The sequence below is a fragment of the Thioalkalicoccus limnaeus genome (assembly GCF_041197575.1).
Lineage (GTDB): Bacteria > Pseudomonadota > Gammaproteobacteria > Chromatiales > Chromatiaceae > Thioalkalicoccus > Thioalkalicoccus limnaeus.
In genome coordinates, this window is sequence record NZ_JBDKXB010000014.1 from 1 (window position 1) to 56814 (window position 56814).

Annotated in this window: 54 protein-coding genes, 1 tRNA gene, 1 pseudogene and 1 riboswitch (1 of these 57 only partly in view); of the genes and pseudogenes, 28 read left to right on the top strand and 28 right to left on the bottom strand. The window is 64.9% G+C overall.

The features are described 5' to 3' along the window. Window positions 1-10: 10 nt before the first annotated feature. From ABC977_RS11170 to ABC977_RS11215, 10 genes and pseudogenes are all read left to right on the top strand, one after another. Window positions 11-154, top strand: a complete 144-nt coding sequence (locus ABC977_RS11170; RefSeq protein ID WP_369667418.1) for a type II toxin-antitoxin system RelE/ParE family toxin — start codon at window positions 11-13, stop codon at window positions 152-154. Window positions 155-371: 217 nt separating this feature from the next. Next, window positions 372-704, top strand: coding sequence for an HVO_A0114 family putative DNA-binding protein (locus ABC977_RS11175; protein ID WP_369667345.1), 333 nt, complete (start codon window positions 372-374; stop codon window positions 702-704). Window positions 705-846: 142 nt separating this feature from the next. After that, window positions 847-2345, top strand: a pseudogene (locus ABC977_RS11180) (type I restriction-modification system subunit M). A gap of 10 nt (window positions 2346-2355) precedes the next feature. Beyond that, on the top strand, window positions 2356-2754 hold the full coding sequence (locus ABC977_RS11185) for a nucleotidyltransferase substrate binding protein (protein WP_369667346.1): 399 nt from the start codon (window positions 2356-2358) through the stop codon (window positions 2752-2754). 19 nt (window positions 2755-2773) lie between these two features. Then, window positions 2774-3034, top strand: a complete 261-nt coding sequence (locus tag ABC977_RS11190) for a nucleotidyltransferase family protein (RefSeq protein ID WP_369667347.1) — start codon at window positions 2774-2776, stop codon at window positions 3032-3034. Window positions 3035-3201: 167 nt separating this feature from the next. After that, window positions 3202-3591 carry an AAA family ATPase gene (locus ABC977_RS11195; RefSeq protein ID WP_369667348.1) on the top strand — a complete coding sequence of 130 codons (390 nt, stop codon included), beginning with the start codon at window positions 3202-3204 and terminating at the stop codon, window positions 3589-3591. A 42-nt stretch (window positions 3592-3633) separates the two neighbouring features. After that, complete coding sequence (locus tag ABC977_RS11200; protein ID WP_369667349.1) at window positions 3634-3873, top strand: hypothetical protein; 240 nt, start codon at window positions 3634-3636, stop codon at window positions 3871-3873. Between the two features lie 317 nt (window positions 3874-4190). After that, window positions 4191-5018 (top strand): hypothetical protein, encoded by an 828-nt coding sequence (locus tag ABC977_RS11205; RefSeq protein ID WP_369667350.1) that lies wholly within the window; start codon window positions 4191-4193, stop codon window positions 5016-5018. A 433-nt stretch (window positions 5019-5451) separates the two neighbouring features. Next, complete coding sequence (locus tag ABC977_RS11210) at window positions 5452-5745, top strand: type II toxin-antitoxin system TacA family antitoxin (RefSeq protein ID WP_369667351.1); 294 nt, start codon at window positions 5452-5454, stop codon at window positions 5743-5745. Then, window positions 5730-6242: a GNAT family N-acetyltransferase gene (locus ABC977_RS11215; RefSeq protein ID WP_369667352.1), complete on the top strand. Its 513-nt coding sequence runs from the start codon at window positions 5730-5732 to the stop codon at window positions 6240-6242. Before ABC977_RS11210 ends, ABC977_RS11215 begins: the two co-directional genes overlap by 16 nt. Window positions 6243-6340: 98 nt before the next feature. Here ABC977_RS11215 and ABC977_RS11220 read toward each other — a convergent pair whose 3' ends face one another. After that, on the bottom strand, window positions 6341-6904 hold the full coding sequence (locus tag ABC977_RS11220; protein WP_369667353.1) for a hypothetical protein: 564 nt from the start codon (window positions 6902-6904) through the stop codon (window positions 6341-6343). 530 nt (window positions 6905-7434) lie between these two features. Here ABC977_RS11220 and ABC977_RS11225 point away from each other — a divergent pair. The 3 genes from ABC977_RS11225 (at window position 7435) to ABC977_RS11240 (ending at window position 9556) form a co-directional block, all read left to right on the top strand. Then, window positions 7435-8337 (top strand): DUF6268 family outer membrane beta-barrel protein, encoded by a 903-nt coding sequence (locus ABC977_RS11225; protein ID WP_369667354.1) that lies wholly within the window; start codon window positions 7435-7437, stop codon window positions 8335-8337. Window positions 8338-8449: 112 nt separating this feature from the next. Then, complete coding sequence (locus ABC977_RS18305; RefSeq protein ID WP_501040250.1) at window positions 8450-8974, top strand: ATP-binding protein; 525 nt, start codon at window positions 8450-8452, stop codon at window positions 8972-8974. A gap of 210 nt (window positions 8975-9184) precedes the next feature. Next, complete coding sequence (locus ABC977_RS11240) at window positions 9185-9556, top strand: Fic family protein (protein ID WP_369667355.1); 372 nt, start codon at window positions 9185-9187, stop codon at window positions 9554-9556. A gap of 196 nt (window positions 9557-9752) precedes the next feature. Here the strand turns inward: ABC977_RS11240 and ABC977_RS11245 are convergent, their stop codons facing one another. After that, the gene (locus ABC977_RS11245; RefSeq protein WP_369667356.1) at window positions 9753-10313 is read right to left on the bottom strand and encodes a lipocalin family protein; all 561 of its coding nucleotides are present in this window, start codon (window positions 10311-10313) and stop codon (window positions 9753-9755) included. A gap of 495 nt (window positions 10314-10808) precedes the next feature. Between ABC977_RS11245 and ABC977_RS11250 the strand changes: the two genes are divergently transcribed. Continuing rightward, window positions 10809-12065 (top strand): MFS transporter, encoded by a 1257-nt coding sequence (locus ABC977_RS11250; protein WP_369667357.1) that lies wholly within the window; start codon window positions 10809-10811, stop codon window positions 12063-12065. An 89-nt stretch (window positions 12066-12154) separates the two neighbouring features. Here the strand turns inward: ABC977_RS11250 and fba are convergent, their stop codons facing one another. From fba to ABC977_RS11280, 6 genes are all read right to left on the bottom strand, one after another. Further along, complete coding sequence (gene fba, locus ABC977_RS11255) at window positions 12155-13219, bottom strand: class II fructose-bisphosphate aldolase (protein ID WP_369667358.1); 1065 nt, start codon at window positions 13217-13219, stop codon at window positions 12155-12157. 42 nt (window positions 13220-13261) lie between these two features. Next, window positions 13262-14710 carry a pyruvate kinase gene (gene pyk / locus ABC977_RS11260; RefSeq protein ID WP_369667359.1) on the bottom strand — a complete coding sequence of 483 codons (1449 nt, stop codon included), beginning with the start codon at window positions 14708-14710 and terminating at the stop codon, window positions 13262-13264. Between the two features lie 63 nt (window positions 14711-14773). After that, window positions 14774-15955 (bottom strand): phosphoglycerate kinase, encoded by a 1182-nt coding sequence (locus tag ABC977_RS11265; RefSeq protein WP_369667360.1) that lies wholly within the window; start codon window positions 15953-15955, stop codon window positions 14774-14776. Window positions 15956-16164: 209 nt separating this feature from the next. Continuing rightward, window positions 16165-17163, bottom strand: a complete 999-nt coding sequence (gap, locus tag ABC977_RS11270; RefSeq protein ID WP_369667361.1) for a type I glyceraldehyde-3-phosphate dehydrogenase — start codon at window positions 17161-17163, stop codon at window positions 16165-16167. Between the two features lie 96 nt (window positions 17164-17259). After that, window positions 17260-19266 carry a transketolase gene (gene tkt, locus ABC977_RS11275; protein ID WP_369667362.1) on the bottom strand — a complete coding sequence of 669 codons (2007 nt, stop codon included), beginning with the start codon at window positions 19264-19266 and terminating at the stop codon, window positions 17260-17262. Between the two features lie 534 nt (window positions 19267-19800). Continuing rightward, window positions 19801-20361 (bottom strand): thioredoxin family protein, encoded by a 561-nt coding sequence (locus ABC977_RS11280; protein WP_369667363.1) that lies wholly within the window; start codon window positions 20359-20361, stop codon window positions 19801-19803. Between the two features lie 235 nt (window positions 20362-20596). Between ABC977_RS11280 and metK the strand changes: the two genes are divergently transcribed. From metK to metF, 3 genes are all read left to right on the top strand, one after another. Next, window positions 20597-21787: a methionine adenosyltransferase gene (gene metK / locus ABC977_RS11285; RefSeq protein WP_369667364.1), complete on the top strand. Its 1191-nt coding sequence runs from the start codon at window positions 20597-20599 to the stop codon at window positions 21785-21787. Between the two features lie 107 nt (window positions 21788-21894). After that, a riboswitch (S-adenosyl-L-homocysteine riboswitch) is annotated at window positions 21895-21982 on the top strand. 24 nt (window positions 21983-22006) lie between these two features. Then, complete coding sequence (gene ahcY / locus ABC977_RS11290) at window positions 22007-23413, top strand: adenosylhomocysteinase (RefSeq protein WP_369667365.1); 1407 nt, start codon at window positions 22007-22009, stop codon at window positions 23411-23413. A 138-nt stretch (window positions 23414-23551) separates the two neighbouring features. Then, window positions 23552-24424: a methylenetetrahydrofolate reductase [NAD(P)H] gene (gene metF / locus ABC977_RS11295; protein WP_369667366.1), complete on the top strand. Its 873-nt coding sequence runs from the start codon at window positions 23552-23554 to the stop codon at window positions 24422-24424. Between the two features lie 219 nt (window positions 24425-24643). Here the strand turns inward: metF and mobB are convergent, their stop codons facing one another. From mobB to ABC977_RS11315, 4 genes are all read right to left on the bottom strand, one after another. Continuing rightward, window positions 24644-25207 carry a molybdopterin-guanine dinucleotide biosynthesis protein B gene (gene mobB / locus ABC977_RS11300; protein ID WP_369667367.1) on the bottom strand — a complete coding sequence of 188 codons (564 nt, stop codon included), beginning with the start codon at window positions 25205-25207 and terminating at the stop codon, window positions 24644-24646. A gap of 74 nt (window positions 25208-25281) precedes the next feature. Continuing rightward, on the bottom strand, window positions 25282-25986 hold the full coding sequence (locus ABC977_RS11305) for a glycosyltransferase (RefSeq protein ID WP_369667368.1): 705 nt from the start codon (window positions 25984-25986) through the stop codon (window positions 25282-25284). Between the two features lie 153 nt (window positions 25987-26139). Beyond that, window positions 26140-26706: a dCTP deaminase gene (dcd, locus tag ABC977_RS11310; RefSeq protein ID WP_369667369.1), complete on the bottom strand. Its 567-nt coding sequence runs from the start codon at window positions 26704-26706 to the stop codon at window positions 26140-26142. 14 nt (window positions 26707-26720) lie between these two features. After that, window positions 26721-27737 carry a class 1 fructose-bisphosphatase gene (locus tag ABC977_RS11315; protein WP_369667370.1) on the bottom strand — a complete coding sequence of 339 codons (1017 nt, stop codon included), beginning with the start codon at window positions 27735-27737 and terminating at the stop codon, window positions 26721-26723. A 149-nt stretch (window positions 27738-27886) separates the two neighbouring features. Here ABC977_RS11315 and moaA point away from each other — a divergent pair, with 149 nt between their 5' ends. Next, a complete protein-coding gene (gene moaA, locus ABC977_RS11320; RefSeq protein ID WP_369667371.1) occupies window positions 27887-28894 on the top strand; it encodes a GTP 3',8-cyclase MoaA in 1008 nt (335 codons plus the stop codon). 86 nt (window positions 28895-28980) lie between these two features. Then, window positions 28981-29244 carry an FmdB family zinc ribbon protein gene (locus ABC977_RS11325; protein WP_369667372.1) on the top strand — a complete coding sequence of 88 codons (264 nt, stop codon included), beginning with the start codon at window positions 28981-28983 and terminating at the stop codon, window positions 29242-29244. A 148-nt stretch (window positions 29245-29392) separates the two neighbouring features. Here the strand turns inward: ABC977_RS11325 and ABC977_RS11330 are convergent, their stop codons facing one another. The 7 genes from ABC977_RS11330 to ABC977_RS11360 all read right to left on the bottom strand — a co-directional run bounded on the left by ABC977_RS11330 (window position 29393) and on the right by ABC977_RS11360 (window position 33808). Further along, window positions 29393-29716, bottom strand: a complete 324-nt coding sequence (locus ABC977_RS11330) for a hypothetical protein (RefSeq protein WP_369667373.1) — start codon at window positions 29714-29716, stop codon at window positions 29393-29395. 206 nt (window positions 29717-29922) lie between these two features. Continuing rightward, window positions 29923-31008, bottom strand: a complete 1086-nt coding sequence (locus ABC977_RS11335; RefSeq protein ID WP_369667374.1) for an AI-2E family transporter — start codon at window positions 31006-31008, stop codon at window positions 29923-29925. Window positions 31009-31023: 15 nt separating this feature from the next. Further along, complete coding sequence (locus ABC977_RS11340) at window positions 31024-31407, bottom strand: hypothetical protein (RefSeq protein WP_369667375.1); 384 nt, start codon at window positions 31405-31407, stop codon at window positions 31024-31026. A gap of 16 nt (window positions 31408-31423) precedes the next feature. Further along, window positions 31424-32323, bottom strand: coding sequence for a LysR family transcriptional regulator (locus ABC977_RS11345; protein WP_369667376.1), 900 nt, complete (start codon window positions 32321-32323; stop codon window positions 31424-31426). A gap of 274 nt (window positions 32324-32597) precedes the next feature. Continuing rightward, complete coding sequence (gene dsrE2 / locus ABC977_RS11350; protein WP_369667377.1) at window positions 32598-33077, bottom strand: sulfur carrier protein DsrE2; 480 nt, start codon at window positions 33075-33077, stop codon at window positions 32598-32600. 50 nt (window positions 33078-33127) lie between these two features. Continuing rightward, complete coding sequence (locus ABC977_RS11355; protein ID WP_369667378.1) at window positions 33128-33358, bottom strand: sulfurtransferase TusA family protein; 231 nt, start codon at window positions 33356-33358, stop codon at window positions 33128-33130. A gap of 120 nt (window positions 33359-33478) precedes the next feature. Further along, the gene (locus tag ABC977_RS11360) at window positions 33479-33808 is read right to left on the bottom strand and encodes a rhodanese-like domain-containing protein (RefSeq protein ID WP_369667379.1); all 330 of its coding nucleotides are present in this window, start codon (window positions 33806-33808) and stop codon (window positions 33479-33481) included. A gap of 151 nt (window positions 33809-33959) precedes the next feature. Here ABC977_RS11360 and cysG point away from each other — a divergent pair, with 151 nt between their 5' ends. The 5 genes from cysG to ABC977_RS11385 all read left to right on the top strand — a co-directional run bounded on the left by cysG (window position 33960) and on the right by ABC977_RS11385 (window position 43992). After that, window positions 33960-35390: a siroheme synthase CysG gene (cysG, locus tag ABC977_RS11365; RefSeq protein WP_369667380.1), complete on the top strand. Its 1431-nt coding sequence runs from the start codon at window positions 33960-33962 to the stop codon at window positions 35388-35390. 633 nt (window positions 35391-36023) lie between these two features. Then, complete coding sequence (locus ABC977_RS11370; protein ID WP_369667381.1) at window positions 36024-37658, top strand: tetratricopeptide repeat protein; 1635 nt, start codon at window positions 36024-36026, stop codon at window positions 37656-37658. Between the two features lie 606 nt (window positions 37659-38264). Continuing rightward, the gene (locus ABC977_RS11375; protein WP_369667382.1) at window positions 38265-39029 is read left to right on the top strand and encodes a response regulator; all 765 of its coding nucleotides are present in this window, start codon (window positions 38265-38267) and stop codon (window positions 39027-39029) included. Between the two features lie 170 nt (window positions 39030-39199). Then, window positions 39200-41770, top strand: coding sequence for a PAS domain S-box protein (locus ABC977_RS11380; RefSeq protein WP_369667383.1), 2571 nt, complete (start codon window positions 39200-39202; stop codon window positions 41768-41770). Window positions 41771-41982: 212 nt separating this feature from the next. Beyond that, entirely contained in the window at window positions 41983-43992 is a 2010-nt protein-coding gene (locus ABC977_RS11385) for a BTAD domain-containing putative transcriptional regulator (protein WP_369667384.1), read from the top strand. Window positions 43993-44032: 40 nt separating this feature from the next. On the opposite strand, the gene ABC977_RS11390 is transcribed toward ABC977_RS11385, so the two are convergent. Together ABC977_RS11390 and ABC977_RS11395 are read right to left on the bottom strand one after the other, a co-directional pair. Beyond that, entirely contained in the window at window positions 44033-44572 is a 540-nt protein-coding gene (locus ABC977_RS11390) for a hypothetical protein (protein ID WP_369667385.1), read from the bottom strand. A 76-nt stretch (window positions 44573-44648) separates the two neighbouring features. Then, window positions 44649-45983 carry a tetratricopeptide repeat protein gene (locus tag ABC977_RS11395; RefSeq protein ID WP_369667386.1) on the bottom strand — a complete coding sequence of 445 codons (1335 nt, stop codon included), beginning with the start codon at window positions 45981-45983 and terminating at the stop codon, window positions 44649-44651. 312 nt (window positions 45984-46295) lie between these two features. Between ABC977_RS11395 and mddA the strand changes: the two genes are divergently transcribed. Together mddA and ABC977_RS11405 are read left to right on the top strand one after the other, a co-directional pair. Beyond that, a complete protein-coding gene (gene mddA / locus ABC977_RS11400; protein WP_369667387.1) occupies window positions 46296-47069 on the top strand; it encodes a methanethiol S-methyltransferase in 774 nt (257 codons plus the stop codon). 112 nt (window positions 47070-47181) lie between these two features. Continuing rightward, entirely contained in the window at window positions 47182-47976 is a 795-nt protein-coding gene (locus tag ABC977_RS11405; RefSeq protein WP_369667388.1) for a methyltransferase domain-containing protein, read from the top strand. A gap of 520 nt (window positions 47977-48496) precedes the next feature. Here ABC977_RS11405 and ABC977_RS11410 read toward each other — a convergent pair. Together ABC977_RS11410 and ABC977_RS11415 are read right to left on the bottom strand one after the other, a co-directional pair. Further along, a complete protein-coding gene (locus ABC977_RS11410) occupies window positions 48497-48898 on the bottom strand; it encodes a hypothetical protein (protein WP_369667389.1) in 402 nt (133 codons plus the stop codon). A 927-nt stretch (window positions 48899-49825) separates the two neighbouring features. Beyond that, window positions 49826-50338 (bottom strand): MOSC domain-containing protein, encoded by a 513-nt coding sequence (locus ABC977_RS11415; RefSeq protein WP_369667390.1) that lies wholly within the window; start codon window positions 50336-50338, stop codon window positions 49826-49828. A gap of 152 nt (window positions 50339-50490) precedes the next feature. On the opposite strand from ABC977_RS11415, the gene dinB reads away from it, so the two are divergent. Continuing rightward, complete coding sequence (dinB, locus tag ABC977_RS11420) at window positions 50491-51678, top strand: DNA polymerase IV (protein ID WP_369667391.1); 1188 nt, start codon at window positions 50491-50493, stop codon at window positions 51676-51678. Window positions 51679-52094: 416 nt separating this feature from the next. Here the strand turns inward: dinB and ABC977_RS11425 are convergent, their stop codons facing one another. Both ABC977_RS11425 and ABC977_RS11430 read right to left on the bottom strand, forming a co-directional pair. Then, window positions 52095-53720 (bottom strand): DUF3987 domain-containing protein, encoded by a 1626-nt coding sequence (locus ABC977_RS11425; protein WP_369667392.1) that lies wholly within the window; start codon window positions 53718-53720, stop codon window positions 52095-52097. Between the two features lie 225 nt (window positions 53721-53945). Continuing rightward, entirely contained in the window at window positions 53946-54158 is a 213-nt protein-coding gene (locus tag ABC977_RS11430) for a helix-turn-helix transcriptional regulator (RefSeq protein WP_369667393.1), read from the bottom strand. Between the two features lie 108 nt (window positions 54159-54266). Between ABC977_RS11430 and ABC977_RS11435 the strand changes: the two genes are divergently transcribed. Beyond that, window positions 54267-54869: a hypothetical protein gene (locus ABC977_RS11435; RefSeq protein ID WP_369667394.1), complete on the top strand. Its 603-nt coding sequence runs from the start codon at window positions 54267-54269 to the stop codon at window positions 54867-54869. Window positions 54870-55301: 432 nt separating this feature from the next. Here the strand turns inward: ABC977_RS11435 and ABC977_RS11440 are convergent. The 3 genes from ABC977_RS11440 to ABC977_RS11450 all read right to left on the bottom strand — a co-directional run. Then, a tRNA-Pro gene (locus ABC977_RS11440) sits at window positions 55302-55378 on the bottom strand. A gap of 395 nt (window positions 55379-55773) precedes the next feature. Next, a complete protein-coding gene (locus tag ABC977_RS11445) occupies window positions 55774-56271 on the bottom strand; it encodes a DUF4168 domain-containing protein (RefSeq protein ID WP_369667395.1) in 498 nt (165 codons plus the stop codon). 108 nt (window positions 56272-56379) lie between these two features. After that, window positions 56380-56814: the 3' portion of a DUF4168 domain-containing protein gene (locus tag ABC977_RS11450; protein ID WP_369667396.1), read on the bottom strand. 129 nt of this gene lie beyond the right edge of the window; only the last 435 of its 564 coding nucleotides appear in the window; its start codon lies beyond the right edge, outside the window — the gene reads right to left on this strand; its stop codon occupies window positions 56380-56382.

Here is a 56814-nt window from a genome sequence, read left to right on the forward strand (position 1 = left end):
GCGGCCGGAACTGGGCGACGGCATCCGCTCCTGCGCCCACGGCAACTACGTGATCTTCTTTGTGGCCACGCCAGAGGAAGTCACCATTGTCCGCGTCCTGCACGGTGCGCGGGACATTCCGGCGATCCTGGCCCCTGACGAAGGCGGGCAATAGGCCTCACCTGCGCCCGGCAGAGGACCTGACGGGTCCTTCCTGGCCGGAATCCGATACGGGTGCGCGCTGCTCGTCTACCGTCACCGCGCGAACCAAGGTTTGCAGGGTTTGCGGTTTGCACCCGACAAGTCATTTTAAGCGGCGGCTGTCGCATATGATGTTCGCGTGATAGCATCACGTGCACACATGGCGCCGCGCCACAACGATGAGGGTCTCCATGCGCACGGTCGTCGGCATCCGCTCGGATAAACGGGCCCGTCAGGCTTCCATCCACAGCGAAGCGCCCACGCCCACGGTCTGGTTTGCCTCATGGCGCCAGCTGGCCGGCGTGCTGTCGGATGAGAACCGGGCACTACTGCGCCTGATGCAGGAGAAGCAGCCGCGAACGGTACTGGAACTGGCTGAACTCTCCGGCCGCGCGGCCAGCAACTTATCGCGCACGCTGCGCAATCTGGAGGGTTACGGCCTGGTCAAACTGCACCGCAGCCCGGACACCCGTGCCGTGCGTCCGGAGGCGCTGGCCACCGAATTTCTCGTGGTGCTGGACTGACCTGCCCCGCGCCACATGGAAAAAAGAACCACAGGAACGACACATGGCCAACGGCAAAGACACGAACAACGGCGGTAAGCCGAATTCGCAACTGGGCTTCGAAGCCGAGCTCTTCAAAGCCGCCGACAAGCTGCGCGGCAACATGGAGCCCAGCGACTACAAGCACGTCGCGCTGGGCCTGATCTTCCTGAAATACATTTCCGGCGCCTTCGAGGCGCGTCACGCCGAACTGTTGGCAGAGTGCCCGCAGGTCGCCGAAGACAAGGACGAATACCTGGCCGACAACGTGTTCTGAGCGCCGAAGGACGCGCGCTGGTCGCACCTCAAGGCCAACGCCAAGCGCCCCGAGATCGGCACCCTGATCGACGACGCCATGCGCGCGATCGAGAAGGACAACGAGTCGCTCAAGGGCGTACTGCCCAAGGACGACGCCCGCCCGGCGCTGAACAAGCTGATCCTTGGCGAGCTGATCGATCTGATCTCTGGCATCGCCATGAAAGGTGACGCAGGCAGATCCAAGGACGTGCTCGGCCGGGTCTACGAATACTTTCTCGCCCAGTTCGCCGGCAGCGAGGGCAAGCGCGGCGACGAGTTCTACACCCCACGCTCGGTGGTGCAGGTACTGGTGCAGATGCTCGAACCCTATGCCGGCCGGGTCTACGACCCCTGCTGCGGCAGTGGCGGCATGCTCGTTCAGAGCGAGAAGTTCGTACTCGAACACGGCGGGCGTATCGGCGACATCGCCATCTACGACCAGGAGAGCAACTACACCAACTGGCGCCTGGCCAAGATGAACCTGGCCGTGCGCGCCATCGACTCCGACATCCGCTGGAACAACGAAGGCAGCTTCCACAAGGACGAACTGCGCGACCTGCGCTTCGACCATATCTGGCCAACCCGCCGTTCAACATCTCCGACTGGGACGGCGACCGCCTGCGCGAAGACCCTCGTTGGGCCTTCGGCGTGCCGCCCGTGGGCAACGCCACCTGTGCCTTGCTGCAACACGTCTACTGGCAGCTCGCACCCTTCGGCACCGCCGGCGTGGTGCTGGCCAACGGCTCCATGAGCTCCAACCAGAATGGCGAAGGCGAGATCCGCAAGGCCATGGTCGAGGCTGACACCGTGGACTGCATGGTCGCCCTGCCCGGCCAGCTGTTCTACTCCACGCAAATCCCCGCGTGCCTGTGGTTCCTGGCCCGCGACAAGTCCGGCTCTTTTCTCCCCTCTCCCTCTGGGAGAGGGGCCGGGGGTGAGGAGCGCAAGCTGCGCGACCGGCGCGGCGAGGTACTGTTCATCGACGCCCGCAACATGGGCACCTTGGTGGACCGCACCCGGCGCGAACTCAGTGATGACGACATCCAGAAGATCGCCGATACCTACCATGCCTGGCGGGGCGAGAAGGAAGTAGGCCAGTACGCGGACATTCCCGGCTTCTGCAAGAGCGCCTCTCTGGAGGAAATTCGCAAGCATGAGCACGTGCTCACCCCGGGCCGCTACGTTGGAGCGGAAGCTGCCGAGGATGATGGCGAGGACTTTACTGACAAAATGCAGCGGCTCAGCGCCCAGTGGCGTGACCAGCAGCAGGAAGCGGAGCGTCTGGATTTGCGGGTCAAGAAAATCTTGAACCACCTGGGTTTCTAGCGAGGGCAAGATGGCACTGAATGTAGAGCATCTGCTGCGCACAGCCGCCACCCTGGAGCAGGCACTGAAGGCCATTGAAAGCCTTCAGCAGCGGGATGACGTGATGTTTGATCTATACCGCAACGCCGCCATCGAGAGTTTCGAGCTCTCGCTGGAAATGGCGGGGAAATTTCTGCGCAAGGCGCTGAAGGCTTATGGTGGTGCCCCTCGCGGCGTCGATGCCTTGGTATTCAACGATGTGTTGCGCCACGCCGGCAAGCAGGGGCTGATGGATTCCTCGACCGTCGAACGCTGGCTCAGCTATCGGGCCAACGGCAACAGTACCGCCCATGATTATGGCAAAGGCTTTGCCAAGGAAACCCTGACACTCCTCCCCCGGTATCTGCAGGATGTGAGGGATCTGGCATAAAGACCACATAAGGTGTTCGATGCCTCGACTTGAATTTTCCAGGCTGCTGCTGCCTGACCTGTATCTTCGCACCCTGCGGGCCTTGCTGGCACGCTATGTGCCGGGCGCCGAAGTTTGGACCTATGGCAGCCGGATCACAGGTGGCGGCCATGAAGGGAGCGATCTGGGCATCGTGCTGCGCAATCCGGGGGACGCAACGCAGGATGTCGAAGGCTGGAACCACCTGAAGGAGGCCCCCCTGCGTGTCAACCTCAGTCTAGACAGTGACGATGTCAGATAACATAGAAAACAGGGCGCCTGACTGAGGACCAAAGGCCATGCCATCCCGCAGCGCCGCTTCACTTCCTCGACTATCAATACGGCAAGGGCAAGGTCATCACCGGTGAGGAGCCGGAGTCCACTGATACGCGCATCGAAAAACCGCTTTCTGGCGCCGATGTGTTGACAGTGAGCACGCTGGGTACCCTGGCCGAGAACCCACGCGTCATCGCCCTGCGCAATTTCATCACCGGTTGGCATCTTTCGTACCTGGCGGCGGATGCCGCGCGCGGCAACCCGGAGGCGGGCGCCGAGGAGCGACTCTCGCCAACCGGCGACAACCTACCCAACGTCATCCAGTACCTGCGCGAGCAGCAGCCCGAGCGGCTGGAGCTGATCTTCGACACCCTTCGGCGGCGCATCCCACGCATCGAGCGGGTACAGGCCGAGGTCTTGCAGGACAGTCGCCTGCTTTTGCTGGTAAAGGACGCACCGTTCTCTACGCCAGTGCTGTTCTGGTCAAGCCGTAGCGGACACATTTTTAAGCAGCAACCGCCATCTGCTGTTCCCTCGGGGTGATGTACCCCAAGGTCGAGTGGAGCCGGTTGAGGAGGTCGCGCCATGACGGACACCCCCGAGCCCTTCACCATCCTCCTGCCCAACGACTGGACGCCCGAACAAGCTTGGGCCGTCCAGGATTGTTTGGATGAACTGCTCGTGCCGATCCAGGCGCGCTACGGCGCGGCCGTGCAGCAATGGCTCGACGGCGAGAACACCGACCCAGATCCAGACCCACCGCCCGATGCCATCACACAACAAGACCTCTTCGGCACCGACTTCGACGATCCGCTGCCCTTCTGAGTGCACCTCAACCCGGCGGGCCAACGCCCGCCGGGCGCGTCCCGCGCTCCAAGCCCCCGCCATCAACGGCCGCCTTCCCTCGCCCTCTCGCGACCCAGGCCCCGCGTCTCACGCTATTCCACCTGACAACATTCGCCCACCGGGGCGATCAGCGCGAGAAGCAGCCCAGTCTGCGCCGCGAAACAATTCGAGAAACAGCCGGTGAAGTAAAGTGAGCGACAACAGTCAGCGGAGCCAAACCGCTGTTCGAGGCCGGCCGTCTCTCCTGGCACGGTAAGTGCTTCAAGCTGAGCAAGAAACTGCTCGTCGACCTCGCCGTGACCCAGACCGGGTTGGACAAGGCTATCGCCTTCGCGAACGAGCTCTTCCTGGCCTTGGAGGCGAGGGACCATCGCGTGGTCATCGCACCCAACGCCGAGCGATTCCATCGCGCGGACGTCGATGAGCGGGAGAATCCCGGGAAAGGCCACCACCATCACGATCTGTGGTCACCGATGCGCTGCACGGTGGTCTACATCGGCACCGTGGCAATCAGCCTAACCGTCATCGAGATGTCAGAGACTGCCGAGGCCCGGTATGTGAACGGCGAATACGTTCAGCTGACCGACTACGTGTCCAAGCGGCGCGGCCGGTACGCGCAGGACTCTGGCTGGACCAGTACCCGCGATTTCCCGACCGGGCGCCTGTGCCTTCAGGCCTATTCCCCGTACCCGCGGGCCGATTGGACCCAGCAGTGGCGAGAGACACCGTCCCGGGACCTTTCCGGCCGGATCCCGGCCATTGTCCGCGAGCTGGAGAAGGCCACGGTCGAAATCGCGCGGCTCGTCGAGGAGAGAGAGCGCCACGCGGAGATCGCACGCCAACGTTGGGAGGCTCAGCGCGAGCAGTGGCGCCGCGAAGAGGAGGCGCGGCGGGCCGCGAAGGCGCAGAAGGACAGCAAAGAGGAGCTGCTCCAGGTCATCGATACTTGGGCGGAGGCGAAGCGACTCGGGGCATTCTTCGCCGACGCCGAACGCCGTGCGCAGGATTTACCTGATGAGCAGCGGGAGCGCACAAAAGAGCGGCTACGACGGGCACGCGCCCTGATCGGCAGCACCGATGCGCTGGAGCGATTCGACGCATGGCGAGCGCCGGAAGAGCGATAAAATCTGCCTGAATCTAGCCGAAAAGCCAGGCGAAGTGATCTTGGGGTATCTATGGGGGTATTTCTGGCGTTTAGAAACGCAATATATTGAATTATATTGCAGTATGATTGCTGCCGCCTCCATCGACAAGGGCTCGGATGATCTCCGGGCCTTTTTTCTTGCCCGAAACCCCCGCGCTACGCAGGGTTCCCGTTATCCGTGCTGCGGGTGGCCACCTGCCGAAACCTCCGAAATCGGCCGCCTTATAGGCCAGAGCCGTCTCTGTTCTCCGTTTAGCCTGCAGGTAGGCGCAGATGGCGACGGTCTCTAGGAATCAACAGCTTAGGCGCGCACATTCATCTTCAACCAAGGCCAGCGGTCACCAGTACAACTCGACGATGTACGTCGCTCGTACTAACATATCGGCAGTTGATCTAACAAAAGAGGTGCTGCCATGACTGCTGTTGCATCGTCGCCTTCCGCCCGCTCCGCCCGCCTTGGGCTGCGCGCCACCCCCGAACAAGAGGCGGTGCTGCGTCGTGCCGCCGAGGTGGCCCACAAGTCGCTGACCGACTTCATCCTTGACAGCGCGTGCCTGGCCGCCGAGCAGACCCTGCTTGATCAGCGATTGTTCATGGTCTCGGGCAACCAGTACCAGGCTCTGATGGATCTGCTGGAACGCCCCGAACAGGCCAATGAGGGTTTGCGCGACCTGTTTGTTCGCAAGGCGCCTTGGGACACGAAGTGACGTTGCGCGCACCGGAGCCACTGACCGCCCAACATCGACTGGACGATTTCGACTGCGGCAAGCCCGCACTGAACGATTGGCTGTTGCGCCACGCCCGCCAGGCGCAGGGCAGTGGCTCGGCCAAGACCTTCGTCGTTGCCGAGGATGATGGCCGGGTGGCGGGCTACTTCAGCCTGACCGTGGGGCAAGTCGATACGCTGGACGCACCGGAGCGCATCCGCAAGGGGATGGAGCAGTATCCTTTGCCAGTGGTGATCCTGGCGAGGCTGGCGGTATCAATTCACGATCAGGGGCAAGATATAGGCTTTGGCCTGCTGCAGGATGCGATTCGCCGCACGATGCTGATTGCCGAGCAGGCCGGTATCCGAGCCATGCTGACCCACCCCATCGATGAAGAAGCGGCGAGGTTCTACACCCGGTTCGGGTTCATCGCATCACCCTTGCGCGAACAGCAACTTCTCTTGCTGCTCAAGGATGCAAGGAAGGTCGTCCAATGACGCAATCGACTGAGTTCCCCAGTGCCGGCGATGTGGTGCAGTCCATCGCGCTGGGCGATTTCGCTGCCGCTGCCGACCACCCCGTCGTCGAGCAAGCTCTACCTGCGCCACGACGAGATCGAGATTCTCGGCATCGTCTCGGGCGTCGTGCGGATGGCCGGGCCGCTAGGTCGGTGACATCCCGTGCGCGCAAGCAGACCCGGTTGTTGGCGAGCCGCTTCGAACGGGCGCGCGCACTCGTCGGGGTCGATCCGTGCGATCCCCAGGCCGTTTCCCCGCCAGGCGCGGTTCCGGTCGATCTTGACCGCCTCCAGCGTTTCACCGACGAACAGCGTCGTGGCCACCGAGCCGCCCGCGCCACCGGCGCGCCGGATCCGCTCGAACGCCACGCACCAGCGCAGCAGGTCGGGAATCAGCTTGATCAGTCGCTTGAGGGTGTCCTGATATCGCCCAACCAGTGCTCGGTGGTCCGGTGACGGCGGCAGGATGCTGACCGAGACGAGGAGGCGCTCGACAACTGCTGATCGCTTACATCCTGCTCGCGCGGCCCGCCTGGTTCCGGGATTGGGTCGATCGGGTCTATCGGGACGGGCTTCCGTAGCGATCTGTGGAAGCACCTCGTGCGGTTGCTCGGCGAATCTATCGAGGGTTGCAAAAGTCATCGCAGACGGCTCGCTGCGACAGGCTGCAAGGACGTCCGTGTCAGCTCGACGGCGGGATCCCTCCCGCCGACGGTCGCCGCGACCCGCCTCCGATGACTTTCGGGACGATTGAGATTGCCTACTTCAACCAACGCGCGAGCCTCGAAGGCATCGTCAACGACAAAGGCGACGAAGGCCGCCTCGCAATCGCCAAGGCGCGGCTGGATCGGGCGCCGAGGCGGGCGCGGACGCAGACACCCAAACGCAGACGGACCAGGTGACCCAGCGATCTGGATCGCCCCGCGTCGAGCAATTCGCGCTTTGCAGATGGCCGACGTCACCCAGGTCAGCGGCTTCCAAACCCACGACGCCCGCGAGGATCTCTTGGAGGGTCACGCTTTCCGCGACTATCTCGAGGATGTCGACGACCCGGATGCGCATGCGCGGAGGCAAGGGCACTACGCTTATACCCCAAAAGCTTCTAGACTCTCGGGGAGGGTTGGATCGCCTATCCTCCATCCACTGATCGATCATCCAACGGAGCGTTTTCGATGCCAGCGCCTTACCTCGTCCGTCTCACGTGCGCGGCCCTGCTATCGATTGGGGTTACCGCGGTTTCCATGGCGCAGTCGCCACCGGGCGTCAGCTTCTCCGTCGCCCCCGTCGTTCAGTTCGACAGCGATTTGGATTCCGGCGGCGATGCCGCGTACAGCGCGCTGCTCATGTCGCTCGGAACGAATTGGGCGCTCGACGGGCAGTCGTCCCTGGGCATCCGCCTGCGCTTGGACTACGAGGATTGGGACTTCGACAAACCACTCGGATTCGGCGGCGCACGGCCGTGGGACAGGTTGTACCGAGCCAGTATCTCCGTACCCTACGGTTTTACGACCAACGGCGGTTGGCGGCTGGGTCTGACACCGACGATCGAGTCCTCGGGTGAATCTGGCGCCAGCTTTTCGGATACGCTCGAATACGGGGCCTCAGCATCGGTATCGCGTGCCGTGCGACCCGATCTCACCCTCGGACTAGGCGTCGGCGTCTACGAGCGCATCGAGGAGACGCGTGCTTTCCCGTTCTTGATCATCGATTGGCGGATCAACGATCGCTTGCGCCTCACCAATCCCTTCCCGGCCGGCCCGGCCGGTCCGGCGGGGTTGGAACTATCCTATGCGCTCGACTCGGGGTGGACCGCAGGCGTGGGCGCCGCTTACCGTTCCTATCGCTTTCGACTCGACTCCGATGGCCCCTTCCCCGACGGCGTCGGCGAGCACCGGTTCATCCCCGTCTTCGTCCAGCTTGGACGCGACCTGACCGAGAACCTGAGCTTCAAGCTATACGCTGGGGCAGCAACCGGGACCAAGTTGCGGGTCGAGGACGAGCGTGGTCGACGGTTGTATGAGGAGGATCAGGACCCAGCGGCGATGCTGGGGGTGTCCTTGATCGGCCGCTTCTAGTACCTCGTCCCTTGGGATCGGCGCGGTTGGCCTCTGGGTCGAGGCTTACGGGTTTTGCACCCTTTGCGAAGACAAGGAACTTCGGCCCGTTCCAGCGCGTGCCGGTGATGTGGTGCGCGGCCGCCGACAGGCTCTTGGACACCTGGGCATCCAGGGCATACAGACCATCGTGCGTGACCGTTACGCGGTACTCCCGTTCATCCCGTTCCCGGATCAGCGTGGTACCGGGCATCAGCAAGGTTTGCGCGCTGCGGTCGGCCATCGGCAGGGAGGGCAGCGCGGCCAGCTGCCCCAGCAGGCCGCCATCGAGGACATCGATTACCGCGCCGCGCGCGGCCTCGACAAGACCCTCATGGCCCGCCTCGCCGCCGGGCAGTGGCTCACCGAGCACCTCAATGTCTTGATCACCGGACCCACCGGCGTCGGCAAGAGCGACCTCGCTTGCGCCTTGGCCAGTCAAGCCTGCTGCCTCGGTACACCCGCCCGCTATCGCCGCCTCCCACGCCTGCTCAATGGGGCCGGCATCGCCCGCGCCGACGTCGGACGCCAACGTGGTCAGGTTGACCATGCGACTCACGTAGCTGTTGTCGATCCCCTCCCGCGCGGCGATCTCCTTCAAGGACTTCGCCTCTCCTGATTGCTCACCCCTTCCCTGGGGTTCGCCCCTTCGGGGCCGACTTCGTCGTCCAACTTCGCTCCCAGCGAAGTTGTCCAGCATCGCCAGCCAGCGATGGCCCCTGGCCAGCGCCAATTGGATGGAGGTCGGTGCCACGTCCCAGGCCTGACTGGCGCGGTTTTGCCGCTTGGGCGGCTCCCGGACGGCACGCGGCTCCTCAATGACGTGCGTATGACTGGCGACTGGGAAGCTTGGCTCGACTTCTTTGCCGAGGCCGTGATCGTTACCGCCACCCAGGCTGTAGAAACGGCGCAACAGCTTCTCGATCTGTCGAACCAGGACCGCTACAAGATCAGCGGTCTCGGACGAGCGGCGGCATCCACCCTGCAGGTGCACCGCGCGCTGATGGAACATCCTATTGGCACCTCGGGCTCTCTGGTGCAAAAGACCGGCATCACCCCGGCCACGGTCAACAAGGCGCTCGGCCACTTGGAGCGGCTCGGCATCGTCAAGGAGCTGACCGCCCAGAAGCGCAACCGCCTGTTCAGCTACGCGGGCTATATCGAGATCATGAGTCGCGGCACGGAACTGCCGGGCAGGTAGTCCAATTCGATTCCCGTTTTCGGAATCGAATCAGATTCGTTGGGAGATTCCTCTTGGTATTCGCCCGGGTGTAAGCGGCAACTGGCCGGCGTTATCGTGCCGCCGAAGGTTCCTGGCGCCGTTGCTGGAGCGCGGCGAAGCCCCGTTCCACAAGGAGGGCACCCACCGCCGCATCCGTCACCAGCAGGAGCCGGCCTCAGGGTCCGGCGACCTCGCCGCCCTGCGGAGTCCGAACGAATTTATCCGGGTCGTAGCCGAAATCCTGCAACCGCGCCAGCCACTGCTCGACCCGCTCGGGCGGAGGATTCGGATCGCGCGCGAGCACCCAGCCGAAACGCCGGGTCGGATGGCCCACGAGCGCGTAGTCGTAGTCTTCACCTACCTCCATGACCCAATAGTCGCCAAGGTAGAGGCGGAGCCCGAAAAGACTGAAGAAGCTGACCTTCAGCTTGGAGTTGTGCTCCGGGTCCGACGGGCGGGCGACACCGGTGATCGACGCCGTGTTGCCCGACGAGGTCACGCAGCGGTTGGTCACCGAGATCAGCCCATCTTCGCGCAGCCCGTAGGTCGCGCGGGTGTCGCGCGCGCAGCCGCCCTGAAACATATTCGGCAACACGGCGATCTCATACCAATGCCCCAGGTAGCGTTCGACATCGACATGCTCTACGGTCGGCGGCGGCGCGGCCGCCGCCCGCCCGAGGAACAGGGCCAGGGCCGATAGGAGGGTGAGGCGGGTCGAGGTCTTGTTCGTCGTCATGTGGCTCCTTGAACTCGTATCTTTCCGGTCATCGCTGCCGTTGCAGCCGTCATCGTGCCGATCGCGAGGCAGGTTCACGGACTCGCCCCGGCAGTTCGGTACAGTGCCACGCCCAACCACGGGCCGGGCTCCGCGGCGTCCCGCCGAGTGGCGTCAGTATAGACCAGAGCCCCTCTCTTCCGGCGGCTGGCCGGTGTTCGACGGCCTTGCCGGAATGCATCACCGCGACCTGGTTCAGATCGGTCACCTGGTTGCTCGGAATCTGGGTGCACGCGACCACGAGCACACCTCCCCGTCAAGCCCGTCCGCGAACCGAGCACGGCCAGCACGGGGTCACGGGCTGATTAGCGAGGATGGCTCATGTTACCGTAGAAACACGCGAGCGGTAGCGACCCGATGCGGGCGGAGGCCTGCCCGCACGGTCGACACCCTTCTCGCCTTGCCGATGGCCGGGTAACGGCCGCACGAACGTTTTCTCGATGCTGTGGATGAACGATGACGGAACACCTCCCGATTACAACCAAGGCCCTCTTGATTGGTGCAGGGCTGCTGTTCGCCGCCGGCGCAATGCTGGGTCTGACACTCCCGATCCGGGCTGAGCTCGAAGGGTTTCCAACCTCGTTGATCGGTCTGATCGGGAGCGCCTTCGCCGCTGGTTATGTCGCTGGCTGTCTGTTGGTCCCGCGGCTGGTCGCGCGAGTCGGTCATATTCGCGTGTTTGGCGTCATGGCGGCACTGGTTGCCATCACGGCTCTGCTCAATATCCTGTACGTGTCGCCGCTGGCTTGGATACTCGTTCGGGCCATGACCGGCTTCGCCTTCGCCGGCGCGACCATGATCATCGAAAGCTGGCTGAGCGAAAGTGCGACCAGCAACAACCGGGGGCGTGTCTTTGCCCGCTACATGGTCGTCAATCTCGCCAGCTCGGTGTTCGGCCAGCTCGCCGTCATGACCTTCCAGCCCGGAGGGTTCGAGCCCTTCGTCGTGGTCGCGATCCTGGCGGCACTGTCCCTCGTGCCGACAGCCCTGAGCTCGAGCCGCGCCCCCAACCCACTACACGAGGTGAGGCTGGATTTCCGCCGACTGATTCGGGTGTCACCGGTCGCCGTCGTGGCTTGTGCCGGCGTCGGTCTCACCAACGGCGCCTTCGGCACGCTCGCGCCTGTCTACGGCAACACCATCGGGCTGGATGTCTGGGCCGTCGCACTGCTGGTGGCTGGTGCCATTGTCGGTGGTGCCTTGATGCAGGCGCCGATCGGCTGGCTATCGGATCGACTGGATCGCCGATGGGTCATCATGGGCATCGCGCTGACCGGCGCAGCGCTGGCCTTCGTGATCTTCAGCGCGGATCTCCGCGAGCCCGTCACGGTGATTCTCCTGGTGGCCGCGCTCGGCGGCGCCATGTACACCATCTATCCCGTCGCGGTCGCGCACGCTAACGACCGCGCCGCGGAGGGGGATTTCGTGGCCGTTGCCAGCGGCCTGTTGCTCATCTTCGGAGCCGGGGCCACATTGGGTCCGGCCATCGCCGCGCCGCTGATGCAATTCGGTGAACCGAGTTGGTTGTTCCTATTCCTCGTCGGCACCTACGGCCTGATGGCGATGCATGCGTTCTGGCGCACGCGCATCTCTCCACCGGCGATCGAAAGCGTTCACGGCTACGCTGTCATCGAGCCGATTCAAGGGACGACTCAAGAGGCCATGTACCTCGACCCGCGCGCCGATCAACAGGACGCCGACAGCGCTCGATGATGATGGCTCGGTTGCTTCGATGATCGCGTCCGCGGGGTACGGCGCCCAACGCGCCGTACCCCGCGGGCTTCGGATCTCGGGGACCGGGCTCAGTTGACCTTCGGATCGAGCTCGCCCTTCTCGTAACGGACGGTCATCGCCTCGAGCGAGATCGGCTTGATCTTCGAGGCATTGCCGGCGGTGCCGAAGGCCTCGTAACGGGCGCGGCAGATGTCCTTCATCGCCTTCGTCGCCGCGGCCAGGTATTTGCGCGGATCGAAGTTCGACGGGTTCTCGTGCAGGTTCTTGCGGATCGCGCCGGTCGAGGCCATCCGCAGGTCGGTGTCGATATTGACCTTGCGCACGCCGTGCTTGATGCCCTCGACGATCTCCTCGACCGGCACGCCGTAGGTCTCGCCCATGTCGCCGCCGTACTGGTTGATGATCGCCAGCCACTCTTGCGGCACCGACGAGGAGCCGTGCATGACCAGGTGGGTGTTCGGGATCCGCGCGTGGATCTGCTTGACCCGCTCGATCGCCAGGATGTCGCCGGTCGGCGGCCGCGTGAACTTGTAGGCGCCGTGCGAGGTCCCAATCGCGATCGCGAGCGCATCGACGCCGGTCCTCTTGACGAAGTCGGCGGCCTCCTCCGGATCGGTCAACAGCTGGCTGTGGTCGAGCGTCCCCTCGGCGCCGATGCCGTCTTCCTCACCGGCCTGGCCGGTCTCGAGCGAACCGAGGCAGCCAAGTTCGCCTTCGACCGAGACACCGCAGGCATGGGACATTTCGACGACGCGGCGCGTCACCTCGACGTTGTAGTCATACGAGGCTGGGGTCTTGCCGTCTTCTTTCAGCGAGCCGTCCATCATCACCGAGCTGAAGCCGAGTTGGATCGAACGCTGACAGACGGCCGGCGAGGTGCCGTGGTCCTGGTGCATGCAGACCGGGATGTGCGGCCACTCCTCGATCGCGGCGAGGATCAGGTGGCGCAGGAAGGGGGCGCCGGCGTACTTGCGGGCACCGGCCGAGGCCTGCACGATGACCGGCGAATCGGTCTCCTGCGCGGCCTCCATGATCGCGCGCATCTGTTCGAGATTGTTGACGTTGTAGGCCGGCACGCCATAGCCGTGTTCGGCGGCGTGATCCAGCAGTTGGCGCATCGAGATCAGGGCCATGATGGGTTCTCCTCGGTTGTCGGGTAGTGGGATGGGGGCTTGTCAGTCGTCGGCGAGCCGCCGATGCTCGCCGACGCGCATGATCTTCATGATGTTGGTTTGACCTTCGACGCCGGATCTGTCTCCCTTGGTGATGATCACGAGATCCCCATCGCGGACGATGCCGTGGTCGAGCAGCACCTCGATCACGTCGCGGTTGACCTCGTGGATGTCCGCGTTCGAGACATCGAAGCTTACCGGATAGACCCCGCGAAAAAGCTTGACCTTTCTGCGGGTGGCAATATGCCGCGTCGGGGCGTAGATCGGGATACCGGAGCTGATGCGGGACATCCATTTGACCGTGGAACCGGTCTCGGTCAACGCCGCGATCGCCTTGACGCCCAAATGATTGGCCGTGTACATCGTGGCCATCGCGATGGCCTCGTCGACGCGCCCGAAGACGGTGTCGATCCGATGCGTCGAGCGCCGCGCGCTGCGCTGCTTCTCGGCCTCCTCGCAGATCCGGTGCATCGCGTCGACGACCTTGACCGGGTAGCGCCCGATCGAGGTCTCCGCGGACAGCATCACGGCATCGGTGCCATCGAGCACGGCGTTCGCGACATCGAAGACCTCGGCGCGCGTCGGGTGCGCGTTGGCGATCATCGACTGCATCATCTGGGTCGCCGTGATGACGACGCTGTTGCTCTCGCGCGCCCGACTGATCAGATCCTTCTGCACGCCGGGCAGCTCGGCGTCGCCGATCTCGACGCCGAGATCGCCGCGCGCGATCATGATCGCATCGGCCGCGGCGATGATATCGTCGATGCCGCTCAAGGCCTCGGCCCGTTCGATCTTCGCGACGATGCCCCCGGCCCCGCCGGCCTCGGTGAAGAGCTCGCGCGCGAGGCGGACGTCGTCGCCATTGCGAACGAAGGACACGGCCAGATAGTCGGCCCCGATCTCAGCAGCGAATCGGATATCGGCGCGATCCTTGTCGGTCAGCGCCGGCGCCGACAGCCCGCCGCCCTTGCGATTGATGCCCTTGTTGTCGGACAAGGGCCCGCCGATCAGCACCCGGCAGTGCACGGCTGCGCCGCGCACGGATTCGACCGTGAGCTCGATGGCGCCATCGTCGAGCAGCAGGGTGTCGCCGGCGGCCAGATCGGTGACCAGGTCCGGGTAGGTCGTGCCGACGCGGGCGCGATCGCCGCCATCGATCGGGCATTCGGCATCGATGATGAAGGCATCGCCGACGGTCAGGTCGACGGCCCCGTCACGAAATCGGCCGACTCGAATCTTCGGGCCCTGCAGATCGAGCAGCACGGCCACGTCGCGCCCGGCCGCCGCGGCCCGCTCGCGAACCCGTTCGGCGCGTTCACGATGCCGCACGTGGCCGTCGTGCGACAGATTGAGCCGCACCACGTCGACGCCCGCGGCAATCATCGCATCGAGCAGGCGTGGGTCATCGGTGGCCGGGCCTAGCGTGGCCACGATCTTGGTTCGTCTCGGCATTCGGGCAGTCTCCGGCCTCGTGACCGCCGCCGGCCGGGTCACGGCCAGCGGCGGACCGCGACCCTATTGTTTAGCGCGGGATTCGAGCATCGCGACGGCCGGCAGGGTCTTGCCCTCGAGGTATTCGAGGAAGGCCCCGCCGGCCGTCGAGATGTAGGACACCCGATCGTAGATGCCGTACTTCTGGATCGCCGCGATCGTGTCGCCACCGCCGGCCAGCGTGAAGGCCGGCGTCGCGGCGATCGCATCGGCGATCGTCCGGGTGCCGGCGCCGAACTGGTCGAACTCGAAGACCCCGACCGGGCCATTCCAGATCACGGTGCCGGCCTGCGCGATGATGTCGGCGAGGGCCTGAGCGCTGTCGGGGCCGATGTCGAAGATCATGTCGTCATCGGCGACCTGGTCGGCCGGCTTCAGCACCGCCGGCTCCTGTTCGTCGAAGCGCTTGCCGACCACGACATCGGTCGCGATCGGGATGATCGCACCACGGGCGGTCATCTTGTCGATCAATGCCTGCGCGGTCGGCACCAGATCCTTCTCGCACAGCGACTGACCGACATTCTTGCCGGTCGCCTTCAGGAAGGTGTTCGCGATGCCACCACCGACGACCAATTGATCGACCTTCTCGGACAGGGCCTCGAGCACCGTGAGCTTGGTCGAGACCTTCGATCCGCCGACGATCGCGACCATCGGGCGCGCCGGATTGGCCAGCGCCTTGTGCAGCGCATCGAGCTCCTCGGCGAGCAGCAACCCGGCACAGGCAGTCGGTGCGAACCGGCCGACACCGTGCGTCGAGGCCTGTGCGCGGTGCGCGGTGCCGAACGCATCCATGACGAAGACATCGCACAGGGCCGCATACCGCTTGGCGAGATCCTCGTTGTCCTTGCCCTCGCCCTTGTTGAAACGCACGTTCTCCAACAGCACCAATTCGCCGTCGGCCACCGCCGGGGCCTGATCGAGATAATCCGCGACCAGACGCACCTCGCGGCCGAGCTTGGCCGCGAGATCCTCGGCGACCGGCTTCAGCGAGTTCTCCTCCGAATAGACGCCCTCCTCCGGTCGGCCCAGGTGCGACATCACCATGACCTTGGCCCCCGCCTTCAGGCAGTGCTCGAAGGTCGGCATCGAAGCACTGATGCGCGCGTCGGAGGTGACCCGGCCGTTCTTGACCGGCACGTTCAGATCGGCCCGGATCAGCACCCGCTGGCCCTCGAGGTCGAGATCGGTCAACTTGATGAAGGACATTGGCATCCTCTCTAGTGCAAAGGGTTACGTCAGAAGAAAGCGATCTGGACAGCCACGCGGGCTGTCCGGATGGCTTTCACCGGCGGCACCGGGACGGGCCGCCATGAATCCCGCTGTCCCTAGGGACGCGCTGAGTCGTTCAGCGCGTCCCGTGCGAGGCCGAAGCCCCATCGATCTTTGGCCACGAAGGCCAATGGATCAGCGTCTCCTTAGGCGACATGCTGGACCAGACGCAGCATATTGCAGGTGTAACCGTACTCGTTGTCGTACCAGGCGACGACCTTGATGAAGGTCCCGTCGAGCGCGATACCGGCCTCGGCATCGAAGATCGACGGGGCCGTGTGACCGCGGAAGTCGGTCGCGACGACCTTGTCCTCGGTATAGGCGAGAACGCCCGCTAGGTCACCGGATCGGGAGGCCGACTTCATCGCCGCACAGATGTCCGCATAGCTCGCTTCCTTGGTGAGCTCGACGGTCAGGTCGACGACCGACACGTCCGAGGTCGGGACCCGGAAGGCCATGCCGGTCAGCTTGCCGTTCAGGTCCGGGAGCACCTTGCCTGCGGCCTTCGCGGCCCCGGTCGACGACGGGATGATGTTCTCGAGGATGCCGCGGCCACCGCGCCAATCCTTCTGTGACGGCCCATCGACGGTCTTCTGGGTCGCGGTCGCCGCATGCACCGTGGTCATCAGGCCGCGCTTGATGCCCCAGTTGTCGTGCAGGACCTTGGCGACCGGTGCCAGGCAGTTGGTCGTGCACGAGGCCGCCGAGATGATCGCCTGGCCGGCGTAGGTCTTGTGGTTGACGCCATAGACGAACATCGGCGTCGCATCCTTCGACGGCGCGCTCTGCACGACCTTCTTGGCCCCGGCATCGATGTGTTTCTGGCAGGTCTCCTCGGTCAGGAAGAAGCCGGTGCACTCGAGCACGATATCGGCACCGATCTCGTTCCAGCGCAGATTCGCGGGGTCGCGCTCGGCGGTCAGGCGGATCGTCTTGCCGTTGACGATCAGGTTGTTGCCTTCAACAGCGATATCGCCGCGGAAATTGCCATGGACCGAATCGTATTTGAGCATGTAGGCCAGATAGTCGGCGTCGAGCAGGTCGTTGATGCCGACCACCTCGATGTCCGGAAAATCCTTCGCGATAGCGCGAAACGCCATCCGGCCGATCCGTCCGAAGCCGTTGATGCCAACTTTGATCGTCATGGGTGTCTACTCCTGTTACGAGGGAAGAGTTTGAAGGGTTCGGCGGGCGGGGCAGCGGTCCCAGCCGCGCCCCGCCCGGCCATCATGTCGGCGCGGTCAGAGCAGGCCCTTCACGGTGGCGACGACGCGCTCGACCGTGAAGCCGAACTCCTTGAACAGCGCACCGGCCGGGGCCGACTCGCCAAAACGGTCGAGGCCGATGACGGCGCCTTGGCTGCCGACGTACTTCCACCAGCCACCGGTAACCGCCGCCTCGATCGCGACCCGGGTCGTGACGCCCTTCGGCAGCACCGATTCGCGATAGGCCTCGTCCTGGGCATCGAAGGTGTCGGTCGACGGCATCGAGACGACGCGGATCGCGCGCCCGGCTAACGCCTCGGCGGCCTTGACCGCCAGATCCACCTCGGATCCGGTCGCGATCAGGATCACCTCCGGGGTGCCGGCACAATCGCGCAGGATGTAGCCACCGCGGGCGATTGCCGCGAGCTGGTTCTTATCCCGCTCGACATGGGGCAGGTTCTGCCGCGAGAAGATCAGACAGGTCGGACCGCCGCGTCGCTCGATCGCCAACCGCCAACTGACCGCCGACTCCACCGCGTCGCACGGCCGCCAAACGCTCATGTTCGGGATCAGGCGCAGCGTCGGGATCTGTTCGACCGGCTGGTGGGTCGGGCCGTCCTCGCCGAGACCGACCGAGTCGTGCGTGTAGACGAAGATCGCCGGCAGGCGCATCAGCGCCGCCATCCGAAGCGCGTTGCGGGCGTATTCGGAGAACATCAGGAAGGTGGCGCCGTAAGGAATGAAGCCCCCATGCAGCGCGATCCCGTTCATGATCGCGGACATGCCGAACTCGCGCACACCATAGTAAATATAGTTGCCCGGCGCATCGCCACGGCCGAGACCCTTGCTGCCCTTCCACAGAGTCAGGTTCGAGCCGGCCAGGTCCGCCGATCCGCCGATCAGCTCCGGCAGCAGCGGGCCAAAGCCATTCAGCGCGTTCTGCGAGGCCTTGCGCGAGGCAATCGTCTCGCCCTTCGCGACCACCGAGTCGATGAAGGCCTGCGCCTGCTGCGGCCAGTCAGCCGGCAGATCACCGGCTTGGCGGCGCGTGAACTCGGCCGCGAGATCCGGATGGGCCTTCGCGTAGGCGGCAAAGCGCTCTTGCCATTCGGCTTCGGCGCGGGCACCACGGTCCTTCGCGCTCCAGCCATCGTAGATGTGACCGGGAATCTCGAACGGCGGATGTTCCCAACCGATCGCCTGCCGGGTCAGTGCGACCTCGTCCTCGCCGAGCGCGGCGCCGTGGCACTCCTCCTTGCCCTGCTTGTTCGGTGAGCCCCAGCCGATGATCGTCTGACAACAGATCAGCGACGGCCGGTCCGTCACGGCCTGTGCCTCTTCGAGCGCGGCCTTGACGGCCTCGGCATCATGACCATCGACCTTCGGGATCACGTGCCAGCCATACGCAGCGAACCGCTGCGGCGTATCGTCGACGAACCAGGCCGGGACATCGCCGTGACCGCGCACCTCGCCATCGATCGAGATGTTGTTGTCATCGTAGACCGCGATCAGCTTACCGAGGCCCAACGCGCCGGCCAGCGAACAGGCCTCGTGCGAGATGCCTTCCATCAGACAGCCGTCGCCGAGGAAGACATAGGTGTAGTGGTCGACAATGCGATGATCCGGCCGGTTGAACTCGGCGGCCAGCGCCTTCTCGGCGATGGCCATGCCAACGGCATTCGTGATCCCCTGACCGAGCGGCCCGGTGGTCGTCTCGACGCCGGGGGCATAGCCATACTCCGGGTGGCCTGGGGTCTTCGAGTGAAGTTGCCGGAACTGCCTCAGATCATCGAGGGTCAGTTCGTAGCCCGTCAGGTGCAACAGCGAATACAGCAGCATCGAGCCATGCCCGTTCGACAGCACGAAGCGATCGCGGTCGGCCCATTTCGGATTCGACGGATTGTGGCGCAGGAAGTCGTTCCACAGGACCTCGGCGATATCGGCCATACCCATCGGCGCACCCGGATGGCCGGAGTTGGCCTTCTGGACCGCGTCCATGCTCAGCGCGCGGATGGCGTTGGCAAGTTCTCTGCGTGAGGACATGAGCCCCTCCTCTTCAAGTCTCTATAACAACGGTAAAGGGATGTTCCAAGCGACACACGATCAGTGCCCGCTTGCGCCCCATGACGGCATGGCGATGGACCAGAATGGGCTGGCGACATCGGACGCTAGAGGGTCGACCGACACGGCTGGGCGGTCCGGTTCACGAGCCGGCGCCCACGCCGCACCCTCGCCAGATTGAGGATGGACGCAACTCGCTTCGGTAGTGTTGCCCACCCCGGGGCTTAGGACAAAACGACTCGTTTTATGGTAGCAAAAAACAGCTTTATAGAATCCGCATATTTTAATCATTGGTCAAGACGAAGCAAGCAGCGAACCGCCCGCGCGACCGATCGAAGAGCCGGGCTCGGCGCTTGCGGTGACGCGGCGAATCGATCACCGCAAAAGCCTGGAACGGCCGTGCGCACGGCCGATCCGGGCCTTGGGGCGACGGGGACGGTAGCGCACGACCGCAACCGATCGAGCCGATCCCGGAGGGGCGATGCGCCCCAACGGTCGGGCCGACCGGGTGCAGATTCAGGCCGCGTGACGCCACTTGATCGAACAGCCGATGCTCGGAACCTGGGCCGCCGGTCCGCGCCCGGTTTCGGCGATCTGCTTCATCGCCTCGAACAGGTCACGACGCGCATCGGCCGGCGCTGTCTCCTTGCGGCTCTCATCGAGCCGGCCGCGGTACTGCAAGCCGAGGTCCGCGTCGTAGCCGAAGAAGTCCGGGGTGCAGACGGCCCCGTAAGCCTTGGCGATGGCCTGTGACTCATCGAGCAGGTAAGGGAATGGATAGCGGTACTCGTCAGCGACCCGCTTCATGTTCTCGAACGAGTCGTCCGGATAGTCGGTCGGATCGTTCGATTGAATCGCGACCGCCCCGATCCCGAGCGACGCGAGCTCGCGAACATCGCGGATGATCCGCTCCCGAACCGCCTTCACATACGGGCAGTGGTTGCAAATGAACATGACCAAAAGACCGCGTTCACCTCGGCAGTCATCACGGGTCCAGACGCGGCCATCGACGCCGGGCAGTGCGAAGTCCGGTGCCGCCGCGCCGAAGTCGCAGACAGGGGTTTCGGTTGAAGCCATGAGGCGCCTCCATAGGCAGGTTCGACGAATGAGATGGGCCCGTTACGAGAGTAAGGTGCCGGCGCAGATTTCCCAATTCCAGGCCTCGCTCTGCGTCCCACGCCGGCCGTATCGAGCGAAGGCCGTGCCCGAACGCGCTCAGCCTCGCCGGGTTTAATCCTTGGCGGCAACGCGTTAGGATAAGCGGTTTCATCAACGCGCCATCCGGCGCCCCGACCAGGTCTCGCATCCCATTATGAGCAAGGACTTCATCTTCACCTCCGAATCCGTTTCCGAAGGTCATCCCGACAAGATGGCGGATCAGATTTCCGATGCCGTGCTCGACGAGGTCTATCGCCGCGATCCCAACCACGCGAAGGCGCGCGTCGCATGCGAGACTCTGGTCAAGACCGGTTTCGTGATGCTGGCGGGCGAGATCACGGTGACCGATGCCGACCTCAAGATCGATTACGAGCAGGTCGTGCGTCGAACCGTCAAGGAGATCGGTTACGACAATTCCGAGTGCGGCTTCGACGGCAACAACTGCGGTGTCCTGATCGCCTTGGGCGAGCAGTCGAAGGACATCAACCAGGGTGTCGACCGCGACAAGCCCGAGGAGCAAGGCGCCGGTGATCAGGGCCTGATGTTCGGTTATGCCACCAACGAGACCGACATGCTGATGCCGGCGCCGATCGATTACGCACACCGGCTCGTCAAGCGTCAGGCCGAGGTTCGCAAGAACGGTACCCTGCCCTGGCTGCGGCCGGACGCCAAGTCCCAGATCACGGTCCGCTACAGCGACGGCAAACCGGTCGGCGTCGACGCCGTGGTGCTCTCGACACAGCACAGCGAGGACATCCGCGAGAGCGTGTTGCACGAGGCGGTGATGGAAGAGATCATCAAACCGGTGCTCGGCGACACCGGTTGGCTCCATTCCAACACGCGCTACCATATCAATCCGACCGGCAAGTTCGTGATCGGCGGCCCGGTCGGCGATTGCGGCCTGACCGGACGCAAGATCATCGTCGACACTTACGGCGGCATGGCGCGCCACGGCGGCGGCGCCTTTTCCGGCAAGGACCCGTCGAAGGTCGACCGGTCCGCCGCCTACGCCGGACGCTATGTCGCGAAGAACATCGTCGCGGCCGGGCTCGCCGACAAATGCGAGATCCAGGTCTCCTACGCGATCGGCGTCGCCGAACCCACGTCGGTGTCGATCGAGACCTTCGGCACCGCGCGGATCAGCGAGGCGCGGATCATCGAGTTGATCCGTGCCCACTTCGACCTGCGCCCCTTCGGCATCCTGCAGATGCTCGATCTGGCCAACCGCGATCTGATCAAGTACCAGTACACCGCGGCTTACGGCCACTTCGGCCGCGCCGAACCCGGGTTCACGTGGGAGCGGACCGACAAGGCCGACCTCCTGCGCGATGCGGCGGGGATCTGAATCCACGATCCCGAAACCCGAACTGCCGATGCCTGCCCCCTCCGTGGCAGGCATCGGCCACCCCCGACACGGGGTCAAGGCCCGATATCACGGCTTGCCACCACCCCGGCGCCGAGGAGCGTTGCGACCCGGTTCGTACAGGACCGGGCCAGGCTCGGCGTCGCGGTTCATTCGTTCGAACGGCGCTCACTCCATGTTTAATCAGAGGGTTGATCAACCATGAGTGAGTTCACTGACTACAAAGTCGCCGATCTGTCACTGGCCGAATGGGGCCGCCGCGAGATTCGCATTGCCGAGACCGAGATGCCGGGCCTGATGGCGCTTCGCGAAAAGTATGCCGGCGAGCAACCGCTGGCCGGCGCCCGGGTCACCGGCAGCCTGCACATGACGATCCAGACCGCCGTGCTGATCGAAACGCTCACCGCGCTCGGCGCGCAGGTGCGCTGGGCCTCGTGCAACATCTTCTCGACGCAGGACCATGCCGCGGCCGCCATCGCCGCGGCCGGCATCCCGGTCTTCGCGTGGAAGGGCGAGACCCTCGAAGAGTACTGGTGGTGTACCGAACAGGCCCTGAACTGGCCCGACGGCAGCGGCCCGAACATGATCCTCGACGATGGCGGCGACGCGACCTTGCTCGTGCACAAGGGTGTCGAATACGAAAAGGCCGGCGCCGTCCCGGCGCCGACGCCCCAGGACAATGAGGAGTGGACGGCCGTGCTGAACCTGCTCGGGCGCACCTTCGCACGCGACCCCGAGCATTGGCACAAGGTCGGCAAAGGGATCAAGGGCGTCACCGAGGAGACCACGACCGGCGTTCATCGACTCTACGAGATGGCCAAGAAGGGCACGTTGCTGTTCCCGGCGATGAACGTCAACGATGCCGTCACCAAATCGAAGTTCGACAACCTCTACGGATGCCGCGAATCCCTGGTCGACGGGATCAAGCGGGCCACCGACGTCATGATCGCCGGCAAGATCGCGATGGTCTGCGGCTATGGCGACGTCGGCAAGGGCTGCGCCCAGTCGCTGCGCGGCCTCGGGGCCACGGTCTGGGTCTCGGAGATCGATCCGATCTGCGCGCTGCAGGCCGCGATGGAAGGCTTCCGGGTCACGACGATGGAAGACGCTGCCCCGGTCGCCGATATCTTCGTCACGGCCACCGGCAACCAGGACATCATCACCTACGACCACATGGCCTCGATGAAGGACCAGGCCATCGTCTGCAACATCGGCCACTTCGATAACGAAATCGATGTCGCCGGCCTGATGTCGTGCCAATGGGAAGAGATCAAACCACAGGTCGATCACGTGATCTTCCCGTCGGGACGGCGGATCATCCTGCTCGCGAAAGGCCGCCTCGTGAACCTCGGCTGCGCCACCGGGCACCCGAGCTTCGTGATGTCGGCGAGCTTCACGAACCAGGTGCTTGCGCAGATCGAGCTCTTTTGTCGGACCGAGCAGTATCCGATCGGCGTCTATGTGCTGCCCAAACAGCTCGACGAGGAGGTCGCGCGACTGCACCTAGGCAAGATCGGCGCTAAGCTGACCCGATTGAGTCAACAGCAAGCGAGCTACATCGGCGTCTCCGTCGAAGGTCCGTACAAACCGGATCACTATCGCTACTGAACCGGCTGGCGGCCCGAAAGGGCCGCCGCCTGAGCGAAAAAGCACCACGACCAACGTCCGCGCGCCCCAGCCCTGCGGCGGGGATCGCGCGGGCCGCTGCGGTCGCGGTCCGCGATTCGGCCGTATCAGGAGCCACCGATGACAGATCCGCAACCGGTATACAGTTTCGAGCTGTTCCCGCCCAAGACGCCCGAGGGATTCGCCAAACTCAAAGGCCAAGTCGAGCGACTCGCCGCGCTCGGTCCGCGTTACTTCTCGGTAACCTATGGTGCCGGGGGGTCGACCCGCGCCGGCACCTTCGAGACCGTCGATTGGCTGCGAAGCCGGCAGATCGACACCGCCCCGCATCTCGCCTGCATCGGCTCGACCCGAGCCGAGGTCCGCGAACTGTTGCGGCGCTATCGCGATCAGGGCATCCAGCGCCTGGTCGCGCTGCGCGGTGACCTGCCGTCCGGCATGGGCACCGGCGCCGCCGGCGAGTTCCGCTACGCGAACGAGCTGGTCAGCTTCATCCGCGCCGAGCATGGCGATCATTTCGCTATCGAGGTCGCCGCGTACCCCGAGTTTCACCCGCAGGCCCCGAACCCGAACCGGGATCTCGACAACTTCGTCCGCAAGGTCGACGCCGGCGCCGACGCGGCGATCACGCAATACTTCTACAACGCCGACGCCTACTTCGGCTTCGTCGATGCGTGTCGCGAACGCGGCGTCACGGTGCCAATCGTGCCCGGCATCATGCCGATCACCAACTATGCGCAACTGGCCCGTTTTTCCGACGCCTGTGGCGCCGAGATCCCGCGCTGGATCCGCCGCCGGCTCGAAGGCTTCGGCGACGACCTCGGCAGCCTGCGTGCATTCGGCCACGACGTGGTCCTGGCTCTTTGCCGCCGGCTCCTCGAGGGCGGCGCCCCGGGGCTGCACTTCTATACGATGAACCAGTCCAGCCCGACGCAGCGGCTGTGGCGGGAGCTCGGTCTCACCGACCCAGGCAAGATTGCGAATTCGCAGTGAGGGCGGAGCATCGGATCGCTATCCTCGTACCGGTAAAACCCATCCTCCTTGGAAAGGCCGCCCCACCCTCCTCTTTTGGGGCGGCTTTGTTTTCCTCGGACGCCCCTCGGGCGCCCGGTTCGCGTCCCGGATCGCCGAAGGCCCTCAGGCCAGCGCACGAAGGGCCATCGAGACCCAACCTCCGCGTCGACCTCGACGAGCCGCTGGGACTGCGAAGCGTTAGCTGGCTCCTTCCGCCTCGGCATTCACGCAGGCCCACGCAGGCCAGGACGACAGGCGTGCTTCGATGAAGACGGCCAAGCCTGTGAGATCGCCGATCTCGATCCGGGGCGGATGTCCCTCGGGCAGCGAACCCTCGGCGACGACTGCGACGATGTCCGGATCCGATTGGTACAAGGGCGGTCGCCCCAACGTTGCACGATAGACCTCGATCTTCGGATACCGGGCATGCTTGAAGCCCTCGACCAGGATCAGGTCGAGCTCGTCCCAGACGAACCGCGACAACAACTCTGGCAGCGACGGATCCCGACCCTGGCGCGGCTGTTCGACCAGCAACGCCCAGCGCTCGCCCGATGCAATCAGGGTCTGCCGCGCGCCGGCCGCGCGAATCCGATGACTGTCCTTGCCGGGTCGATCCAGATCGAAACGACAATGGGCGTGCTTCAGATAGCCGATGCGCAGTCCCCGCGCGGACAACAGCGGCACCAGCCGCTCGATCAGCGTGGTCTTGCCCATGCCGCTGGTCGCGACGAAACCGACGACGGCCGGGGCATCACCGCTCATGGTCCTTCAGCCCCAACGCATCTCTTAGCGCCCCGCGCCATCAGCGGATCGAACCAAGAACCGGTCACTGGGCGTCACCCATGGCGATTCTGCCAGTACCCCCAATCGAGGCCCCGATACTTCGGCGGCATCAGGTTCGAATAGAGCAAGGCGCAGCGGACGAGCGAATGCACCGTCTTGCCGATCCGACCGCGCTCGAGGCGCCGGTGATCGATCGCATAAACAGGCAGATCCCGGCAAAAGCGCACCGAATACCCAGCGCGCCCGAGGCGCCAAACCACCTCCGAATCCTCATTGCATCGCAACCGCACATCGAACCCCCCGACAGCCATCAGCGCAGCGCGCGAGACGACCAGGTTGGAGCCGGTCGCCGCCGGGATACCGCAGACCTGACTGACCGCCTGCGCCCGTGCGATCCCGGCGTAGTAGCGACGGAAACGGTCACGTGACAGCTTGGGCCCGTAATAGACAGCGGCCCCGGAAAGCTGCACCAAGCGTTCAAAGTAATCCGGCGCAAAAACCACATCGGCATCGGTAAACAACAGCCAGTCGGTCTTCGCCAGTTCCGCGCCTCGTTGACGGGCCTCGGTGACGGTACCCGGCTCACGCACGACCAAGGTGTTTCGGGGACGACGCCGCTCGATCAGGTCGGGGGTACCGTCGCGGCTCGCGTCGACGACGATCAGTTGGACAGCCGGCGGGATCGAATCGAGAAAAGCGCCGATATTGCGAGCCTCGTCGCGCGTCGGCAGGACCAGCGTGAGATCGTTCAAGCGCATGAGTCACCCATCGTCGGCATTGCGGTTCGACGGGCGCCGATGATACCACCGTCATCGGCGCACAGGTGAACCGGACAGGGCACCGCCGCGGGGCACGGGCCGAGGCGCCCCGACAGCGGCACGCGCGCCGTCCCTCGACCGCCCGCGGGCGCTTCAGGGCTTGGGCAAGGTCACGCCACGCTGACCCTGATACTTGCCATCCCGGTCCTTGTACGAGGATTCGCAGACCTCATCGGATTCGAAGAACAGGATCTGCGCCACCCCTTCGTTCGCGTAGATCTTCGCCGGCAACGGCGTCGTGTTCGAGAATTCGAGCGTCACGTGCCCCTCCCATTCCGGCTCGAGCGGCGTGACGTTGACGATGATGCCGCAGCGCGCGTAGGTACTCTTGCCAAGACAAATGGTCAGGACGCTGCGTGGGATCCGTAAATACTCGACGGTGCGCGCCAGCGCGAACGAGTTCGGCGGGATGATGCAGACCGCGGCCTGCAGATCCACGAAGCTGTTCGAATCGAAGCGCTTCGGGTCGACGATCGCCGAATTGATGTTCGTGAAGATCTTGAATTCGTCGGCGCAGCGGATGTCGTACCCGTAACTCGAGGTGCCGTAGGAGATGACCCGACCGCCGGGTCCCTCGCGGACCTGGCCGGGCTCGAATGGCTCGATCATGCCATGGCTCAGCGCCATCCGGCGGATCCAGCGGTCGGATTTGATCGCCATCTGTCCAGTCCCGCCTAGTCGTCCTGGCCGTGGTAACCCTGGATCCTCTCGACCTCGTTACGCGACCCGAGGATCACCGGAACCCGCTGGTGCAGACCCTCCGGCTGGAGGTCCATGATCCGATGCGTGCCCGTGATGGATCCGCCGCCGGCTTGTTCGACGATGAAGGACATCGGGTTCGCCTCGTAGAGCAGACGCAACTTGCCGCCCTGGCCCTTCTCTTTCATCTTGGCGTCCATCGGATACATGAAGACGCCGCCGCGCGTCAGGATCCGGTGCACCTCGGCGACCATCGAGGCGATCCAGCGCATGTTGAAGTCCTTGCCGCGCGGCCCTTCCTTGCCGGCCAGGCACTCATCGACATAGCGTCGTATCGGCGCCTCCCAGAAACGCATGTTCGACGCATTGATCGCGAACTCCTGGGTGTCGACCGGGATCTCCATCTTCGGGTGCGTCAGGATGAACTCGCCGATGTTCTGGTCGAGCGTGAAGCCGTTGACGCCATTGCCGGTGGTCAGCACCATCATCGTCGAGGGCCCGTACAGCGCATAACCGGCCGCGACCTGCTGCGTCCCGGCCTGCAGGAAATCGCGCTCGGTCGGAGCCTCCTTGCCCCCCGGGCAGCGCAGGATCGAGAAGATGGTTCCGACCGACACGTTGACATCGATGTTCGACGAGCCGTCGAGCGGGTCGAAGGTCAACAAGTATTTGCCGCGCGGGAACTTCGAAGGGATCGGGTAGATCTCGTCCATCTCCTCCGAGGCCAGGGCGGCCAGGTGTCCGGCCCATTCGTTCGATCGGATGAAGACCTCGTTGGACAGCACATCGAGTTTCTTCTGCGTTTCGCCTTGGACATTCTCGCTGCCGGCGCTGCCCAGCACCCCGACCAGGGCACCGTGATTGACCATGTTCGAGATGACCTTGCAGGCCGTGACGATATCGTTGAGCAAAGACGTGAAATCCCCGGTCGCGCCGGCAATGTGGCGCTGCTCCTCGATGATGAACTGGGTGATGGTCGTGCCGTTGTGCATGGTGGCGTCCTCGTAATTCCGATGCGCGCAAAAAAGACTCCCATTATAGGAGCTTCGCGGCCGAGACGGAAACCCGACCAAACTGATCTGGAAAGTCCGGCCGTTCTATGGTAAGCAGAGGGTTCAGCACGATAACAACGAGGGCGGACATGCCGATGCCTGCCGAACTGCCGTCCGTGCCGCCTCTGACCGATCGGTTTGGGCGGCGAATCACCTATTTGCGCCTTTCGGTCACGGATCGCTGCAACCTGCGGTGCCGCTACTGCCTTGGGCCAGACGCACGCTTCGTGCCGCGCGCCCATCTCCTGACCACCGCCGAGATCGCGCAGCTGGCTCGGGCCTTCGTCGCGTGCGGCGTCACCAAGATCCGCCTCACCGGTGGCGAGCCCCTGCTCAGAACCGATATCGTCGCTTTGGTCCACGCACTCGCGGCGCTGCCGGGGCTAGCCGAGACTGTGGTCACGACCAACGGTGTGCGTTTAGTGCCACTCGCCGACGCGCTGCGCAAGGCTGGGGTGCGGCGGCTCAACATCAGCCTCGACAGCCTGCGCCCCGAGCGCTTCCGACACTTGACCGGCCGCGGCGACTTGGCCGCGGTCCTGCGCGGCATTGACGCGGCACGCGCGGCCGGGTTCGAACGAATCAAGCTCAACACCGTGATTCTGGGCGGACAGAATGACGATGAGATCCCCGATCTCGTCGCATTCGCGGTGGCGAACGGGCTCAATTTGAGCTTCATCGAGGAGATGCCGATCGGGCGCGTCGACCGGAAAGCCCGGACCACCTACTACCCGAACGAGCGGATCCGCGAAGAGCTCACCCACCACTACCCGTTGATCGCGACGACCGAGACCACCGGCGGTCCGGCGCGCTACTTCCGCATCCCCGGAACCGAGACCCGCGTCGGCTTCGTCTCGCCGCACAGCCACAACTTCTGCGGTGACTGCAATCGGGTACGCGTGACCGCCGACGGGCAATTCGTGCCCTGCCTCGGACGCGCCGGAACCCTTGATCTGCGTCGTATCCTGCGCGAGACGCCGGGCGATACCGACAGGTTGCACGACGCGATCCGCGCCGCGGTCGACCACAAGCCAGCAGCGCACGATCTCGATTGGCTGCATCCGCTCGTTCGGCCGATGAGTCAAACCGGTGGCTGAGTGTTCCGACCGAGCGCCTTTGCGGGCGGCCACTCGCGGCATATAATTCGTATATTAGCTGTTTTCGATATTCTCAGGAGAAGCCAGTGCCTACTTATGATTACCGCTGCGAGACGAATGACCGCATTGTCGAGGTCCAACACCGGATGAGCGAGACACTATCCACCTGGGGCGAGGTCTGCGCACGGGCCGGCATCGAGACCGGCGACACCCCTTCGGAAACCCCAGTGCATCGATTGGCGACCGGCGGCAATATCATCGGCAGCCAGCGCCTCGGCAGTGGACCGGCGCCGGCACCAGCCTGCGGGACCGGCGGTTGCTGTCCATCCGGTTTTTGCGGCCTCAATTGATAGCCACGAGCCGCTTCGAAAAAACGCGCCGGCTGCGCAATCGCTGTGCGGCCGGCGCGATCCGCTTCTTACTGCACCCGACAGGGTACGCTTTCACAGCGGCGACAAGCCGACCCCGAACGGAGCCTGGAGACGGTTCGGCGCTTGCCTAATCGAGATAGGCTCGCCGGCTCTCGCTCGCGGGCTCGTGGACAAAGGGTTTGCCGAGCTCGTCGAGACGAAAGAGGTCGAATACCCGATGACCATTGATATCGACGACCCGCAGGTCATCGGTCTCATGAATGTCGTTGGTCACCGCCTCGAAGTGGCCGCCGTAACGCCGCGCGACCTCCTCCAACGGGAGTTCGTAAGCCATGAATTTCTCGATGCCCTTATGGCGCAGTTTGCTCAGCAGGACATCATCGTCGAGCCGCGACACCGACGTCAGGACCAGCATCGGACCACTGCCCGAGATCAACATCAGCGCCTTCATCTTCGTGTCCCTCCGATGACCGAGAGCGGGCCGCCGCGGCGCTCGACCGCCCACTCGGATAATCACGACGACCGGCAATGCCGGTCGGCGCCGCCTCCTCTTCATTATTCCTATTGACATCGACGTCGACACAAGGTGCCGAACTCTGACCCCGCGCGGCGATCGGCGGCGCCAAGCGCCGCCCAAGCCCGGCAGGGCCCGGCCAGCTAGCCGGCCTCGACCGAGACCGCCTGCTGCGCGTCGCGCTCGTAGTGGCGCGGCCAGGCGCAGAGGATCGCCTGCACCAGGGTCGCCAACGGGATCGCGAAGAAGACCCCCCAGAACCCCCAGAGCCCGCCGAAAACCAGGATCGCGACGATGATGGCGACCGGATGCAGGTTGACCACCTCGGAAAAGAGCAAGGGCGCGAGCACGTTGCCGTCGAGCGCCTGAATGATCGCATAGGCCACCGCGAGCCAGATCAATTCGGGCGACCAACCCCACTGAAACCAGCCGACCAACAGCACGGGAACCGTCACCACGGCGGCACCGATATAGGGAATCAGCACCGACAACCCGACCAGCAGGCCCAACAGCATCGCGTACTTGAGCCCAAACAACAGGAAGGTGACGTAGCTGACGATCCAGACGATCAGGATCTCCCAAACCTTGCCGCGTACATAGTTCGAAATCTGGCGGTCGACATCGGCCCAGACCTGGCTCGCGATCCCGCGGTGCTGCGGCAGGTACTGCCGAAACCAGTCGAGGATCAGGTTCTTGTCCTTCAGGAAGAAGAACACGAGCAGCGGCATCAGGATCAGGTACACCAGGATCGTGATGACGCCGACGACCGACGCCATCGACCAGGAAAGAACCCTTTGCCCGAACGCGATGCTTTCGGCACGGATCGCGCCGATCAGTTGCTGGATCTGCTCCTGCGTCACGAACTCCGGATACTCCTCCGGCAAGCGCAACAAGGTGTTCTGACCCTCGTTGATCATCGCGGGCAACTGCTGAACCAGATCCGTGATCTGGCGCGACAGTAACGGGAAAACGCCGAACAGGATCAGTGTCAGAAACAAGAGGAAGAGCGCAAAGACCACGATGACCCCGACCAATCTTGGCCAACCGTGTCGCTCGAGCCAACTCACCAGCCCCTCGAGCAGATAGGCGATGACGATGCTCGCGAGCACCGGCAACAGCATCTTCCCCAAGACCAGAATGACGGCGAAGATGACCAGCAACAGGCTGGTCAGGAAGAGGATCTGCGGATCGGAAAAGTAGCGCCGGAACCACGCGGTCACGACTTGCATAGGGCACCCGGATCGTTAAGCGCCCGTCGGGGCGTGGGACTGACGGTAGGCGGCGTAGTGGCGCTCGAACACCTGCTCTAGCTCGACGATGACGTCATCGGCCGTCCGCCCTTGCAGGACATGAGCGCTGACGAGGGCCGAGGTCTCGCCGAAGAGGACCCCGGGGTCGAGCATGTAATAGGAAGCGGACAGCCGCTTGATCGCGGCGACGACCGTCTCCTGATCGGGGCGTGGCTCGTGGCGTGGCTCGGCCGGCGGCCGCGCCAGCTGTTGATCGGCACGCCGGGCAACGAGAAAGGCCGCGAACGCCAGCAGCGCGCTTCGATCCGACGCGTCCAATTCGCGGTAGTGCCCAAGCAGGCGCGTCTCGTCGTCTCGCTTCGCAACGACGGGGTTCATCGATCGGCCAACCGGATCATGCGACGTGCGTCTCGCAATAGGCCCGCGCGAATCTCAGCAGCTCTTCCATCGCGCGCGAGCGAAACTTCTGCTTTTGGTGAATGAACGAAAAGGGTCGATCGAGCGGCGGATCCAGATCGATCGCCACCAGGGTACCGAGGCGCAACTCCTTCTGAATCGTCGTTCGTGACACGACCGACACACCCATCCCCGCCTCGACGGCGCCTTTGACGGCCTCGGGACTACCGAGTTCCATCGCGATCTTCAACGAAACACCACCGCTGATCTGGTGCAACTGCGCGCCGATGACCTCGCGGGTTCCCGAACCCTCCTCGCGACAAATGAAGGGAAAATCGAGCAACTGCGGGAAGTTGACGCTGGCCCGACCCACCAGCGGGTGCCCCGGCGGCAGGATCGCGACCAGGCTATCCCGCCTGCAGACCTCGACGACCAGGTTCCGATTCGTAACGGGCGATTCGACGACACCGAGATCGATCGTGTTGTTCTCGACCATCGACACCACGCCCTCGCTGTTGGCCACCTTCAGGTGAATCGTCACATCCGGGTACTGCTCTTTGAAATCGCCAAGCAACGTGGGGAGCATGTATTCGGCGATCGTGGTACTGGCCCCGATCGTCAAGGCCCCGCTGATCTCGCCGGTCAGCTCGCGAACGGCGCTCTCCATTTCCTGATAGAGGTCGAAGATGCGATCGGCGTAGGCGTAGACCCGCTGCCCGGCCTCGGTCAAGCTGATCCGGTTGTGGGTCCGATCGAACAGCCGCGTATTGAAGTGTTCCTCGAGCTGACGAACCTGAAAGGTCACCGCGGGCTGGGTCATGTGCAGCGCCTCGGCCGCCTTCGTGAAGCTGAGAAGACGCGCAACCGTGTGAAAAACGCGTAGTCGTCGATCCGCCACTGCGCCCCGCCTCGCATCAATGCCAGAATAAAAAATCCTTATATCATAATCCGCGCGGAGCGAAACGTATCGCGATCGGGATCAAGGACTTCCGCCACTTCGCAGGACATGAGAAGCGGGGCGCGGGGAGCGCGGCTGAGTGGGCTGGGGCGGATTGGCACAGCAGACAAGTGCGGATCAGTGGACGACGCGCCCGGCACAGCGCCCCGACGGCCGGGCGCATCTCTCGGGCGCCGGATGATGCGATCGCTCATCCGACCCGCGAGGAGGACCCTCAAATATAGAGGCAGATATCGCTTTCGCCGGCAAATTCGAAGAAGGCCGCGGCACCGGCGTACTCGATGCCGTCGATGAAGTCGTTGCGGTCCATGTCGAACAGATCGACGGTCATCTGACAGGCGATCAGCTTGACCTCGGCCTCCTGGCACAGGGAGCGCAGTTCCTCGACGCTGGCGACGCCCTTCTGCTTCATCTTCTGCTTCATCATCGCCGTCATCACGGCCTGCATGCCCGGCAAGGCCATGCCGAGGACCGGGAACCATTTGTCCATCCCCATCGGCATCGGCATCCCGGGGTTGCCGAGCGGCGTCACCTCCAAATGCAGCTTCTTCTTGAGCAACTGAAGACCGTAGAAGGTGAAAAAGACCTGCGTCTCGTAACCGAGCGCCGACGCGGTCGAGGCCAGGATGAAGGGCGGGTAGGCCCAGTCGAGCGAACCCTTGGTGGCGATGATCGCCAGTTTCTTCGCTTCCATCGGAGATTCCTCGTGCGGTTAACCGCTGGACAGAGTTGGGGGTTCGACGGCTAGCCCTTCTTGATCAGGAAGTGGAACTTGCCACCCTCCTCCTTGGATTCCAACAACTCGTTGCCGGTCTGCTTGGCGAAGGCGTCGAAGTCCTTCACCGAACCCGGGTCGGTCGCGATGATGTGCAGCACCTGTCCAGTCGCGAGACTCGCCAGCGTCTTCTTCGCGCGCAGGATCGGCAGTGGACAGTTGAGACCGGAAGCGTCGAGTTCTTGATCGAAGGTGGACATGGTTCTCCTCCAGCGTTGGTAGGGGTTAGAGTATCAGAATATTCAAAGGTCAGAATTTATAGGCGAACCGCCAGCAAAAGACAAGCGAGCTGCGAACTCGGGGCCTGTGCGACCGGGCCATCAAGGCCTCGACGCGGGCCTTTCGATCTCGAAGCCATGACGCGCCCAGGCGGCGATCCCTCCGCGCAGGTTCAGTACCTGATCCAGGCCTTGTTGGACCAGGAACTGGCACGCATGGTAAGACCGTGCGCCACTGCGACAGTAGAGCACGACCTCCCTGTCCTTCGGCAGGTCCTGCCACCGCAGCGGGATCAGGTGCATCGGCATGGATTGGGCCCCCGGCAGCATGCCTTCGGCCAACTCCGCCGGGCTGCGGATGTCGATCACCTGGATCCGTTCACCCGCCCCCATCTTCTCACGCAAACTGGCAGAATCAATCTCGTTGATCACGATGGAACTATCTGTTAACCGAGTAATTAAGTATATTAATGTCTTTTAACATCAAGCTCAATGCCGGTCTCGATGTAGCACGGTCGACGCTCAGGCACGCCGGCGTTCGCGACCTCCTCATCTTTGACACCATGAACCAATCGTCAATGCCATGGAATTCCTGCCAATCTTTCTCGATGTGAAAGACAAGCCATGCCTCGTCGTCGGCGGTGGCGAGATCGCGATCCGCAAGATCTCGAACCTGCGCCGTGCCGGCGCCGCGGTTCGCGTCGTGGCCCCCGAGCTGGCCCCAGCGCTGCGACCGCTGCTCGAACGCGGCGAGATCAGACACGAGGCACGACCGTTCTGCGATGCCGACCTGACGGGGGCCTTGCTGGTCGTGGCCGCCACCGACGACCGCGAGGTCAATCATCACATCGCGGAGCTGGCGCGGGCCGCATCCATCCCGGTCAATGTCGTCGATCAGCCCGAGGATTGCAGTTTCCTGATGCCGTCCGTGATCGATCGCTCGCCCGTCGTGGTCGCCGTCTCGACCGGCACGGCCTCGCCGGTTTTGGCGCGCCTGCTGCGCACCCGCCTCGAGGCCCTGATCCCAGCTGCCTACGGGCGACTGGCCGAGCTCTGCGCCAGCTACCGCCCTCGGGTCAAGGAACGTTTCACCGAACAGCGCGATCGCCGCCGCTTTTGGGATCGGGTCCTCCAGGGCGGCGTTGCCGAACGCGTCTTCTCGGGGCACCTGGACGAGGCCCGTGTCGCCATGGAGCGGGAACTCGCCAGCACCTCACCGCCATCCGACAGCGGCGAGGTCTACCTGGTCGGCGCCGGTCCCGGTGACCCGGACCTGCTGACCTTCCGCGCGTTGCGTCTGATGCAACAAGCCGACGTCGTCGTCTACGATCGACTGGTCGCCAAGTCGATCCTCGACAAGGTCCGCCGCGATGCCCAGCGTATCTATGTCGGCAAGGAACGCGATAACCACGTGATGCGCCAGGAACAGATCAATCGCCTGCTGGTCGACCTGGCGAAGCAGGGACATCGGGTCCTGCGCCTGAAAGGCGGGGACCCCTTCATCTTCGGCCGCGGCGGCGAGGAGATCGATACCTTGGCCGAGGAAGGGATCCCGTTCCAGGTCATTCCCGGCATCACCGCCGCGGCCGGTTGCGCGAGCTACACCGGGATCCCGCTGACGCACCGCGATTATGCCCAGTCGGTGACTTTCGTGACCGGTCATTTGAAGGACAACACGATCGATCTGAACTGGGCGCAGTTGGCACAGCCGAACCAGACCATCGTCTTCTACATGGGGCTGGTCGGCCTCCCGGTCATCGTCGACCAGCTGATCTCGCATGGCGTTTCGCCACAGATGCCGGTGGCCCTGATCCAGCAGGGGACGACGCACAAGCAGCGCGTCTATTCCGGAACCCTGGCCGATATCCTCGACAAGGTCCAGCGCGACCCACCCCAACCGCCAACGCTGGTCATCGTCGGCGAGGTCGTGAAATTGCGCGAACGCTTCAACTGGTTCCAGACCCCGCTCCCAGCGGAACAAGGGGCGATGGCCGCGATCTTCCCGGATAACTGACCCGGACAGCGGCCAACGCCAGCGCTGCGCGTTCCTGCACCGGTGGCATCTGTGCCCTGATGCCCCGCCTGCCTCCAGGGGATTGAATCGCTGGACCCTGACCCGGACGCCGATTACACCGTCGGGGCACCCGTGCTCTGGTGCAGAAAGGCAACTACGCCGGGATCGAGGCGCGTTTGCCCCGGGGCGACATCTCCTTCCAGGGATGCCACGTCATCCGGTTCCTCGACAAGGTCTCGACAGGGTGCACCGCGAGTAAGTTTTACCCAACCCCGCCTCAAGCGCAGCGGCTACCTGTGGCTGAGGGACAAGCAGGACGGTGGCGATCCTGGCAATTCAGCCCAATCCGCTCTCGCAAAGGCAGTCGGCGATCCGCATATTCTTCGAAGGTCTCGTCCGATCCTCTGCTGATGTCGCTCCGGACGGATGGTCGGCAAGACGGGCTTTCCGATGGGACGAGCAGCCCAGGACGGCAACGGTGTAGTAGGGATTGCGGTGCACACTTCCGGCCGACGGTGCCACCCCTAACGATGCTGGGCGTCTGCGCGGGCGGTTTCCTCAAACAACTGACCAGGATGGCTTTTTGCGGGAGGAACCATGTTACGGAACCCTGTTGGGATCAGTGTAGTGCTCTTGGCAATCGTCATCGCCGGCGCCGGATGTCAGGCGCAATCGGCCAACCCCGCCAACGACGACGGCGGCCGCTTCTACGAAGGCTTCGGTAACTACCACCGCGCCGCCTCCACGGACTCACCCCAAGCCCAGCGCTGGTTCGACCAGGGCATGCAACTGCTCTATGGGTTCAACCACGACGAAGCCATCCGATCCTTCCAAAACGCGGCCGCCGCCGATGACGACTTCGCCATGGCCTGGTGGGGCGCCGCTTACGCGCACGGGTTGCACATCAACAACCCCCAGATGACCGAAATCCAGTCACAACGTGCCCACGCCGCTGCTCAGGAGGCGATGAAGCGCATCGAACACGCCTCCCCGGCCGAACAGGCTCTGATCCGCGCCGTCAATCAGCGCTACGCCATGCCCATCCCCGAAGACCGCTCGTCGCTGGATCGAGCCTACGCCGACGCCATGCAGGCTGCGTGGAAGGCGCATCCCGCCGACCCCGACGTCGGCACCCTCTACGCCGAATCCCTCATGAACCTTCAGCCGTGGGATCTCTGGACCCGGGATGGCAAACCCAAAGGCCGAACGCCCGAGATCGTCGCCACCCTCGAACGCGTGATGGAAATTCACCCCGATCATCCCGGTGCCAACCACTTCTACATCCACGCCATCGAAGCCTCCCCGACCCCCGAGCGGGCTGTCGCCGCCGCCGACCGTCTCGGCGCGCTGGTGCCCGGATCGGGACATCTCGTCCACATGCCGGCACACATCTATGCCCGTGTCGGCCGATGGGCGGATGCATCCGACGCCAATGTCAAAGCCGTCGCCGCCGACCGCGCCTATTTCGCCGTCGCCCCCGCTCCGGAGTTCTATTCCCTCTACTACGTCCACAACCTTCACTTCCTGGCATGGTCGGCCATGATGGAAGGGCGCTACCAAACCGCCATGCAGGCCGCCAACGAACTCGAGCGCGACATCCCGGAATCCTTCCTTAAGGAGTGGACTTACGTCGCCGACGGTTTCCTGCCGGTGACCTATCACGTCATGCTCCGCTTCGGAAAATGGGACCAGATTCTCGCCGCCCCCGAACCGGCTGACTACCGGTTGGTCAGCCGCGCCTCGCGCCACTATGCCCGCGGCGTCGCTTTGGCGGCCATGGGCGACATCGACGCAGCTCAGAAGGAACTCGATGCCTTTGAACTAGCAGCCGCTAAGATTCCCGCCGACTGGCTGGTCGGTAACAACAAGGCCAACGACGTGATGGCCATCGCCCTACACATGCTGCGCGGCGAACTCGCTTTCCGCGAGGGCAAGACCGACGACGCCTTCGTCCTTCTCCGTAAGGGCATCGCGCTGGAAGACGCACTTGCTTACGACGAACCCCCCGGCTGGATGCAGCCGGTGCGCCACGCCTTGGGTGCCCTGCTGCTCGCCGAGAAACGCCCCGAGGAAGCCGAAGCGGTGTACAGCGCCGACCTCGCCAAGTATCCCGAAAACGGCTGGGCCTTGCTCGGCCTGCAACAATCCCTGGCATCCCAGGGGAAGAACGCCGACGCTACCAAGGCCGAAACGCGACTGGCCACCACCTGGACCCGCGCCGACGTCAAGCCCGTGGCGTCCTGCTACTGCCACCCCGACGCGCGATAGCGTCCATCGTCGGCAGCGCGGCCGGCACCGGCCATCCGGTTCGTTGATGACGTAGCTGCGGATCCAGCGCACCTGATCGGGCATCTCGTCGTTGCCGATCCGGCTCGAAAGCTCGGCGGTCCGCTCCAGTCCCCGCGCGGACGCCCAAGCGCAGCGACGGCGAATGGCGTAGGTCTTCATTGGCAACTCCCATGGTCTAGCGGACAGGCGCGGCCATCCGACGGTGCTGTGGTGCCCCCCGCGCGGGGTTCGCGCAACGACTTGGCCGAGCGACTGGTCGTTGACCTTGGGACGAAGCCTAGCGCCCGGCTGTATCAGCGGGATTACCGATGACGGCGATGTTTTTGCCTGTTGGTAACACCGGACCACCCGCCTCCGGTGCCCGTTGCCGCCCTCCCTGTGCAGAGATAACAGACCCAAAACACAATGTCGGTCCCGCCCGTTACATCGCCCGCCTAACCTTGGTGGGGTCGGCCCAAAGCAGGGCCCGAGTCCATCACGCTGACCGCTGGGGCCCGGCCCCCGGGTTGCCCCGCTCGGCGCCACTGGTGGCACCCGAATACTTGACTGCTATACTCGGAGGCAACAGAACAGCGGATCGACGCGATGAACGACACACCGCTCTTATCCCCGCTCGTGCTCGTGGTGGATGATGACCCGGGTGTGCGCGACCTGATCGAGGACTATCTGTCGGGGCAGGGCTATCAGGTCCTCTGCGCCGCGGACGCGGTCACGGCCCGGGGGCTGCTGGAGTCGCAATCCCCCGAGGTGGCGCTCCTGGATGTGGGTCTGCCCGGCGAGGACGGTCTGGCGCTGGCGCGCTTCATCCGGGAACGGCTGGATATCGGCATCATCATGGTCTCGGGCGCGGGCGAGACCCTGGACCGCATCATCGGTCTCGAGATCGGCGCCGATGACTATGTGGCCAAGCCCTTCGATCCGCGCGAGCTGAAGGCCCGGATCAAAGGCGTCTGCCGCCGCTATCGGCGCGGCGCCCCGTCGACATCTGGCGAAACGCCCCCGATCGAGACCGAAACGCGGCGGGTCCTCCTCGGCCGATGCCAGCTCGATCTGGATACCCGCCAGCTCTTCGATGCTGAGGGACGCGAGCTGCCACTCTCATCGACGGATTTCGAGCTGCTCAAGATGTTCGTCGAACGCCCCAACCGACCCCTGACCCGCGATCAGATCCTCTCGATCACCCAGAACCGCGACTGGAGCCCCTTCGATCGCAGCATCGACATCCGCATCGCCCGGCTGCGCCGCAAGATCGAGCCTGACCCGGAACACCCGACCTCGATCCGCACGTTGCGGGGCCATGGTTACATGTTCGTTCCAGCCAAGGCCGGTGAGTCGGTCGGGTCACCATGAAGTTCGCGCCGGAGTCGCTCCACATCTTCCTCTCCGGTTTGGCGACGACCGGGGTCAGGGTCAGCGCAGAACGAGCCGCCATGTGGCGTTGCGGGCGTGGGGCTTCGTGGTTGGTGTGCCATCCAGCCCAATACCCGTCGCCATCTTTTTGACATGGAGCCGATCAGGCGATGAAGACAAGCGATGATGACCGTCTCGTTCCTTCACCGCCCCTCAGGCCACGCCGGCAGCAGACCTTCGCCGTTGGACCGCGCGGCGCGCTAGTGGCGGACACGATTCACCAGGTCCGTGAACAGATCGAGCAGGCCCTGCGGCACATTGCCCTCGGCGTCTGCGCGGCCAGTGGCGATTCGCTCTTCCAAACGATTGTCAATTCCCTGGCCGAGACGCTCGGCGTCGACATGGCCTTCATCAGTGAACTGCCGGCCGGCTGCGAGACCCATGTCGGGACGCGCGCTGTCAGCGATCGTGGCTTGACGGTTCCAAACCTGGAGTTCGAGCTAGCGGGTACCCCCTGCCTCAAGGTCCTGAACGAGGGCTTCCAGTTCATCGGCGACGATCTAAGTCGGCGCTTTCCGGTGGAGAATATGCTGAGCGGCTTCGGCTTTGTCGCCTATGCCGGCTACCCCCTCGTCGACTCGGCGGGGCGGGCCATCGGTCTCGTTGCGTTGCTGCATCGTGCGCCCCTGACCGACGCGGGGCTGATCGAGGCGGTACTTCAGATCTACTCGGTCCGGGTCGCGGCCGAGCTCGATCGACAGCGCTCGGAGGCGAGCTACCGGGCGATCTTCGAAGCGGCCGAGGATGCCATTTTCGTGCATGACCTGGCCACTGGCGCGATCCTCGACGTGAACCCAGCCGCCTGCCGGACCTATGGTTATTCGCACAAGGAGATGCTCCACCTCAACCCCGGGCATCTGTCCTCTGGTATACCCCCGTATGATCTGGAGGGGGCCGCCCGGTGGATTGGCCTGGCGAGCGCCGGCGAACCGCAGCGTTTTGAATGGCACCGGCGCAACGCGGACGGTAGCCTGCACTGGGACGAGGTTACGCTGAAACGCGCCACCCTTGGCGGCATCGACCGGCTGATCGCCATCACCCGCGAGATCACCGAACGCAAGCGGGCCGAGGAGACCCTGAGGGCCACCTTCGAGGCCGCGCTCGACCCCATCATCGGCATGGATGATGCCGGGCAGGTCATCGCCTTCAACCCGGCCGCGGAGCAGACCTTCGGCTACCGTCGCGCCGAGGTGATCGGACGATCGCTCGCCGAGCTGATCGTCCCGGAACGATTCCGGGAGGCCCACCGCTTGGGTATGGTGCGTTATCACCGGGACGGACATGGCCCGATGCTGGGACAACGGGTCGAGGTCATCGCCTGTCGCGCCGACGGCAGTGAGCTCCCGGTCGAGGTTGCCATCGACCAGGCCCAGGGGCCGGAGGGCACCTTCTTCGTCGGTTATCTACGCAACATCACCGAGCGCAAGCTTGCCGAGGAGGAGCACGCCCGGCTCGAGTCGCAGTTCCGCCAAGCCCAGAAGATGGAGGCCATCGGCCATCTGGCCGGTGGCATCGCCCATGACTTCAACAACATTTTGACCGGGGCGATGGGCTACGTGACGCTTGCCCAAGAGCTGACCCGTGACCACGGCGACTCGAGGCTCGACCGGTATCTGGACCGTGCCCAACGGGCCGGACTGCGCGCTCGCGACCTGATCCAGCAGCTCTTGACCTTCAGCCGCGGTCAGCGGGGTGACCCGCGCCCGCTCGAACTGGCGCCGCTGGTGCGGGAGACCCTCCGCTTCCTCGGTGCGACGCTCGGGTCCGAGGTCGAGATCGTGACCCATCTGCCACCGGATCTGCCGCAGGTCAATCTAGACCCGGTTCAGGTCGAGCAGATCCTGATCAATCTCTGCATCAATGCCCGCGACGCCATGTCCGGCAGCGGTCGCCTGGAGATCGGGCTCGCCCGCGAGTCGCTGGCGGGCACCGTTTGCGCCTCCTGCAAACAAAGGGTTCGGGGTGATCATCTGGTGCTGTGGGTGCGGGACACCGGGTCCGGCATCGCGCCGCGGCACCTCGACCGGCTTTTCGAGCCCTTCTTCACGACCAAACCGAGCGGCCAGGGGAGCGGCATGGGGCTCGCCGTCGTCCACGGGGTCGTCCACGAGTACGGCGGTCATTTGTGCGTCGCGAGCACCCCCCATCAGGGTACCCTGATCCGCGTCCTCTTCCCCCCGATGCACACGACCAACCCGCTCGTTGCGGAACCGGCATCGGCCAAGCCGCGGCCGACCGCCGCGCCGGCACGCCGGTATGGACGCGTCCTTCTGGTCGACGACGACGATCTGGCGGGCGGGCTGATGCTCGATCTGCTGGAGGATCGCGGCCTGGATGTGATCCTGGTCACGAACGGCGAGGAGGCCCTGGCGACGCTGTCCAGCGCTCCCGAATCCGTCGATCTGCTGATCACCGACCAGGCGATGCCGCGGATGACGGGGATGGATCTGGCCCAACGGGTTCATCCGACCCATCCCGATCTGCCGATCCTCCTCTACACCGGCAACGCCGAGGCCCTCGACGCTGAGGAGATGGGCTCCGCCGGGGTTCGCGCCCTGATCCGTAAGCCGGTCGATGTGGCGGTGTTGGACGACTGGTTGCAGGAGCTGCTTCCGCCCGCTGACACGAGGGCCGCGATGCTTCCGCCCCCCCCGAGCCCGACTTCGACCATGCGACCTTGACTCGGCCGTTTTGCGTGGCTCATGCGACCTTCAATGCATTGAATGCATTGAATGCATTGAAACGCGGGGGTCGAAACCCGCTGTCGTGCCGACCGTCACCATTTCTCGGCCGGTGTCGTTCGCTGAGACTGATGCTTGTCCAGCGCTACAGCATTCTCTTTCAGTGGCTCGCCTTGATCGTCGCTTGACGGGCTTCAGGTGCGAGGAACGACATGAGCGCACGATGGCACATTCGACTCTTGGGCGATTTCACGGTCGAGCGCGACGGCATACCGATCAGCCTGCCGACCCGCAAGGCTGCCGCACTCCTGGCCATCCTCGCAATGCCACCGGGGACATTGGTCACCCGCGAGCGTCTCGCCGACCTGCTCTGGTCGCGCAGCGCCGAGGCCCAGGCCCGGGGCAGTCTCCGCCAGGCCGTGGCACAGCTCCGCAAGGCGCTGGACGATGAATCCGGTTCCCTGGTCGAGACCGTCGGACCGGGCCTTCGCCTCGCGTCGCGAGCCGTTGACGTGGATGCGGTGACCCTGGAACGGGCATTGGCGACCGGGGCGCCGGCGGACCTGGAACTGGCCGGGCGCCTGTATCAGGGCGAGTTCCTCGCGGGACTGTCGATCGACGAAGGACCCTTCGAGGATTGGCGAGTAGCCGAAGCCGCCCGACTGCATCGTCGCCTGGTGCACGGCTTGCAGGCCTTGCTCGCACAGCATGTCGACCGGGGCGACCTGGAGGCGAGTCTCGATTTGGGCGAGCGCCTGGTGCGGCTGGACCCGCTCGCCGAGGAGACCTATCAGGCCTTGCTGCGCTTGCATCTCGGGCGCGGGGCGCCGGGCCCGGCGATGCGGGAGTACCAGCGCTGTCGCGCGGCCCTGGCGGCAGGTCTGGGTGTCGCGCCCTCGGCCGAGACGGAGGCGCTTCGGCGGGCGATTCGTGCCCGGCCGCCCGCCCACGAGGAAACCAAGGCCGGCGTCCTGCCAGTCATCGCGGTCCTGCCGTTCACCGATAAGGGCGAGGATGCGGAGCGCGGTTACTTCGCTCGGGAATTCACCGCGGACGTCGTCTCGGCCCTCGCGCGTTTTCGGTCGTTCCGGGTGGTCGCGGCGCAATCCTCGTTCGCCGAAGCAGAGCTGCCGGCGAGCCCGCGCGAGATCGCGGATGCCCTGGGCGCTCGCTATCTGCTCCTGGGCCATCTGGCACGGGCGACGGACAGCGTCCGCTTGAGCACCGAGCTGCTGGATGTCCAAGCCGGCCATCTGGTCTGGTCCGATCACGACGAGGTCGCGACGACGCGGCTACCGGAGACGCGCGATGCGATCGCCCGCGGCGTGGCCGCGGCGCTGGCGGTCCGCATCGACGGTGATCTGCTGTGCCAGGCCATGCGCAAGCCGCTCGACAGCCTGGAAGTCTACGACTGCTGGCTGCGCGGGATGGCCCGCCTGCGCCAGGGGACGCCGGAGAGCTTGATCGAGGGTCGGTCACTGTTTCGCCGGGCACTCGAGCTCGACCCGGGCTTCGCCCGTGCCCACTCGGGTCTGTCACTCACCTATTTCAACGACTGGAGCTGCAGCGCCTGGCAGCGCTGGCGTGACGACGAGCGCATGGCCTTCGAACACGCGCGCGACGGTGCCGCCCTGGACGCGACCGATCATGTGACCCAATTCGTGCTCGGTCGGATCCTGCTGTATCGACGCGAGTTCGCGCGTGCCGAGCAGCACCTGGATCGCGCCGAGGCGCTGAACCCCAACGATGCGGACACGCTGGCCCAATTGGCCATCGCCGATGCCTATATGGGTCACCCGGAGCGGGGCGCCGAGCGCATCGACCTGGCGATGCGCCTGAACCCCTATCACGACGACTGGTACTTCGCCTGTGCGGTGTATCCCAACTTCATCGCCCGCCGGCTGGAGACGGCGATCGCATTCGGTCTCAAGGCGCCACACGCGGCCACCGATGTGCCGGCCTACCTGGCCGCGGCCTGTGCCCACCTCGGACAGATGGACGCCGCCCGCCGCCATCTCGCCTCCTATCGGGAGATGTTCCGGCGCAACATCATGCCGGGCCGCGAGCCGGCGACGGACGAGCCGATGCGCTGGCTGTTGCACGTCAACCCCTTCAGCCGAATCGAGGATGCCCAGTTTTGGGCCGAGGGGCTGGCCCGCGCTGGGCTGGTCATCCCGGATGATCTCTGGCGCGATTTCCCCCAGGGGCCTTGGCCCGACTGATGCGGATCCTATCGCCGCCGCTTGGACCCAGGGGCGCGACTCAGAAGTACTGGCAATGATCCGCCCGCGCGGCGATCGCCTGGAGAAAGACACCCGGATCCATGATCCCCTCGGCCTCGGGCAGGAGGTCAGCTTCGGCGACGTCGAACGTCATGGCGGCCAAACGACAGCCATGCAGCCGGACGTGACCGGTCGAGACCAGCAGCTTGAAGAAGTCATGGATCTCGAGCGGATCCCCGTCCCGTTGCAGCCTCTGCCTCAGCCAATCCTCGCGGTCGGCGTAACGCGGATCCATCCGCGACTGGCGCACGCCCTCGGTCGTGAGCAGGCGCACCGACCAGAGGACGAACAGAATATCGACCTCGACGCCCTTGCGCCCCATCTCCCAGGCGAAGGTCAGGGGTGTCAGGAGTCGGTCGAAGGCGTCATCGCGGATGACGATGGCCAGGCGTCGGAGGGCCGGTGTCGCATCCCGCTCGGGGCCCGCGACTCCCGCGGATGGAAGCATGGTGGACTTGGTGTCGCGGCCGAGGCTGGGCTGGCCCTGAATGTGTCGCGCTTGAATGCTTGTGGTGGACATGATCTAACCTCCGGCCGCCGGGTGTCGCCGAGACCCCGGCGGCGCTTTGTGTGGAACAGAAAGCGAACGCAGCGCCTCAGGCCACCTGCCGCAAGGGCCGCTCGCCGGCCCTCGCCAAGAGGGCACGCGCACTCGCGCTCCCCGGCTTGAGGTCGATCCGTTCATTGATCAGCGCCCTTGCCAGGTCAAGCTGTCCATCGCGCAACGCGGCCTCGATCAAGGTCAGGTCGATCAGATCCCGCTGGGCATGGCTGCCGCCGAACCGATTGGCCCGATCCCGAACGGGGCGCAGTAAGCGAACCGTCTCGGCGAAATCGCCTGCGCCGAAGGCCTGGATGGCTCGGGTGACCGGAGCTCCCACCTCGCATACGAAGAAGCGGTTGTCGCCCGTGCCAGACAGGGCTTGGTGCTGCGCCGCGAGCAGGGTCCTGGCGGCTGTGGACCGCTGCGCACCCGCGAAGGCCATCATGGCGTGGGCATCGTTGAAGGCGTAGTTACCCGCGTCTGCGATCGGCTCCCAGCCATCCGCCACGGCGTGCCAGCGATCCCCGACCGGGATGCCGCGAAGCGTCAGGCGCCACAGGAGCGCGGCGGCGTCGATCATGTCGAGCACGACCCGGGAGCGCGGGCCGTAGATGGGTCCGTCGAACAGCCGCAGGACCGCGTCGACCTCGCCCAACTCCAGGTAATAGAGCGCCAGGTGCCACCAGTTGTGCACCGCGAAGAAGTTGTCGACCGACCAGGCGTCTGAGTCGCTGCGCAGCCACTCGATGCCCTCGGTCGGGCGACCCTGCATCTCCATCACATGGGCCACGGCGTGCCAGGCCCAGGCATCATGGCGCTCCAGCTCGACGGCCCGACGGCCCGCGGCCTCCGCCCGCGCGTAGAGTCCGCTCTCCTCCAGCCCGAAGGCGTGCATCCCGATGACGGCGTGATAGCCGGGCATCCCGGCCGACCAGGCCGGCAAGGCGCGGGCGATGCGGTCGCGCAGCCGGCGGGTCGAGCCGGTGTAGAAGTCCACCAGATGTCCAATCTGCAGCGCGAGGATGTCCGTCGGGTACTCGATCGTGAGGTCTTCCAGTACCCGGGAGGCCATCTGCCATTCACTGTCCACCAGATGTTGCACCGCGGCCAGATGAGCGCGCTCGCGTGCCGTGCTCGGTAGGGTCTGGGCCGCCTCCAGGTCCGCGCGGGCCACGGCAAATCCGTCGGGCTCTGTCCCCAGCAGATGCAGATAGGCATGGAGGACGTGGGCCAGGATGAATGCCGGACTCTGGCCCACCGTCTGCTCCGTCGTCGCCACCGGGTCACCCCGATAGCATTGAAACTCGTGGAGCGCCTGCTGATAGAGATCGGCGGCGGCCGGGCCAGCACCGCTCATGGGTAGGTCAAGGGCGTCGTTGCGGGTCATCGCGATTCCTCCTCGCTCGGGTGTGTCTGTAGCTTGACCCACCGGAGTGCTCCGGTGTTGACATCAGCCTACCCCGCGCCCGCTATTTGGCCGTGAAACTGGCGTGAAAGATGAGGGAAAAACAGCGATGAAGCGTCCGAAACCCTCCGATAACAAAGGCGCCACCAGCGGGTAGCCGGCGCGTTACATCAAGGGTCCAGACTCATCGGCAACCGGATCGGAAATGACGGCTCGCCACTCGATCCGGGAGACCCCAGACCACCAGGCCCCATCGACGTGGGGTCCTGGGCCGACAAATCGGAGGAGACCCTCATGTTCAAGCGTACGACGGTGTTGATCTACGGCGTCCTGAGCTACGTCGTGTTCTTTGCCACCTTTCTCTATGCCATCGGCTTCATCGGCAACTTCCTGGTGCCCAAATCGATCGACTCGCCTGCGGAGGCGCCGCTGTGGTTCGCCATGCTGGTCAACAGCCTGCTACTCGGTATCTTTGCCGTGCAGCACAGCGTCATGGCCCGCCCGGCCTTCAAGCGCTGGATCACCCGCTTCATCCCGCCGGCGGCAGAGCGCAGCACCTACACCCTCACGGCCAGCCTGCTGCTGATCGCGGTGTTCATCGGGTGGCAGCCGATGGGCGGGGTCATCTGGAACGTGACCGATCCGGTCGGTCAGGCCGTGCTCTACGGTCTTTACGCCTTCGGTTGGACGCTCGTGCTGATCGCGACCTTCCTGATCAACCACTTCGACCTGTTCGGCCTGCGCCAGGTATGGCTCGAGTTCACCGGCCGGCACTACACGCCGCTGCGCTTCAAGACGCCGGGGCCCTATCGGTTGGTGCGTCACCCGCTCTATGTCGGCTGGCTCTTCGTCTTCTGGGCGACCCCGACCATGACGGCGGCCCACCTGCTGTTCGCACTGCTGACCACGGGCTACATCCTGATCGGCATCCGCCTGGAGGAGCGCGACCTGCTCAAGGCACACCCCGAGTACGCCGGCTATCGCAGGCATGTGCCCATGCTGATCCCCCGCCTCGGCGGCCAGGGTCGTGGCGGCCGCCGGGTTACGCCGGCTGGCAACGAAAGCTGAGCCATCCCAGCGTCCCGGTCGGCGGACATTCCGCCGCCGGCCGGAACCACCAATAGAAGACTGACTGGACCATCCAACCGTTCATCGACCCGAACCCTGAGGAGCAATCACCATGGCCGTCATGAGCCCCATCGATTTCGACGCCGAATATCTTCGTCACAAGGTCCGCGAGACCTACGACCAGGTCGCCCGCGACCCCCATGCGACCTACCACTTCCACCGCGGTCCCGACTATGCCCGCGAGTACCTGGGCTATGACCCCGAGGAGCTGGCCGCGCTGCCGCCGATCTCCGTGGACCGCTTTGCCGGCGTCGGCAACCCCTTCGCCGCCGGCGACATCTACCGCGGCGAGACGATTCTCGATCACGCCTGCGGTGCCGGGACGGATCTGCTGATCGCGGCCCGTCGTGCCGGCCCCGAGGGCCGGGCCATCGGGGTCGACATGACCCCCATGATGCGCGAGTGCGCCCAGCTCGGGGCGCAGCTCGCCGGGCTCGCCGATCGGGTCGAGATCCGCGACGGACGCTACGAGGCCCTGCCGGTGCCGGATGCCAGCATCGATGTCGTCCTCTCCAACGGCGTGGTCAACCTGGCCCCGGACAAGACCCAGGTGTTCCGTGAGATTCATCGGGTGCTCAAGCCGGGTGGTCGCCTCTATCTCGCCGACGTGGTCGTGGCCCGCGAGCTAACCCTGGATGCGCGCACCAATCCGGACCTGTGGGCCGCCTGCATCGCCGGTGCCTTGGTCGAGGACGAACTCCCCGCCCTGGCCAAATCCGTCGGGCTGCGTCGCGGTCGGCTGGTCGGCTGCTACGACTGCTTCCGCAACACCAGCGCAGCCGACAAGGTCGCCAAGGACCTCGAGGTCCACGGCGTGACCTTCTTCGCCATCAAAGGTGCGAATTAGTCACCCCCCCGGCCGTGCCGGGGGCCCGTTCATCGTCCCGCGCGCGGCGCCCGGGATCGCGGGCGGGCCAGAACCCGGGCATCGCCGCGGCGACAGGCACCTCTTCCCGAGCCGACAGCATGAGTCGCTCCGTCTCTCGGTCCGGCAGTACGCTCGCATCGTGAAGCGATGGGTGGGCCGGATCGGTGCCAATCATCAGGAGTGCGGGAGCCATTCTCTGCGCCGGACCAAAGCGACACGGGTTCCTCCAGCGTACGAGGAACTTGCCGGCCATGATGAGAAAAAGGCAGTGGATCGCGGATTAGGGAGAGACACAACAGGCCACCGAAAGTTGGGGGGCACCGTCCGGTCCCTTGGCATGAGGCGGATGACGCGCTGGAAATAGCAGAACGCACCGACGGAGGGCAGGCAAAACGGACCTGATATTGGCCGCCTCTGGGCCTCGAACCTCTTCTGTCGGCCTCCGTTCGAACACCGCCGCTTTAACGGACTGCGTCATCAGCAATTTACTCCCGGCACGCTATACAGCACCCGCCTGCTTGTTCCGTTGTTCACCGCTATCCACGAGTATAGTGGCTTCCCGTTGGTCCAGTTTCTCGAGACTGACGGGCGCCAGGGGACTCAACCACCAAGCCAAGACAAGGACGAACAAGCCCGTCCCGCCGCTGGCGCGCACCGCCAAGTTACCGAAACGGGATTCGAGCCCCTCGATATTCAGCCCGATCTCGCCACTCAGAAACCAGCCGAACAGCCCGGCCAGCAAGGCGGCGAAGAGCGCCAGGATGCGGTGCTTGTATTCTGGGAGCGGGTCCGGGGCGAAGACGAACACGGCGACCAGGAAGGCCAGCAGCAGGCCGCCGAAGATCCAGCTGCCGAGGGACTGCGAGACGGCTCGCGCCTTCTTGGGAGAGCTTCGAGGCATGGGTGGCCATTCCTGTGCGGTCAGAGGGCGATGCTCATCTGGGCCTTCTCTTGGTTCAGGGGCGCAATCCCCCCTCCCGCGCATCGAACACATTGACTTCTAAGTTGAGCGGCGCTGTATCTCGTCCAGGCGCCGCCGGCCGATCTTGGGACTTCAGAGCCGGCTTGATACGATGGAGCATTGGGGCTCCTACCCGCCAAGCAAGGGGGGACGTGGGGCTGGGCAACCGCGACGTCCACGATGCGGCGCATGACCGACGTGACCGGTGAGATCAAGCGCCAAGCCCTGGTCGAGCAGGTGGTCGATAACCAGACCATGCGGATGCTGGCGCCCCAGGTCACGCAGGCGGCCAACGACTGACAGCGAGCCACCCCGATGCCGAATCGGGGCGGGCGCGGCCCGCGGGTCGACACGTCAACCCGGGGATCCTTGAACAGCGCCTGCACTTGGGCAGTGGTGCGCGCAACCCGGACGAGATCGGCCGTGACGTCCCCCGGGGACGAGACGAACAACCTGGCCCGTCTATGGGTGTTCACCTCGCCGGACTCAGGGACTCACACGGCAACGACGGCCCCGCCGTGTTCAGCGTCGACGGCGCGGATTCCAGGGGTGTGTCAGCACGCTGTCGCCGCGGGTGCGCCGTGTTTCGCTGATCCGATCCTCCTGCACTCACCCAGCCGGGATGTCCGACATGACCAGCCGTAACTGCGCCAGAGATGGTGAGTTGTCGCTCCTGGGACGCAACCGTCACCGAGCCTGACCAGCGCGGTGATCGCTCCAAAGGGCCGATGAAGGTGGTTCACTGAAGCCGTCCCCAAGCCACGCGCCGCTGCCGGTCCTTCCCAGCCAGACCCAGTATCCTATCGGCTCCAGGCATTCACACGGGACCGAAGCTTGGCCCGTTAAGGCGGTGGGATTCGGCCGCCCTCAGCCCCCGACCTCAGCGCCATCGTCGGCGGGTCCAAGGTCAAGGACGGCCGCGCCAAGATCGATCCGACCGGAGCGGAGGATCCGCGCCGTCACGCCACCATGGCCTCGCATCGCGTTGTAGCCTCCAGCGCCCAAGACCTCCTCCATCCGCGAGCAGGGATGACACAGGCCGGAGCCCTCGAGCACCGCCTCGCCGATCTGGAAGCGCCGACCCTTAAGCGCCAGCAGGTTGATCCCGGACACCACAAGGTTGCGGCGCAGTTCCTCGGGCGCGGGCGCGGCACGGCCCAGCAGGGCGCCGATCACCGCCAGGTGCTCGGCCTGGATCAAGGTGACTTGGCGCGCGCCGTGGCAGCGTGTGTGGTAGTGATCACCCTCGAGACCCTGGCCGGCGAGGGCGATAACGGTCCTTAGCGCCTGCACGGGTGCACGGCGCTGCGGGCGGATGCCGATCCAGTCGACACGTCCGGCGCGTGGGAAAGTCGACAGCAGGGTTCGGATGTCTGGCATAGGATGCGGATAAGCCGGTGGCAAGGCGGATCGATCGGCCCGAGCGGGTCTTGCCCTGTTTGCGTGTCCTTCGGTGACGCCGTTGTTCTCGGCATCCGGGAGGGTATGGTGTCTCGCCACATGACTGACAACGCCCCGAGGTCGATCGAACCGTGTCCCGCCTGATCATGCATGTCGATCTCGATGCCTTCTACGCGGCCATCGAGCAACGCGATCATCCCGCGTGGCGCGGTCGTCCGCTGGTGGTCGGGGCAGCACCGGGCCAGCGCGGTGTCGTCGCGACCTGCTCCTACGAGGCGCGCCGCTTCGGCGTGCACTCGGCGATGCCGATCGCGCAGGCGGTGCGCCGGCTGCCGCCCGAGACCCTCTATGTGCGCCCGCGGATGGCGCGCTACGCGGAGGTCTCCCGGCAGGTCATGGCCGTGCTGGAGACCTTCACTCCCCTCATCGAGCGGGTCTCGATCGACGAGGCCTATCTCGATGTGTCGGGGCTGACAACCTTGATGGGACCGCCCGCGGTCATCGGGCAGCGGGTCAAGGCGCGGATCCGCCAAGCGGTCGGCCTCACTGCCTCGGTCGGGATGGGTCCGAACCGGCTGATCGCGAAGCTCGCCTCCGAGGCCCAGAAGCCCGATGGCTTGACCCTGGTGCCGGCCGAGCAGGTCGGTGATTTTCTCGCGCCGATGCCCTTCACCGTGCTGCGCGGTGTCGGCATCAAGACGGCGCCCCGGCTAGCGCGGCTCGGTGTCGCGACGGTCGGGGATGTTCGCCAGTTGCCCTTGGCCACGCTGCGCCAGCATCTCGGGGCTCGGATGGGCACACGGCTTCATCAGCAGGCCCAGGGCCTCGCCGATGACCGGGTCTATCCAGCCAGACCACGGAAGTCGATCTCCAAGGAGACGACCTTCCCGGAGGACGTCACCGATCCCCGGATCCTGCAGGATACCTTGCGCTGGGCGGCCCAGGAGGTCGGCTCGCTGGCCAGGCAGGGACGGCGCCTGGGGCATGTGGTCACGCTGAAGATCCGCTTTCACCCGTTCGAGACCCACACGCGCTCGCGGACGCTGCGGGTACCGACCGCGGATGATGTCGCGCTCTTGCGCGCCGCCTGGTCGCTGTTTCAGGCCGAGCCCTGGACGGGCCGCGCGGTCAGACTGATCGGCTTGGGCATTTCCGGCTGGCCGGAGCGGGATGCGGATGGACAGTTGGACCTGTTCGCTGCTCAGGTGGCTGAGCATCATCCGAACCCGGATCGCCTCGCCGTGACCCTCGAGGCGATCCGTGGCCGGTTCGGCCCAGATGCCATTCAGCGGGGGTGGCGTCGTCGGTCGGTGGACTGACGGTCAACCAGGGGTATCGGGTGATCCAGGTGCCCTACCCTGTCGCCATGGCCGCCGAATCGATCGGCTTGTCCGAGACCACGTGGGCGGCACCCAGCAGCAGGCCGGGCACTCGAGCAGTGGCTCCCCGGCCTCACATCGGCACCCGATTGGGACCCTCCCTTGGGCGACACGGGCGACAGGGGCGACATTTGCATCAAAACAAGCACTTGCGCTGGGCGACAGCGGGGCGACAAGGGGCGACACTTCCGGCGAGGTGTCGCCCCTTGTCGCCCTTTTGTCGCCCTCTTTTTTTCACCGCAACCCACTGAAAAGATGGATTTGTCGCCCGTGTCGCCCCTGTCGCCCCGGGTAGGGGCGCGTGAGCGGTCTCGTCGACACGGGTCGACAGCCGTCAGCTTCTCATTCGAAGGTGTTCACGCCGAGTTCGCCTGCCCATCGAGGTGCGTGATCGCGCCCCAGTGCGCGCCGTCGCGGTAGACCAGCCAGGCCTGCTCCAGGGTCGCGAGCGCGGCATCGCGGCGCGACTCGGTGCGGAGCGTCTTGGGCCCGATGCGCAGCATCGCGCGCTCGTTTGCGCGCGCGTTGGGCTGCTCCAGGAGCCACGCATAGAGCTTGAGGGCACCCGCGCGGGCATCCTGCACATCGCGTTCACCGAAGACCCCACGCCAGGTCTCCAGGGCGTAGCTGGCCAGCGCCATCCCCTGGCGCAGGGCCTCGGCTTCGAGCCGAGTCGTTTCACCATGGTCAAAGACCGTCAGCACCCCGGCAATACGGAATGCCTGCTCGGTGAGGCGCACGGCGAACGGCTTGATATCGCGCAGCCTGGCGCCGCGTCCTTTCGCTTGGCGCTCCATACGTTCGAAGAAGGCCCCAGCCAGTTTCAACGCCTCAGGGCTCGGCTCGAGAACCCGGAGCCCGCCACAGTCTTCACCGAGCGCCTGCGCCAACAATCGGTTGCAGGCTCGCCAATAGTCACCGATCAGCGGATCCTGGTCGGCCCGCCAGCGCTGCGCGCGGCGCGGGAGGGCTGGCTCCGGCCAGGCGAGCAGGAAACGTGGCCAGAAGCCGATGTTCGCGAGCAACGGGTCGAGCAAGGTATCCTGGGCCGCCTCCGGCTGCAGCATCCAGTGCAGCGAGAGTCGGCGGTCATAAAGCTGGATGCGGCCCGCGGTGCCGCGCGCCACCGACACCTCGCCGTCGTCCCACAGGCCGTTGAAGGTAGCCGCCGTCTTGGCGCGGTTGTCCCGGCTCATGCCGTAGCCGGTGAGGACGGCAGCGGCCTCGGCGGTGAAGACGCCTTGCGAGGGCACGCCTTGGAGGAAGCTGCGTCGCAAGCCCTCGACGGTCCCATCCCGAGCGATGCGGTAAGGCTCCCGCGGCGGGATCGCGGCCGACTCGCCCGGCGGCGATTGGGCGATGGCCTCGAGCTCGGCCCGATAGGCCCGGGCCTCGTTGCGCTGGCGAGCCTGGATCGCCGCCTGGGCGACGCTGTCGACAGCCGACTTGCCGTCGCCTGACTCGCCGATCGTCAGGAGATACAGTGAGAGCGGTTTGACCGCCTCGAGGGTCCGGACATTGGCGATCGATTGAGTCAACAGCGCCGCGCTCGCCAGAAGCGACTGGCCGGCCAGCGCGGGGCGCACCTGAAGCCCGGCGACCAGGGCGCGACAGGCATCAGCCAGAGGTCCCAGGGCATCGGTCGGATAGTCAAGGTTAGGGCCGTGGTCTGGCGCCAGCCGTTGCTCGGCACGACGCCGCAGGGCCGCCTTGTCGAACCCCGGACCACCCTGCCCGGAACGCGTTGTGGAAGATCCCAGCGGTGCGGATCGCGAGGCGGTCGGGAAAGGCCGACCGAGTCCCAGTCCGCGTGCGGCCTCGATCCGACGTGCCTCGGCGAGCAAGGTGACGTCCAACACGGGATCCGCGTCACGACTTGCGGAGTCCATGAACGGAGGCTGGAAGATCGGACTGACAGGACGTGCGTCCTGGTCATCCGGTGCCGGTGGCGGCAGCTCAAACGGTGGGGCAGTCAGGGTCATCGATCCGTCTCACAGGACAGCGTGAGACCAACGGTGACGTCAGTCGGCACAGGCCCCGAGCGGATGCCGCCCCCGTTGCGGTGCGGTACACTGTGGCGTGCCGGTGCTCAACCGTTGGCCGCGGTTGGAGCTTCGTGGCCGGCGCCTTGGCCGGCGCCGGCCGACGGTATCCGTAACGCCCCACTGTCAGAGTCAGTGGGGCGTTCGCTTATCGGCCGTCGTGCTTCAGCCCGGTTGGTCCCGCGCGGCGGCCGCGCGTGCGGCTTGCCACTGTTCGATCTCCTCGACATCCCATACGACGGTACACAGACCCAGGCGAATCGGCGCGGGCATCAGCCCGCGGGCAACCCACCGGCGCAGCGTCGAACGATGGACCGAGAGATGGTTGGCGAGCGCACGCTCGCGGAGATAGCGACGAGGCGTAGCGAGGGTAGCCATGAGCGATGTATCCGTTCTAAACCATAACAATCGGTGGTAAGCTGACCGCCGAGACAAGGTGCGCCGACTCTCCGGCAGATGTTACGGTTTGATACAATAACAGACACCATGGAAAACGCAACACCCCACGACGCCGCGCCTCGTGACGCTGAACTGCTCGATGTCCTGAAAACCGGCTTTGGACTCGACTCCGATGCCCAGGTGGCGGCCTTCCTGGGCATCACGCGGACGACCATCCACAGCGTACGCCACGGCAAGGCGCGATTAGGGATCCTGCAGCGGATCAAGATCCTCGATCACATTGGCTTTCTGCACAGCCGGCAATGGCTGGAGAGCCTGTTGCCGGAGCGGCTCAGCGAGCGCATCCGCCGCTCGAGCCACAGGCTGGCCCGACGCCAAGTCCGGGCCCGGCAGCGTCTGAAGCGCGACTTGGACGTGGAGGGCGAGCTCCTCGATCTCGTTCAGGATGCCTGCGGGTTCCGTACCGATACCGAGTTGGCGGAGTTTCTCGGCGTGGCGCGCAACACCATCTCCAACGTGCGGGCAGGACGCGCCAGTCTGGGGCCGCGTCCGCGCTTGCGCATCCTCAACCAGTTTGCTCCGTTCGACACCGAGCGGGTCGATGCGGTGCTGGACTCCACCGATGCCTTGATCGAGGCGGTACGAGAGTGGATGGACCGTCAAGGGGAAAATAGGGAACACGACGCTTAGCTTGGTTTCTCGCGCAGGCGTAACAGGCCCAGCGCCCTGCACTCGCAATCTGAGCTCGGCCTCGAGGATCCCCGGGGCACCGCTACGCAAGATGTCACAGATTTACCTGCGCACCGCACTCAATCGAAGGATGTCCGTTGGTAACGAGATCGCTTCGAGCGACCTCTGGCCATGTCCCCCGTTCTGAGGTGGAGGATGGCAAGCGCCCTGCCCATCGCGACGACCACCCGTCACGGTGTCTCCTTATCCAGCAGCACCAGCAGGCGAACGCCAGGATCAGATGTGGTATCTGCGTGGACGCGTGCGCGCAAGCTCACAATCACGGCCCAGCAGCGAGAATCGAACGCGACTACAGACGCGACTACAAGACGATGTTTCCGCCGAAAAGGAAAAAGCGGCTAGCCAATTTCTCAGCTAACCGCTTGCTTTTATTGGTCGGGGCGAGAGGATTTGAACCTCCGACCACCTGAACCCCATTCAGGTGCGCTACCAGGCTGCGCTACGCCCCGGAAGACTGGTCAGCGTACCGCGCACCTCGCTCTATGTCAAACCATGGCTCAACCGGAGGTGGCGCTGTAAGGGGCGTGGTCATGCTTGCCACTTCGGTGGTCATCGCGGCACTCGACGCAAAGCGCCGCACGGCCTAGGCGATACCGCAGAGCGGCGATCACGAGTCACCGAGGGTTTTGATGAGCGGTCTGAATCAACGACGCTGGCGCGCCGAAAAACGAAACGAAACGAAACGAAACGAACCGCACCGGTGGCCATGACAAGGATCCTCGGCCGACGGGTTGATCGGCCATCAGATCTCAGTGCTTGCCCAACGATGCGGTTCACCAAACCACGGATTACCGCACTTCACGTACGATGTGGTTCGGGGCCGCGATGATCGCCGCGACCGTCATCAGTCCATGGCCGCGAAAACGCGCATCCGGAAACGCAGGTCCTTGTCCATCGCGTCGGCGATCTCGTTGTACTGATCGACGCTGATCTGCGCCGCGTCGAGTGCCGCCAGCGCACTGCCCTGAGCCTCTTTGCGCAGCGCCTGCGCCTGCTCGACCTGGTCAGCACCTGGGAACGCGGCCCGGAACTTCGCACTGATGCCCTTCAGTTCAGCGAAGGCCGCGGCGAAGCGATCAAGCGTGTCCGCATCGACATCCGGGATCGCGGCGGGGGGCTGGCCCCAATCTAGTCCCGGAGCCGTGTAGGGCACCGCACCCGGCGTCTTGGTCCAAGTTGGAGATTCGCCCTCAGCGGGCACCTGCGACACACTGCACCATTGCGCGGTGCAGGACCAGGCCGTGTAGGGAAACTGACCGGGGATCGCCCTTGCCGAGGCAAGCGCAGGCAGGCAGAGGGCCGCGGAAACGGCCACCAGTAGCATGGTACGGCTCTTGGACATTTGGATTGCTCCTCTCGGTTGAGATTCTGTGACAGATCAGGCTTGCGCGGGCCGACACCCGTCGGTGAGATCACGCGACGGTCGTCGACCCAGCGGACGGGACGAGGATCAGTTCAGACGGGCAAAGAGACGCATCCGCAGATCCGTGTCGCGGTCCATCGCGCTGGCGACATCGTTGTATTCGTCCAGTGTGATCTCGGCCGCTTCAAGCGCCGCCATGGTCTCGGCCTGCGCGGCTTCGCGCAGTTCCTGAGCCTGCTGCTCGGTCTTGGCCGCCTGCAGCTTGGTGGCGAAGTCGCCGGTGATCTCCTTGACCTTGCCGAAGGCGGTCACGAAACGATCGAGGGTTTCGCTCTCGAATTGCACCTCGGCGGGGGCCCCCGGCGTGTAAGCGCGGACGTGCGGTACCCGGGTCCATGTCAACTCATCGCTGGTTGCCGGCAAAACGGCCGGGCTGCACCATTGGCCGCTGCAGGACCAGGCGGTGTAAGGGAACTGACCAGGGACCCCAGAACCGAGACCCGACTCCGGCGCCTTGCCCGG

Coding starts and splice junctions, on each gene's coding strand:
- cysG (WP_369667380.1), top strand. CDS start 33,960: ATGGAATTCCTGCCAATCTTTCTCGATGTGAAAGACAAGCCATGCCTC.
- mddA (WP_369667387.1), top strand. CDS start 46,296: ATGTTCAAGCGTACGACGGTGTTGATCTACGGCGTCCTGAGCTACGTC.
- ABC977_RS11375 (WP_369667382.1), top strand. CDS start 38,265: ATGAACGACACACCGCTCTTATCCCCGCTCGTGCTCGTGGTGGATGAT.
- ABC977_RS11245 (WP_369667356.1), bottom strand. CDS start 10,313: ATGACGACGAACAAGACCTCGACCCGCCTCACCCTCCTATCGGCCCTG.
- ABC977_RS11240 (WP_369667355.1), top strand. CDS start 9,185: ATGACTGGCGACTGGGAAGCTTGGCTCGACTTCTTTGCCGAGGCCGTG.
- gap (WP_369667361.1), bottom strand. CDS start 17,163: ATGACGATCAAAGTTGGCATCAACGGCTTCGGACGGATCGGCCGGATG.
- ABC977_RS11280 (WP_369667363.1), bottom strand. CDS start 20,361: ATGGCTTCAACCGAAACCCCTGTCTGCGACTTCGGCGCGGCGGCACCG.
- ABC977_RS11250 (WP_369667357.1), top strand. CDS start 10,809: ATGACGGAACACCTCCCGATTACAACCAAGGCCCTCTTGATTGGTGCA.
- ABC977_RS11405 (WP_369667388.1), top strand. CDS start 47,182: ATGGCCGTCATGAGCCCCATCGATTTCGACGCCGAATATCTTCGTCAC.
- ABC977_RS11385 (WP_369667384.1), top strand. CDS start 41,983: ATGAGCGCACGATGGCACATTCGACTCTTGGGCGATTTCACGGTCGAG.
- fba (WP_369667358.1), bottom strand. CDS start 13,219: ATGGCCCTGATCTCGATGCGCCAACTGCTGGATCACGCCGCCGAACAC.
- ABC977_RS11185 (WP_369667346.1), top strand. CDS start 2,356: ATGGCACTGAATGTAGAGCATCTGCTGCGCACAGCCGCCACCCTGGAG.
- ABC977_RS11340 (WP_369667375.1), bottom strand. CDS start 31,407: ATGAACCCCGTCGTTGCGAAGCGAGACGACGAGACGCGCCTGCTTGGG.
- ABC977_RS11445 (WP_369667395.1), bottom strand. CDS start 56,271: ATGTCCAAGAGCCGTACCATGCTACTGGTGGCCGTTTCCGCGGCCCTC.
- dcd (WP_369667369.1), bottom strand. CDS start 26,706: ATGGCGATCAAATCCGACCGCTGGATCCGCCGGATGGCGCTGAGCCAT.
- ABC977_RS11265 (WP_369667360.1), bottom strand. CDS start 15,955: ATGTCCTTCATCAAGTTGACCGATCTCGACCTCGAGGGCCAGCGGGTG.
- ABC977_RS11305 (WP_369667368.1), bottom strand. CDS start 25,986: ATGCGCTTGAACGATCTCACGCTGGTCCTGCCGACGCGCGACGAGGCT.
- tkt (WP_369667362.1), bottom strand. CDS start 19,266: ATGTCCTCACGCAGAGAACTTGCCAACGCCATCCGCGCGCTGAGCATG.
- ABC977_RS11355 (WP_369667378.1), bottom strand. CDS start 33,358: ATGTCCACCTTCGATCAAGAACTCGACGCTTCCGGTCTCAACTGTCCA.
- ABC977_RS11220 (WP_369667353.1), bottom strand. CDS start 6,904: ATGACTTTTGCAACCCTCGATAGATTCGCCGAGCAACCGCACGAGGTG.
- moaA (WP_369667371.1), top strand. CDS start 27,887: ATGCCGATGCCTGCCGAACTGCCGTCCGTGCCGCCTCTGACCGATCGG.
- ABC977_RS11390 (WP_369667385.1), bottom strand. CDS start 44,572: ATGTCCACCACAAGCATTCAAGCGCGACACATTCAGGGCCAGCCCAGC.
- metF (WP_369667366.1), top strand. CDS start 23,552: ATGACAGATCCGCAACCGGTATACAGTTTCGAGCTGTTCCCGCCCAAG.
- ABC977_RS11430 (WP_369667393.1), bottom strand. CDS start 54,158: ATGGCTACCCTCGCTACGCCTCGTCGCTATCTCCGCGAGCGTGCGCTC.
- dsrE2 (WP_369667377.1), bottom strand. CDS start 33,077: ATGGAAGCGAAGAAACTGGCGATCATCGCCACCAAGGGTTCGCTCGAC.
- ABC977_RS11410 (WP_369667389.1), bottom strand. CDS start 48,898: ATGCCTCGAAGCTCTCCCAAGAAGGCGCGAGCCGTCTCGCAGTCCCTC.
- ABC977_RS11330 (WP_369667373.1), bottom strand. CDS start 29,716: ATGAAGGCGCTGATGTTGATCTCGGGCAGTGGTCCGATGCTGGTCCTG.
- metK (WP_369667364.1), top strand. CDS start 20,597: ATGAGCAAGGACTTCATCTTCACCTCCGAATCCGTTTCCGAAGGTCAT.
- ABC977_RS11225 (WP_369667354.1), top strand. CDS start 7,435: ATGCCAGCGCCTTACCTCGTCCGTCTCACGTGCGCGGCCCTGCTATCG.
- ABC977_RS11435 (WP_369667394.1), top strand. CDS start 54,267: ATGGAAAACGCAACACCCCACGACGCCGCGCCTCGTGACGCTGAACTG.
- pyk (WP_369667359.1), bottom strand. CDS start 14,710: ATGCCGAGACGAACCAAGATCGTGGCCACGCTAGGCCCGGCCACCGAT.
- ABC977_RS11415 (WP_369667390.1), bottom strand. CDS start 50,338: ATGCCAGACATCCGAACCCTGCTGTCGACTTTCCCACGCGCCGGACGT.
- ABC977_RS11200 (WP_369667349.1), top strand. CDS start 3,634: ATGACGGACACCCCCGAGCCCTTCACCATCCTCCTGCCCAACGACTGG.
- ahcY (WP_369667365.1), top strand. CDS start 22,007: ATGAGTGAGTTCACTGACTACAAAGTCGCCGATCTGTCACTGGCCGAA.
- ABC977_RS11335 (WP_369667374.1), bottom strand. CDS start 31,008: ATGCAAGTCGTGACCGCGTGGTTCCGGCGCTACTTTTCCGATCCGCAG.
- ABC977_RS11315 (WP_369667370.1), bottom strand. CDS start 27,737: ATGCACAACGGCACGACCATCACCCAGTTCATCATCGAGGAGCAGCGC.
- ABC977_RS11425 (WP_369667392.1), bottom strand. CDS start 53,720: ATGACCCTGACTGCCCCACCGTTTGAGCTGCCGCCACCGGCACCGGAT.
- ABC977_RS11395 (WP_369667386.1), bottom strand. CDS start 45,983: ATGACCCGCAACGACGCCCTTGACCTACCCATGAGCGGTGCTGGCCCG.
- ABC977_RS11175 (WP_369667345.1), top strand. CDS start 372: ATGCGCACGGTCGTCGGCATCCGCTCGGATAAACGGGCCCGTCAGGCT.
- mobB (WP_369667367.1), bottom strand. CDS start 25,207: ATGAGCGGTGATGCCCCGGCCGTCGTCGGTTTCGTCGCGACCAGCGGC.
- ABC977_RS11190 (WP_369667347.1), top strand. CDS start 2,774: ATGCCTCGACTTGAATTTTCCAGGCTGCTGCTGCCTGACCTGTATCTT.
- ABC977_RS11380 (WP_369667383.1), top strand. CDS start 39,200: ATGAAGACAAGCGATGATGACCGTCTCGTTCCTTCACCGCCCCTCAGG.
- ABC977_RS11210 (WP_369667351.1), top strand. CDS start 5,452: ATGACTGCTGTTGCATCGTCGCCTTCCGCCCGCTCCGCCCGCCTTGGG.